Below are 56,119 nucleotides of genomic sequence, written 5' to 3'. Positions count from 1 at the left end.
CCAGGCGAGCGAGGAGGTGGGGTGCGCACCGGCGACCTCGAGGGACGCGGCACCGGACGCGAGCATTTCCCGCGGCCCGGGGTCGTCGGGAAGATGGGTCGGGGGCGGGCCCCCGAGAAGGTTCTCGTGAATGGACATGGGGTCAAGTCTGCGCCATGCCGACCGATGCGGCGCAGTGGGCGGCGGGATGGGCCGGACAGCTGCCGCGACAGGGCCGGATGATTGCGCGACGGGGCCGGATGACGGCTGCCTGACCGGGCCGGATGACCGCGTGACGAGACCGGGTCGAGTCCAGCATGGCCATGCTGGAGCCGAGGACGGTGGTGAGCAGGACCCACTTGCCCTGCGGTGAGGCCAACCGGACATCGGGCACGCAGGGAGCATAGGAGCATACGGAAGAGCCCGGCACCCCTGGAGGTGCCGGGCTCGTCGCGAGCGGACCGGAACTTACTTGATCTTCGTGCCGGTCGAGCGCAGGTTGCCGCAGGCCTCGACGACGCGCGCGGACATGGAGGCCTCGGCCAGCTTGCCCCAGGTGCGCGGGTCGTAGGTCTTCTTGTTGCCGACCTCGCCGTCGACCTTCAGGACGCCGTCGTAGTTGCGGAACATGTGGTCCGCGACCGGGCGCGTGAACGCGTACTGGGTGTCGGTGTCGATGTTCATCTTCACGACGCCGTTCTCCAGGGCGGTGCGGATCTCCTCCTCCGTGGAGCCGGAGCCGCCGTGGAAGACGAAGTCGAACGGTGACGCCTTGCCGTACTGGGCGGCGACGCCCTCGTTCAGCTCCTTCAGCAGCTCCGGGCGCAGGACGACGTTGCCCGGCTTGTACACGCCGTGCACGTTGCCGAAGGACGCGGCGAGCAGGTAGCGGCCCTTCTCGCCCAGGCCGAGGGCCTCGGCGGTGCGGAGCGCGTCGTCGACCGTGGTGTAGAGGGAGTCGTTGATCTCGTGGGTGACGCCGTCCTCCTCGCCACCGGTCGGGGTGATCTCCACCTCGAGGATGATCTTCGCGGCGCGGGCCTGCTCCAGCAGCTCCTGCGCGATGGAGAGGTTGTCGGCGAGGGTCTCGGCCGAGCCGTCCCACATGTGCGACTGGAACAGCGGGTTCAGACCGGCCTCGACGCGCTTCTGGGAGAGCGCCAGCAGCGGGCGTACGTACCCGTCGAGCTTGTCCTTGGGGCAGTGGTCGGTGTGCAGCGCGATGTTCACCGGGTACTTCTCGGCGACGATGTGCGCGAACTCGGCCAGGGCGACCGCGCCGGTCACCATGTCCTTGCTGTACTGACCGCCCAGGAACTCGGCGCCACCCGTGGAGATCTGGACGATGCCGTCGCTCTCCGCCTCAGCGAAACCGCGCAGGGCCGCGTGCAGGGTCTGGGTGGAGGTCACGTTGATGGCCGGGTAGGCGAACTTTCCTGCCTTCGCCCGGTCCAGCATCTCGTTGTAGACCTCGGGAGTTGCGATGGGCATGCGTCCGCTCCTTGTATCTGCGGGTTGACGTACTGCTGTGTCTAACGGCCCTGACCTAGACCTTGGGGTGCGACGTCATCGTCGGCCCCATCTTTCCAGACTTGGCCGGAAGGTCCAGGCCACCGTCCACGCCCTGGTCAGTCGAGGCCCAGCTCGTCCTTCGAGAAGGCGTAGAGATACGGCACCCCGGCCCCCTCCTGGATCTTCTCGGCGGCGCCGGTCGCCCGGTCGACGATGGTCGCGACGGCGACGACCTCGGCCCCGGCCTCGCGCACGGCCTCGACGGCGGTGAGCGGGGAGCCGCCGGTGGTGGAGGTGTCCTCGACGACCAGCACCCGGCGGCCCGCGATGTCCGGGCCCTCGACGCGCCGCTGCAGCCCGTGCGCCTTGGCGGCCTTGCGCACGACGAACGCGTCCAGGCGCTTCCCGCGCGCGGCGGCCGCGTGCAGCATGGCGGCGGCGACCGGGTCGGCGCCCATGGTCAGGCCGCCGACCGCGTCGAACTCCAGCTCGGCGGTCAGGTCCAGCAGCACCTGCCCGACCAGCGGGGCGGCCTCACCGTCGAGGGTGACGCGGCGGAGGTCGACGTAGTAGTCGGCCTCGAGACCCGACGACAGGGTCACCTTGCCGTGCACCACGGCCTTGTCCTTGATCTGCTGCAGCAGCGCGCCGCGTGTGTCCGTCATGCGGCCCAGCTTAGAGGCGACGCCAGCTCCAGGTGGTGGTGGCCTCCAGCGGCTCCAGGGGCGTGACCAGGCGCGGCAGGGTGTTGAGGCCGTTGGGCGGGCCGGTCTGCGGCTCCACGCACACGGCCTCCTCCTGCTCGTCGTAGACGACGACCCACTCCTCGCGGCTGGCCACCGTCAGCTCCAGCTGGCCGGGCCAGGTCAGGGTCGCCTCGACGCCACCGGGCATGCCGAAGCAGTCGTCCCAGGGGCCGGGCTCGGGGTCGAGGCGGTTGCCGGTGGGCAGGTGGTCGTCGCCGCGTTCCTCCTGCCAGGCGGGGGCGAAGTCGAGGTGCACGTCCTCACCTCCGAGGTTCCGGTTGAACCAGGGGTGCCAGCCGATCTGCGCCGGGAAGGACGACTCGTACGTCTCGACGGACATGGTCAGTGTCAGCGCGTCCCCGGTGAGGGCGACGATCTGGGTGACGCGGCCCGGGTAGGGCCAGGGGTCGACGAGCTGGTACGTGAGGACCGCCTCGTCCGTGCTCGTGCGGGCGGTGCGCCAGGCGCCGTCGCGGACGGTGCCGTGGATGGCGTGGGGCGGGGCGTTGAGGGGCAGCTGCCGTACCTGGGCGCCGTCCAGGAACCGTCCGTCCCGGATCCGGCCGCACCACGGCACCATCGGGAAGCATCCGAACCGCTCGCCCTGGCGGAGCAGTTCGACGCCGCCGATCCGCAGTCCTCCGACCCGGCCGCCGTTGCCCGGCTGCACGGTCACCTCCGCGTCACCCGCGGTCAGCGTGATGTCTTCGTCACTCACGCGACGACCCTACTGCGGCGATCAAGAGGGCCTCACCGGATGCGGGGTGCTTCGGCCAGGTCGGCACGGGCGGGGACGCGCCCCGCACGCGGGTGTGGTTCAGCGGCGTCTGCGCAGGGCCCGGACCGCCACGATGGCCGATGCCACTGCCAGTGCCGCCGCGGGGGCCGCCCAGCGCAGCGGGCCCGGGGGCGTCACGGTCTGCGGCGCGGGCACGGGGGCGTACCGGCCGCGCGGCGGGGCGTGGTCGACCTCCTCGGCGCTGCGTCCGATCATGGTCCGCCGCGCGTGCGCCGCCTCGGCGATGTCCTCCTCGTCCTCCTCGTCCGCCGGTCCGGGATCCGCCGGTCCGAGAGAAGAGGAGGGCGGGACGGCGGCGCCGGAGGCGGAGGGGCGCTCGGGGGCCGGGGGTTCCCCGGTGGGACCGGGGTCGGCGGGGGCCTTCTCCTCGGCCGCTGCCCCCGCGCCCTCGCCGGATCCGGCCGCGGGCGGTGGCGCCTCGCCGTCCGCGTCCGGCGCCGCCGCGGCCAGGTGCTCCGCGAATCGGTTCAGCAGCCGAGTGACGGCACCCTCCACCGCCTCCGCGGGAAGGTCCTTGATCCGTCCGTCCGCGGACGCCGTGCCGTCGAACACGACCGTGCAGCCGTCCGCCGCCTCGCGCAGGGCGATCCGCAGGGTGAGCTTGACCGAGCCGCTGCCGCGCGCCTCCTGCGCCTCGCCCTCGACGGCGTACGCGTCACCCTCCCGCCGGGAGACCCGTACGGCGCCCCGGTAGGTGACGGAGTGGCTGCCGACCCGGATCTTCAGCCGCCCGGCGACGGGCTCGGCGCCGGCGTCCTGCTGGAGCCCGGGAACGGCCCGGGCGACCCGCGCGGGGTCGTCCAGCACCTCCCTGAGCCGCTCGGCCGGGACCGGAACGAACACCTCGTGCTCCATGTCGACGGACTCTACCCAGCACAGCCCGAAACGCACCCCCGCCTGAGGGATTCACCCCCGAACCACCCCCACCAGGCGTATCCTCCCGGCCCGCCCGGCACCCGCCCTTCAGTACCTCGGGTGCACCAGCGTCGACGCCGGCAACCCCCCGATCCGCGTCCTGCGCGCCGCCTGCTCCCCCGCGGCGAGGGACGCCTCCGTGAGGACACTCGGCCGCGGACCGTCCGGGTCCAGCCGCAGCCGCGGGTCCGTGCGGGCGGCCAGGACGAAACCCCAGTCCCGGGGCGCCCGGGAGCGGTCGGCGGGGGTGCGGTCGGGCCCGGCGGCGAAGCCGGTATGGCGGCCGGCCGTGCGGTACGGGGCGGTGCGGAAACCGGCCGCGCGCAGCGTCGCCTCGACCGTCCAGTACGCCCGGGGACCGTCCGCGACCGGCCCGGCGTGCACCACGAGCCGGCCGCCGGGGGCCAGCACGCGCCGCGTGAGGCCGTAGAACTCCTGCGAGTACAGCTTCGTACTCGCCGTGCGGCCCGGGTCCGGCAGGTCCGAGACGACCACGTCGTAGGTCGCCGGGGTCGCTCCGCGCAGCCAGTCGAAGGCGTCCGCGGCCGTCACCCGCACACGCCGGTCGCCGAACGCGTGCTGGTTCAGCACGGACAGGGCCGGGTCGGTGCGGGCCAGCCGGACCACCTCCGCGTCGCGTTCGACGACGTCGACCCGGTCCACTCCGGGGTGGCGCAGCACCTCGCGGGTGGCGAGGCCGTTCCCGCCGCCGAGGATCAGCACGCGGGCGTGCGGCCCGCTCATCGCGGGGTGGACGAGGGCCTCGTGGTAGCGCAGCTCGTCGCGTCCGCTGACCCGCAGCCGGCCGTCGAGGAACAGGTCGAGGGGCCGTCCGCGCGTGCCGCCGGTGAGGACGACCTCCTGCACCTCGGTCCGGAGCGCCACCCGGACGTCCCCGCCGTACACCGCCTGCCGAGCGGCCCGTTCGAAGTCGTCGACGAGGACGGCGGCCGAGGCGAGGACCGCGAGGACGAAGGCGTTGCCGAGCATCAGCAGCCACCGGGCCCGGCGGGTCAGGTCCCGGCGGAACAGGCCGAGCACCAGCGCACCGCCGACGACCGCGTTGACCGCGCCGGTGAGCAGGGCGCCGGTCAACTGCCCGAAGAAGGGCAGCAGGAGGAACGGAAAGGCGAGGCCGCCGACGAGGGCACCGACGTAGTCGGCGGCCGACAGGTCGGCCACCGCGCCGCCCGCGTCCTGGCGGCGGATGCGCTGGATCAGTTCCATGAGCAGCGGGACCTCGGCACCGATGAGCAGTCCGGTGGCGAGGGAACAGGCGACCAGCAGGCAGCGCGGGCCGTCGGCCCACCACCCGCCCCAGGCGCCGGTCCAGGCGAACACGGCGTACAGGGCCATCGCGCTGCATCCGCCGACGAGCGCGAGGGTGGCCTCGACGGCACCGAAGCCGGCCGCGGCGAGCGGGCGCAGCCGCTTCGCGGCGAGGGAGCCGATGCCCATCGCGAAGACCATGACGGACAGCACGACGGACGCCTGCGTGACGGAGTCGCCCATCAAGTACGAGGCGAGCGCGAGGAGTTCGAGTTCGTACACGAGTCCGCAGGCCGCGCAGACGAACACGCCCGCGAGGACCAGGAACCGTCCGGTGCCGGGCTGGACGGGCAGTAGCGCCGGGCCGCCGGGGCCGCCCGGGGCGCTCCGGGGCGGCGGGCAACCGGGCGGGGCGGGCGCGTGCGGCTCGATCACGCTGCGACGTTACGTCACGCCTCGACCGCGCTTCGTCACCCACACGTGTGGTGCTGGTTTGCAAGGGCCGCAGAGCGGTACGAGATTCGGTTCGCCGCATGTGGTTCGACGGGCCGGTCAGCAGCAGGCCGGGTTCAGTTGACGCAGACCGCCGCCGGCACCCGCACACCCACCTTCGTGCGGGTCGCCACCAACTGCCCGTCCTGCGGGTAGGCGTGCCAGGTCCGCCAGTGCACCTGCCCCTCGTGGTGCTGGGCGAGCAGAGCCGTGAAGGCGTACGGGCTGCCGGGGAAGACGCCGACGAGGCCGTGCGGATGGTCGGAGACGAGGGCCAGCAACTCCTGGGCGCGGCCCGCGAAGGAGCCGGGCGAGAGGACCTCGACCCGGGCCGCGAACTCGTACTCCCAGTCGTCCACCCGCTTGGCGACGCCGAGCGGAAGCGGGGTGCTGCTGCCCGCGATGCACGCCACCGTCTCCGAGCAGATGCCCCGCTCCTCCTCCAGCAGGACCTGGTGGGATGCGCCCAGGAGCCGCAACTGCAGTTTGGTGTCCGCCAGTTCGAGGTCGAGCGCGGCCAGTGCGGGAAGCGGCTCGCGCCCCAGGGCCCACGCGAGATCGGCCGCGCGCGTGTCGGTGTAGGAGGTGTTCAGAGTCGTGAGCATGGATCAGGCTCCGCAAGCACACAAGGAGAGGGAGGTGGGTCCGTTGCGCCCCGGTCGCACCGGGGGATGTCGGCCCGGGGCAGCCCGGTCGGCCGGTTACAGGAAAGTGTCCGCAGAGCGTCCGAGGGGCTGCGTCGGTGACCTAGAGGGAATCATGAACGGTGGCGCCGCCACAGCGTTTTTACCCAAGTTCGGAGGGTTTCCATCCCTCAGAGGGCTCCACAGCTCAACTGTTCAACCACGGCGTGCGCCGGTGCCGGGGAGGCGTGCGCCGGTGCGCCGTGGCTCACTCCCGCAACCGGGAGGGACGGGACCCCGGGATTGAGGCCAGGCGCCCGAAAAAGCCGCTCGACGCGCACGGTTGCCGGAGTCACGCCCGGGTCCGGGGCCGGACCGCGCGAGTTGCCCTACAGGCAGAGGGTGTTGCCGGCATCCGCCCGAAGTCATCCGTCAGACATTCGACCGGTCCTCCGTCCGGGAACCTGGAACATGCCAACGCGGGGCCCGCCCCAGATGCGGACCCCGCGTTCGGTGGATGCGGCTCCCCTTCGTGAGCGTGAGGACGGCCGACGTCAGTCAGCTGCTGCCGCCGCCGCAGCCACCGCCGCCACCCCCGCCACCCCCGCAGGACGACCCGCCTCCGCAGGACGAGCCGCCGCCGCAGGAGTGCCCCCCGTGGTGTCCGTCGCCGCCGGAGGAGCCGGAGTCTCCCCCGCCGGCCCACCAGCTGCCACTGCTGCCGCTCAAACCGCTGGACGCCCACGCCCCGCGGCGCGTCCTCCGGCTGGAACCGCCCCCGCGGGCATGGGAGACCAGCGCCCCGATCAGTACGACTCCGACCACCGCCAGGATGATGCCGACGATCATGGCGTCACCCTCCTTCCTCTTCCCCCGAAGCGGCCCCCCGTGGGCGCCTCGCTCTTGCGTGAGGCGGTGATGCCCGCCCCTCGAGCGACCCAAAGCAGAGTTGAGGAACTCCAGAGCTTCGGCGCAGGATGACCGGCATGACCTCCAGCGTGCGCCCCCTCCTGAACCGCCGGCTCGCCGAGTTCGGGACGACGATCTTCGCCGAGATGTCCGCCCTGGCCCTGAGCACCGGCGCCATCAACCTCGGGCAGGGCTTCCCCGACACCGACGGCCCCGAGGAGATCAGGGAGGCCGCCGTGCGGGCCCTGCGGGACGGCCGCGGCAACCAGTACCCACCGGGCCCCGGCGTCCCCGAGCTGCGCACCGCGGTCACCGCCCACCAGCAGCGCCGCTACGGCCTGGCCTACGACCCCGACACGGAGGTCCTGGTCACCGCCGGTGCCACGGAGGCCATCGCCGCCGCCATGCTGGCCCTGGTGGAGCCCGGGGACGAGGTGATCGCCTTCGAGCCGTACTACGACTCCTACGCGGCGTGCATCGCGATGGCCGGGGGGCGCCGGGTGCCGGTCACCCTGCGGGCGCACGAGGACGAGGGCCGGTTCCGCCTCGATCTCGACGAACTGCGCGACGCCGTCACCGACCGCACCCGGCTGCTGCTGATCAACACCCCGCACAACCCGACCGGCACGGTCCTCACCCGCGAGGAGCTGGCCGCGATCGCCGAGCTGGCGGTGGAGCGGGACCTGCTGGTGGTGACGGACGAGGTGTACGAGCACCTGGTCTTCGACGACGCCGAGCACGTGCCGCTGGCGACGTTCCCGGGGATGCGCGAGCGCACGGTGACCATCTCCAGCAGCGGCAAGACGTTCTCGTTCACCGGCTGGAAGGTCGGCTGGCTGACGGCGGCCCCGGAGCTGGTCACGGCGGTGCGCTCGGCGAAGCAGTACCTGACGTACGTCTCGGCGGGCCCGTTCCAGTACGCCATCGCCGAGGCCCTCTCACTGCCCGAGTCGTACTTCACGGACTTCCGCGCCGACATGCTGGCCAAGCGGGACCTGCTGGCCACGGGCCTGACGGAGGCCGGATTCCGGGTCTTCCGCCCCTCGGGCACCTACTTCATCACCACCGACATCCGCCCCCTCGGCGAAACGGACGGCTTCGCCTTCTGCCGCGCCCTGCCGGAACGCGCCGGGGTCGTCGCCATCCCCAACGCGGTCTTCTACGACCACCGCGAGCAGGGCGCACCCTTCGTACGGTTCGCGTTCTGCAAGCGGACAGGCGTGCTGGAGGAGGCGGCCTCCCGACTCAAGACGCCGGCCGCCTGACAGCCACAGACGTACCAGCAGATGTACCGGCGCCACGGCCTGGTTGCTCCGAGCCGCCGCGCACCCGCACTCGACTGCGGCCTGGTCGACCGGGACATCGATGATCGGCAGTCGCATCACGCAGCCCGCCTGTGGGCGGACACGCTTCCGTCAGCGATCAACCGGCGCCGACAGGCCCGCTGACAGCGTCCCCGAATCATGCAGGACAGCGGCAGCAAAGAGTCATACCGGCCCCGAAGGACACGAACCCGAGCTGGACTCTACGAAGAAGGTGACGTGCGGGCAGTAGCCCTCCTCGGCCAGCCAGGCGCGGGCCCGGCCGCGCTGTCGCTCATCGCGGAACCGGTGGTACCGGCTCCAGGAGCGCTCGTCACCAGCGAGGACGTCCTTGAAGCGCCGGAAGGCGTCCCGCCCACCGATGGCGATCCGCAGCCTGTCGGCAAGGGCGGCGTCCTCGACCTCTTCGATGAACAGCTCCATGTCCCGGTAGCCGGCCCGGGACCCCAGAGCCGGAACGTACAGCCATCGCTCGGGATCGTCGTCCTCCTCGGCCTCGGGCCCAGGCCCCAGCTCATCGGTGAACGCAGGCCAGCACTCCCCGGTGGACAGATCGATCCGGCCACCGGACTCGGCCGGGTCGCCCTCCAGCAGCATGGCGAACATCTCCAGATCGACCGCGAGCGGGCGCAGGAGGGGGATCGCCGCGTCTCCCGTGGCCGCGCGCAACCGGTCCGCCAGCTCCTCATCGCCCCGGAAGCCGCGCTCCTGAAGCGCGCCGAGAAACAAGGCCGCCTTCTCCGCAGCCTCCGGCAGGCCCTGCGCCGCGGCCACCGCCACACCATCGCCGGCCAGTTGCAGCACCTCTCGCACGGGGCCACGGTGCAACGCGGCAAGCAGCTCCACGCCGTCCTGCGCGTGGAGCGCGCCACGCAGGGCCCGCAGCCCGTCCTGGTCCCATCCCTCAGCCACGATCCCGACGGTAACGCGCCCCCAGGACGTACGACGCCGGGACCCATCGGTTTCCCTCCGCCCGGCTCCGTGCCGGTGCCAGCGCACCCGGCGCCTGCGGGCCAGGCGGTGTTGCCCGGTCAGCGGCGCCGCATGCGGCCGCTCTTGCCTGAGGAGCGCCGAGCCTTCCGGGCGCGGGCGCCGTGGGTACCCAGTGCCCGGGCCGCCAGCTGCCTGAGCTCGTCGAGTCCGGCCCGGTCCGGGTGCGCGGAGTCCAACGCGGCGGCAACCGCGTCCCTGGCCTGGGAGCCCTGGGCCCGCAGCGTCTCCTCGGCGCCGTCCCCGCCGCCCGCCAACTCCACGAGCTGGAGCAGGCTCTCGGCGAGCACCAGCAGAGACTCTGCATCGGTCATGTCCTCTGGGGACAGCAACTCACGGTGCGCCAGCGCGTTCAGCGCCAGCGGCGCCAGCTGTGTGTCTCGCCGCAGCGCGCGCAGCAGCCGCTCGCCCTCACCGTCGGGCAACGCCGCCGGTAGCACGTCGAGCATCGCCTGCGCACGCGTGCGGAAGGTCATGGTCCTTACGGCGTCGGTCAGTTGCCGCAGGGCATCTTCCCGCTCGCCGCGGGCCGTGATCCAGTCGGCCAGCTCCGTGCGGGCGGCGTCCGGGTCGTAGTCCTCGGCCAGCACTCCCAGCAGGCCGGCCGCCGGCGCCTGGGCCAGTTCACCGACCAACGGTGCGTCCCTGCCGGCCGCCAGCAACCGCTGTCGTACGGCCCGGGTACCGAGCTCGGTGAGACGGATGAGCTCGACCGGCCCGGCGGTCAGCTCCTCTCGCCGGGCATCGGCACGCTCCCGCGCCGCCGGGTCCGTTGCCTCCCCCGCGACGCCCAGCAGCTCCGCGAGCTCCGGCGGCATGTCCGTGAGCAGCTCGGGACCGGCATCGGAGAGGTCGATGTCCAGGAACACCGGATCGGCCATCCCACGGTCACGCTCGATCGCGCCCAGGTCGTCCAGCAGGTCGAGCACCGCGCGCAGATCCCGGTCGGCGTGCTCGAACCACATTTGGTGCTGAAGGTCCAACCCGGCGTCGAGCTGGGAGGAGGTCCGATAGACCAGGTGTACCGTGTCGCGCAGCCGCGGCCAGGGCATCGGGTACGGCAGGCTGTAGAGCGTGTTCAGCACGTCGTCCAGGACGTGCTCGTAGACGTCGAAGAGCATCGACTCGACGTGCCAGCCGTTGCGTGCCCCGATCAGGGCCTGCCGCAGCTCGAAGCACGCGTCGAAGGCGCGCAGCCACAGCTGGAGCGGGTCGGCCAGCACCGGCCGGGCCTTGGCCACCGCGTACAACCGCCCCTTGACCACCCGGACCAGCCGTGCCTTCTTCGCCCACTCCATCAGCAGTCCCAGCCGCGGCAGGTCGGCCGAAGAGCGCACCCCCTCAATCCGGTCGCCGGTGCCGAGTCCGTCCACCAGCTCGCGGGCCTCCGCCATCCGCAGCCGTCCCGTCGCCGTCACCGGGCGGCCGCCCTGCCCCGCCCATTCGGCGAGTCCGCGCAACTGCGCCACGGTCGTCGACGCCTCGGCCCGGCGGCGCAGTTCGTTGTCCGGGGGAAGCATCACGGGCAGTTGCGGCTCGGCCCGGGCCACGCCGGACAGCGCGCGGCCGGTCAGCCGCCGTTCCATGATCGCGGCGAGAGCCTGCTGATCGTAGGCGACCTCCCCGCGCTGAGCCCTGTCCGCGAAGCGCTGAAACGCCGCCCCGTCCTGGACGTCCACGCCCTGCTCCGCGGCCGTCATCGCCCAGAACTTCGCCAATCCCCAGCGAGTGCGGTCCGTCATCGCCGCCGGATGCTGTGCCGCGGCCCTGTCGACCGCGGCGAGGGAATCCTGGAGTGAGGGGCCGCGCGGGTCCGCCAGCTGCGCGGCGTGCAGATAGCGCAGTAGCGTGCGCAGTGTGCCCGGGGCGTCGGCGCGTTCCTCCCCGGGAAGCTCGGTGACCTGCTGGGGAAGCCAGGAGAGCAGTAGCTCCTCCACATGGCGCGACTCCCACAGCCCCAGTCGGCCGTCGGCAGTCGCCAGGTGCCGGTAGTCCAGCACCGTCTCGGCCATGTACCCGTCCACCGGCAGCCCCTGCCCCCCGGCCCACCGAACCAGGCGGTCGACCAGCAGCCCACGCGCTGCCTCGAACTCCTCCTCGGCCTCGGGTTCGAACCGCATCCGCATGAAATCTCGTCCACCTGTCCGCAGCAGTCGTTGCCGTGCCACGTTATCGCCGAACCGGGGCCGGCAACTCGGCCGAGGACGAGCGGGCCCGCTACGGCAGTACGTGGTGGTTGCCGCCCGCAGCAAACGCGGCTTCGAATTTCCTTGCAGCGAACCGGACTTCGTCGCACGATCTCACGGCATGGAACGGCACGCCCCCTGGTTGATCCCGATCGGCGAAAGGCCAGGCCATCCCAGCCGGCTGCCCCGACCAGGAACGACCACGTCCGGCGACGGCGGAGCCGACGGCACGGGCCTGGCCAGCGGGGAGACCCTCGTCAGCGGGCCTCCGCCTCGGGATCAGGGCGCGGGAGTTCGTCGAGATCGAGGGTGAAGGTGCGGCCGTCGGCCAGGGGGATGGAGAGCTTGCCCGTGCCGTACTTGTGGGTGTGTGCGGCGATGTAACCGGTGGCGGTCGGCTGGGTGTGAAGGACGACTTCCTGGGCGTAGGGGTCCACGACCAGGTAGATCGGGATTCCGTAGCGGCCGTACTTCGCGGTGCAGTCGTCGTAGTCCTTGCGTGCGGAAGAGGTCGAGACGACCTCGGAGATCAGCAGGACGTCCTCGAAGCTGTAGCGCTTACCGTCCTTGCGTGCGTCCTCGCGCAGGATCGCGAGGTCGGGGGCGGAGTTCTCGTCGGCGGGAAAGTCGATGTAGACATCGGAGGTGACCTTCGCGTGACGGCCGAGGGCAAGAGCGGAGTCGATCTGCATCGACCTGATGGTGCTGGAGTGCTCTTCGCTCTGCGGGGTCATGATCACCTTTCCGTCGGCCCCGAACAGGACCGTGTACCCCTTGGGGAACTCGGTGTGCACGATCGCGTCGACGCTCATGGACGGCTCCTTCCCGTGTGTGGTCAGGATACGACGGACAGTGCCGCCTCACCGAGCCCGTCGGTACGGCCGGCATCCCCGGCGAGCCGGTCCCGGCAGCTCCGGCAGTGTCCGGGCTCCGGGGCGCGGAAGGCACGTTCGCAGCCGTCGCAGGTCTGGAAGGGCAGTACGGCCGGGCGCTCCACGCTCGGGGGAAGCGGAGGCGGCACCGGCAGCGGCGTTTCCCGGAGCCGGAACGCGAGGATGCTCGCGGGCCGGGTCCAGAAGCGGTCGGGGAGCCGTGCGGTCAGCGTCTCCGTGATCTCCTGCGGCCCGACACCGGCCGCCAGCCACTCGGTGACGGCCGGCGCCAGGCGGGCGGCCTCCCGCGCGGACAGGACGAGACGAGGGTCGATCCGGCGCAGGGCGGTCAGTACGGCGACCGCCTCGGGGTCGGCGTCGGCGAGTGCGGGTGCCGGGCTGCCCGGCTCCTCAGGGCCGGGAGCGGGCGTCGGCTCCCGTAGGGCCGCGGGTTCCTGGACGGCGGGCCAGGGCGGCCGTGGCGGCTTCGGCGGCTCGGGCGGGTCGTCCGGGCCTTCGCCGCGCGGTACGTCGTAGAAGTACGTCCGGGTGCGCACCTGCCCGGCGGGTGTCCGTTCGCGGCGTCGCTCCAGGTATCCGGCCGCTTCGAGTTCCCTGAGCGCCCGGGAGAGCGAGGATCTCGCCCTCGCTGAAGTGCTCGCACAGGGCGGTGATGGTCACGGGGGAGCCGTCGGGCAAGGAGGCGATGTACGCCGCGACGCCGACCGTGACCGCGCTGCCGCGCCGCTGGACGAGGGCGTTGGAGAGCACCGTGAAGTCGGCGGTGAGGCGGGTGCGTACGTGGATCACGCCGGTAGTCGGAGCTCCGGCCTCGGCGCGCAGGCGCGCGTTAGACTGCGGGTCAGCCATCGGGAAGGCACTACTTCCTGATCGGTCAGGCCCTCGATCGGGATTGCCGTCCCGGCCGGGGGCCGTATCTGTTTGAGGTTGTCGCGGCGAACGTAACGGCCCGTTACCCGCCCCTGCAAGCCGGTCACTCGGACGGGTGACGCCCGCCTTCCGGCGCGGGGAGGGTGGGTGGGCGGGTAGTTCTTTCCCCTGGTTCTTTCAGGAGGTCAGTGGCCTACCGGACCCTCGCGGACAAGGGCCCGGTGCGTCCGGGAGCCGCCTCAGGGGCGGTGGTGCCCGGCCTTCAACCCGCCTATGAAGGCGGCCCAGGAGGCGGCTTCGAAGCACAGCGCGGGGCCCTGCGGGGCCTTGCTGTCACGGACCGGGACGACGGCCCCTCGGAACCCGTCGGCCACCTCCACGCAGTTGCCGCCTTCCTGATTGCTGTAGCTGCTCTTGCGCCAGGCGGCGCCTTTCAGATCAGGACGGGACCTTCGCTCCACGGTGGTTGTCCTCCCTCACGGATCGGATCATGTCGAGCGACATGAGCGGGGGCAGAGCTGCCGCCCGCAGCCGATCGTAAGTCAGCGCAAAACTCCTCACCTCGTCCGGATCCTCGATGAGTTGGCCGTAGTGCGCGCCCTCCGTGTAGGCGACCTCCGAGCCGTCCGGCATGGTGAGCACCGTGAGCGAACCGCCCATGACCTCGTGCTCGCCCTGGTCGAACGGCAGTACCTGCACGGTGATGTGAGGTTCCGCCCTGGTCATGAGCAGTCGCGCCAACTGCTCATGCATCACCCCCTGGCCACCGACAGGACGCCGGAGCACCGCCTCGTCGAGAACCACCCACAGTTCGGGCCGGTCGGGCATGCCGAGCCGCTCCTGTCGTCCCAGGCGAAGGGCGACCCGTTCTTCCAACTGCTCTTCGCTGCCGAGCGTCCGACCGATTCTCAGCACCGCACGCGCGTAGTCCTCCGTCTGCAACAAGCCGGGCACCACATGAGCCGCGTACTCGCGGACGGCCACCGCCCGCTCCGAGTACTCGATAAACCTCCGCGACCAGTCCGGAAACGCCTCCCGGTACACATACGGCCACAGCTCCACCAGCAGATCCTCCGCACCGAGCGCCGCGTCCAGCGCACGCGCCAGCTCCAGCGTCGGCTTCGCTCCGGACGCCCGCTCGATCTGCGTGATCCGCGTGCTCACCACATGCGTCCGGTCGCCCAGCTCGGCCTGCGTCAGCCCCGCCGCCGTCCGGAGCCTGCGCACGCGCGCACCGAACAGCGCGGCCATCGACGCACTGGGGTCAATTCCGTTGGCCAAGGCATCACTTCCGTTCCTTACGGCCTCACAAGTAAGGCTGCGCCCCCTGTCGAGCGTAGGCCGATCGTCCGACCCTTGAGCACGGAACGTGATGACTCGTGCGCGCAACGGAGCGCTTCGAGGTGACGGAAAGGAACGAGCAGGCCGTGCTGACAGAAACCTCCACCCCGGGAGACATGCCGCAGCGTGAACTCCAGTCGCTCACGGTGCGGTGCCCCTCCTCCCCGCGTGGTGCGCAGCTCGCCCGGCGTCACGCCGTCCGGTGGATGGAGGAACGGGGCCACCCGCAGGCGTCGGACGTGTCCTGCGCGGTCGCCCTCGTCGTCGGCGAACTCGCGGCGAACGCCGTACAGCACGGTCGGGTCCCCGGCCGGGAGTTCGGTCTGCGGCTCGTCCTGGACGGGGCCGCGGGCGTACTGCGGGTCGAGGTCGCGGACGCCGCCTCCGCGAAGCGGCTGCCCACGGCCGCGCCCTCCTCCTGCCCCGACGGCGAGTCGGGCCGGGGACTGCTCCTGGTGGACGTCCTGGCCGAGCGCTGGGGGTCGACGCCTCGCAGCCCGGTGGGCAAGACGGTCTGGGCGGAGCTGCGTCTTGGGATCTGACCCGCTCCCCCGGCGAGGGGGGAGACAGCGGCGCCCGAGGGGAGGCAGTGGTGCCCGAAAAAGGCGTACGGCGCGTACAGCGCGTACCTTCTCGTACGCGCCGACGCGCCGCTGCGGGGCCGGCTGAGGATCTACTCCTCGTCCTCGGGCTTCTCCGCTTCGTTGATCTCCTCCTCGAGACCGAGCTGCTCGACGAGCCACTTGTCGAACTCGATCGCGGCGCGCACCCAGCTGACCGTCGAGGAGACGAAGTGCTCCAGGCTGACGCCCATGCCGATCAGCATCTGGGCCTCGCCGATCAGGCGGACCGTGCCGTCGTCGTGGGTGTGGCTGTAGACCTTGGGCCACAGGGTCCGGCGGTTCCAGTCGTCGATCGACTCGAGGATCTGCGGCTTGGCCTCGATCTCGTGGGGCCGGTCGTAGAACGTCCGCACGGAGAAGACCTGCTGGTCTCCCTCACCCCGGAACATGAAGTAGGTGCGGAACTGCTCCCACGGCGCCGCGAGGTCACCCTCGTCGTCGACGACGTACTTGAGCTCCATCTGGTCGAGGAGCTGCTTCACGAGGTCCTGATCCGGGACGACGGGGCCGGCCGGGCCGCCGGGCTGCGGCTCGGGCTGGCCCCCGAAGTTCGGAATCGAGGACGGGTCGATGGTCACCGTGAATTTCCCTTCGTACGGATTCCGCCATCCTCCCCCATGCGGGGAGGGGGGTGGCAAGCCCCGACAGGCCCTGTCAGCCCTGGGCTGACACGATCCGGTCAACGGCAACCTCCGGGTGCCGGAGCCCGTCTCTCCCAGTGACGGACGGCAGGGGTGGTGGGCCATGGCGGCAGCGGACAGAGGGCACACCCGGTGGGGGCTGATCCTGCCGTTTCTGGCAGTGCCGGTTCTCCTTCTCGGGTTCCTCATCATCGGTGTGTTCATGTGGGCCCTGACCGACAAAGACGACCCGGGCGCCAGAGGTGCGTCGAAGGCCCTCTGCGCCGACGCCCTGGCCTTCGGCGGCGCCGCCCGCCCCGGGGGCGCGGAGGTGCACGACTGCACGGTGCAGCGGGGCATCGACACCGCGTACTCGGCGGTGCTGCGGATGCCGCGCGAGGATGTACGGCCCTGGCTGCGCACGACCTACCCGGACGCCCCGGGGCCCCGCACGGGCGGCGGCTCCTGCGGGGCGCTCTGCCTCGACGTGACCCACGAGAACGGCCTCCCCGGCACGGCGGAGGCGCATGTGGTGCAGGTGAGGGTGGAGTACGTGAACGCCGAGACGGCGCTGGTGCGCTTCTCGGCGTTCACGATGTGACGTACAGCGTGTCGTCCTACAGCGTCTTGCCCGTCCCGGGCCCGACCAGCAGCCCGTCCTCGACGCGGTCCACCCGAACCGTGTCGCCGTCCTTGATCTCCCCGGACAGGATCTCCTTGGCGAGCCGGTCGCCGATGGCGGACTGGACGAGCCGCCGCAGCGGCCGGGCGCCGTACGCCGGGTCCATGCCCTCCTCCGCGAGCCAGGCCAGGGCCTCGGGCGTGATGTCCAGGGTGAGGCGCCGCTCGGCGAGCCGCTTGGCCAGGCGCTCCAGCTGGAGCTTCGCGATGCGCTCCAGCTCGGGCTTGGTCAGCGCGGCGAAGACGACCAGGTCGTCCAGGCGGTTGAGGAACTCCGGTTTGAAGGAGGTCCGCACCACCTCCAGGACCTGCTCCTTCTTCTCCTGCTCGCTGGTGATCGGGTCGACCAGGAACTGGCTGCCCAGGTTCGACGTCAGCACCAGGATGGTGTTGCGGAAGTCGACCGTGCGGCCCTGGCCGTCCGTGAGACGCCCGTCGTCGAGCACCTGGAGCAGGATGTCGAAGACCTCGGGGTGGGCCTTCTCCACCTCGTCCAGCAGGACGACGGAGTACGGCCGCCTGCGCACGGCCTCGGTGAGCTGGCCGCCCTCCTCGTAGCCGACGTATCCGGGCGGGGCGCCGACCAGCCGGGCCACGCTGTGCTTCTCGCTGTACTCCGACATGTCGATGCGGACCATCGCCCGCTCGTCGTCGAAGAGGAAGTCGGCGAGGGCCTTGGCCAGCTCGGTCTTGCCGACGCCGGTCGGGCCGAGGAAGAGGAACGACCCGGTGGGCCGGTCGGGGTCGGCGATCCCGGCACGGGACCGTCGTACGGCGTCGCTGACCGCCCGCACGGCCTCGGTCTGGCCGATGAGCCGCTTGCCCAGCTCGTCCTCCATGCGCAGCAGCTTCTGCGTCTCGCCCTCCAGCAGCCGCCCGGCGGGGATGCCGGTCCAGGAGGCGACGACGTCGGCGATGTCGTCGGAGCCGACCTCCTCCTTGACCATGGTGTCCTTGGCGACCTCTTCCTCGGCCTCGGAGGCGGCCTCCAGTTCCTTCTCCAGGGCCGGGATCTCGCCGTAGAGCAGCTTGGAGGCGGTGTCGAAGTCGCCGTCGCGCTGGGCGCGTTCGGCCTGGCCGCGGATCTCGTCGAGACGTTCCTTCAGCTCACCGACGCGGTTGAGGGACTGCTTCTCCTTCTCCCAGCGGGCGGTGAGGCCGCGCAGTTCCTCCTCCTTGTCGGCGAGGTCGCGGCGCAGCTTCTCCAGGCGCTCGCGGGAGGCCGCGTCGGTCTCCTTGCCGATCGCCAGCTCCTCCATCTTCAGCCGGTCGACGACGCGCTGGAGTTCGTCGATCTCGACGGGCGAGGAGTCGATCTCCATGCGCAGCCGGGAGGCCGCCTCGTCGACGAGGTCGATGGCCTTGTCGGGCAGGAAGCGGGAGGTGATGTACCGGTCGGACAGGCTCGCGGCGGCGACCAGCGCGCTGTCGGCGATCTGCACCTTGTGGTGGGCCTCGTAGCGGCCCTTGAGCCCGCGCAGGATCGCGATGGAGTCCTCGACGCTCGGCTCGGCGACCAGCACCTGCTGGAAGCGCCGCTCCAGGGCGGGGTCCTTCTCGATCCGCTCGCGGTACTCGTCGAGCGTGGTGGCTCCGACCATGCGCAGTTCGCCGCGGGCCAGCATGGGCTTCAGCATGTTCCCGGCGTCCATGGCGGAGTCACCGCCGGCACCGGCCCCGACGACGGTGTGCAGCTCGTCGATGAAGGTGATGATCTGCCCGTCGGAGTCCTTGATCTCGGCGAGGACGGTCTTCAGCCGCTCCTCGAACTCGCCCCGGTACTTCGCGCCCGCGACCATGGCCCCCAGGTCGAGCGCGACGAGCCGCTTGTCCTTCAGCGACTCGGGCACGTCACCCTTGACGATCCGCTGGGCGAGGCCCTCGACGACGGCGGTCTTGCCGACGCCGGGCTCACCGATGAGCACGGGGTTGTTCTTGGTACGGCGGCTGAGCACCTGCACCACGCGCCGGATCTCCTGGTCCCGCCCGATGACGGGATCGAGCTTGCCTTCGCGCGCGGCGGCGGTGAAGTCGGTGCCGAACTTCTCCAGGGCCTTGTACTGGCCCTCGGGGTCGGACGTGGTCACCCGGCGCGCTCCTCGCGTCTTCTGGAAGGCGGCCTGGAGCTTCTTGGCGTCGGCCCCCTGCTGGGACAGCACCTCGCCGGCCGCGCCGCCCTTCGCGGCGAGGGCGATGAGGAGGTGCTCCGTGGAGAGGTACTCGTCGCCGAGGTCCTTGGCGCGGGCCTGCGCGTCGGCGACGACGGCGAGCATCTCGCGGTTGGGCTGGGGCGGCGCGACGGTCGACCCGGTCACGCTGGGCAGCCCGGCGAGCACGCGCTCGGCTCCGGCGCGTACGGCGGCCTGGTCGGCCTCGACCGCGGCGAGCAGGTCGGTGATGTTCTCGTTGTCCTGTCCCTGGAGCAGCGCGAGCAGCAGATGGGCAGGGGTGAGGTCGGGGTGTCCCTCGGTCACGGCCCGGTTGCTGGCAGCGTTGATCGCGTCCCGGCTCCGGTTGGTCAGCTCGGCGTCCACGTTCGCGTTCTCCTCCTTGCACTGACCCGAACGGCTTGCACAAAGTTGAGTCTAGTGCACTCAAGGACGGTTCCGGGAGGCTCGGGGGGTCTAAGTTCGCGGCATGGCGACCAAGTACTCCGTGGACCCGGGCGCTCCGGACCCGTCATATCTCGGCTTCTGGCGGGAGCGGCACCTGTGCACCCTGACGACTCCCCGCCCGGACGGCACTCCGCACCTGGTACCCGTCGGGGTCACATACGATCCCGAGGCACGTCTTGCTCGGGTGATCACCAACAGGGCGAGCGCGAAGGTGCGGTACGTGCGGGCCGCCGGGGAGCAGGGGGCGGCCGTCGCCGTCTGCCAGCTGGAGGGCCGGCGGTGGGCGACGCTGGAGGGCCGGGCCTTCGTCCACGACGAACCGGGCCGGGTCGCCGAGGCGGAGCGGCGCTACGCGGAGCGCTACGGCAGGACCCCGTCACCCAATCCGGCGCGCGTGGTGATCGAGATCCACCTGACGCGGGCGATGGGGCGAGGTTGAGCGAAGTGAACATCCACACCGGTGATCGACTGGATCCAGCCACCACCGGATGGGGTCGATACCCCGAAATATCCCTGAAAACTGCAGCGGCGTCACCGTGTTCAGGTCACGGTGACGCCGCTGCGGGGGGAAGCACCTGAGCGATCTGTTACGACGGGGGAATCGCGTCAGGCACTGCGGGGGGTGGCAGAGATGGTCCTCGGGGCAGGAGAGTCGGCCTCCACCTGCTGGTGGTCCCGTTGGTCCAGGTTCACAAAGATCATTCCGTACCGTACGGCGCATCGAACTGGCTGCGGCGCCCCCCGAGGCCGCCGCAGACACCGGTAAGCCCGTACGTCCTCGTCGTCGTCCCGCGTGACGACCACCGGCTCGCCGAAGACGGTCACCATCAACGAGTCACCACTGTGGGGGATGGCGGTGACCAGGTCGATGAAGTGCCAGCCGGAGCGGTAGGCGGTGGCCATTTCACGACGGAAGGAGCGGTCGTCGGGTGGAGTGGTCACATCAACGCTCCGAGTCCGCGACGATCGCCGGCCAATGACTGTCCGCCAGGACATCGCTCTTGACATCGCTCGCGACGCTCTCCGGCCAGTGGCTGTCCGCCCGGGTATCACCCTTCGCGCCGGAGTAACCGCTCACTCCGATGACAGCGACGGCAGAGAGGGCGGCAGCAAGCACCGAGCGAAGCAGTCTCTTGCGCATAGTCGGCTTCGTCCTCACTTGTGAGTCTCCTCTTCCCCCGTCAGGTAAGACGATGGCTCATTCGAACACGTCATGGCCACACAATCGGTGCATCATGTTCCTGCATGTTCAGGACCCTGGGGGGTGGAGATTTCGTGGCAAATCCGACTAAGGCGACGCATCCCCATGCGGTCACCGAGCTGTGCGAGGAAGGTAACCGACTTTATGCGAACGCCCTGCGTGCAGGGCGGATCGCACGCACGGACGTGATGTCAGCGCCTTGTCTGGTCGAGCTCGCCCTCCTTCACCCGGACCCGGACGACGAGGACTGGTTGCGACCGGTGCCGCCGACGGTCGCGCTCGCCGAGCGTCTGCACCCGATCGAGCGCGACATCGCGGAACGCCGGCAGTTGTCGATCAAGATCGCGGACGCCTTCGAGCCGTTCATGGCCTTGGGATCCCAAGTAACGGCGACCGACCACTCGATCACGGTGCTGGAGGGCGGTGACCGGATCAATGCGGCCCTCAACCTGGCCACGGCCCAGTGCCAGGTTGAGATGCTCACCATCCAGCCCAGTGACGACCGGTTCTCCGAGCGCAGCCTCACCCAGGGGCTCGAGAGGGACCGGGCCATGATCGAGCGGGGCGTCCGGATCCGGACGCTCTACCAGCACACGGCGCGATACAGCCCGCAGAAACTCGCTTATGTGGCGCAACTCGCCAACGGCAAGGCGGAGTACCGCACGATCGACGAGGTGGTGGAACGGCTCATCGTCTGTGACGGGACCGTCGCGTTCATTCCGGCCCGTGACGACCAGCAGGTCGCACTGGAGCTCCGCCACCCCGGGCTCGTCCGGTACCTGGTGAAGGTCTTCGAGTTCATGTGGAGTCGTTCGGTCCCGCTGAGCGCCGGCGCCCCCTACGGACCGGCCGCGGACGGCATCACGGACATCCAGTACTCCATTGCCAAACTCCTCGTGGAGGGGCATGTGGACGAGGCCATCGCCCGCCGCCTCGGGATGAACGTGCGCACGTGCCGGGCTCACATCGCCAAACTCGCCGCCACACTCGGCAGCGGCAGTCGTGCGCAACTCGGCTTCCTCATCGCGCAGTCCGGCATCCTGGAACGCGCGGGTGCCGCACAGTGAGCGCACCGCACCGCGAGCACGGCAAGGACGACCTGTGCTCCGCCGGCACGGACCTGTACGAACGGGCACTGCGTCAGGGGCGGCTGCCGGCCGAGGACACCCGTGCGGCCCCCTGCCTCGTCGACCTGGGTCTGCTGCACCCGGCCCTCGACGACCCCACCCGGCTGGAGCCCGTCGCCCCGGTCGTCGCGCTGCACCGGCTGCTGCGGAGCTCCGAGGAGCGGATCGCCGGCGAACGGCAGCGCGAAGCACGGCTGGCCGAGACGTTCGGCTCCCTCATGCGGATCGCCGACTCTCACCCCACAGCCGGCGACACCCCCACGATCCAGCTGCTCACCGGCACGGAACGGATCAACCGGGCCATCACCGACGCGATGGCCGATGCCTCCGAGGAGCTGATGACCGTCCAGCCCCGCGCCGGCCTCACCGGCGAACGCGGTCAGGCCGCCGACGCCGCGTCGCTCGGCCGTGACCAGGCAGCGCTGGACCGTGGTTGCCACATCCGCACGCTGTACCCGCACACGTTGCGCCACTTTCCGATCATCGCGGCCCGTTGCGAGCGCCTGACGGGCGACGTCCAGATCCGCACGCTGGACGAAGTCCCCGACCGCCTTGTCCTCATCGACCGCACGGTGGCCTTCGTCCCGGCCGGCGAGGACGGCAAACTCGCTCTGGAGATCCGGCATCCGGCCATCGTGGATCACCTGGCCGTCACCTTCGACCGCCTCTGGCGCCTGGCCACGCCCATGTACCCCGTGGCGGCCCCCCAGCCCTCCCACAACGGCATCACCCCCCGCCAGCACGCCATAGCCGCCCTCCTCGTCGAAGGCCACACCGACGCCGTCATCGCCGACCGCCTCGGGATGAACATCCGCACCGCCCGCGTCCACATCGCCAAACTCGCCGCGACGCTGGGCAGTCAGAGCAGGGCGCAGCTCGGGTATCTCATCGGGCGGTCCGGGATTCTTGACCGGGAACGCTGAGGGGCGTGGACGCAGTGGCCCGCGGCGGTCCGTCCAGGCCCGCCTGGGCGATCCGCACGCCCAGCTGCGTACGGCTCGCCGCCCCCAGCGTCTCCGACAGCCGGGCGATGTGCGCCCGGCAGGTCCGGACGCTGATGCCCAGCCGCTCGGCGATCACCGCGTCCTGGTGCCCCTCGGCCAGCAGGGCGGCGATCGACTGCTCCCGGTGGGAGATGCCCTCGATGCCGGTGTCGGGAAGCGGGGCCGTGAGGGGGATGGCGAGGCGCCAGAGCCGTTCGAAGACCGTGACGAGGTAGGCGACGATCGCCGGGTGCCGTAGCTCCAGGGCCATCGTGCGGTCGGTGTTGGCGGGGATGAACGCGACCGTCCGGTCGAAGAGGATCAGCCGGTCGATCACCTCGTCCAGCGTGCGCGCCTCCACCGCGTCGCCCATCAGCTCCAGATAGGTCAGCAACCCCTGCCCGTGCCGGGCGACATGCGTGTACAGGTCCCTCATCCGCACACCCCGGCCGCGCAGCGCCAGCGCCCGGTGCAGCCCCTCGGAGAGTTCCGCCTCGCGGCGGATGCCGCCGGGCTGGACGGTGAGTACCTCGGTCGTGCACGCCTGGGTCGCCTCGTCCATCGCGGCCTGGATCCGGGCGAGTCCGTCCAGGACCCGGATGGCCGGGCCCTCCGCCGCCGACGCGGCCGGCCGCACCTGGCGGCCCAGCCCGGCGTACCACTCGACGGCCTCGACGGCCGAGCCCATCCGCCGCTGGCTCGCACTGACCTCGTCGTACATCCCGCGCAGCAGCCGGGTCATGACCTCCTGCGGGGAGGTCGGCACCAGCCAGTCCATGTCGTCGGGGTCCGGGTGCAGCAGGGCGAGTTCCAGCAGGCAGGGCACCGGTTCCGCGTCACGGCGCGGCACCCGGCCGCGCCGTACGGCCCGGGAATACACGCGGTCCCCGGCCTCGCACAGTCGGTCGGCACCATGGGGATGCTCATCCACCCCGTGCCCGGCCATCGCCCATCCCACCCCCGGTTCCGCCGCCTTCCGCAGCGCAACTATGCGCGGACCGGACGTGCTCCGCAACACGGCTCCCCGCGCGACGGCGGCCGGAAACCACCGGTTCACGCCGGTCTCGGAGCATCAGGTCGCAGGGGGTGGGTGAACCCGGGCCGAGGCCCGCCTACTTCAGGCCGATCTCCGAGCACGCCGCCTTGTACTCGGCCGTGCAGATGTCCGACAGCTTGTAGATGTCGTCCGCGACCACCGTGTCCTTGATGTTCTCCTTGGTGAGCGCGACCACGGGCACGAGGTGCGCCGGGATGCCCTTGTCCGTGGGGCTGTCGACCTTGTCGCGGGCCAGGGCGGCGAACTGGATGTCGCGGCCCTGGACCCTGGCGACGGCCATCTCCGCGGCGTTCTCCGCCTCCTGCGGGTACGACTTGTACACGCTCATGTACTGCTCGCCGCTGATGATCCGCTGCACGGCCGGCAGCTCCGCGTCCTGGCCGGTGATCGGCGGTACGTCGGTCACGCCGGCGGCCTTCAGCGCCTTGAGGATGCCGCCCGCCATGCCGTCGTTGGCGGAGTACACCGCCGCGATGTCGTCCTTGCCGATCTTCTCGATCGCGCCGACCATGTTGGCCTCGGCGTTCTCCGGCTTCCAGTCCTTGGTGTCGAAGGACGCGGCGATCGTCACCTTGCCGTTCAGCATGGACATCGCGCCCGCCTTGAACTGCTTGGCGTTCGGGTCGGTGGACGAGCCGTTCATCATGACGATCTTGTCGGAGAGGCTCGCGTCCTCCCCGATGGCCTCCAGCAGGGTGCGGCCCTGGACCTCGCCGACCAGCTCGTTGTCGAAGGAGATGTACGCGTCGATGGGGCCCTCGGCCAGCCGGTCGTAGGCGATGACCGGGATGCCGGCCTCCTTCGCCTTCTTCACGCCGCTCGCGATGGCGTGCGAGTCGACCGCGTCCAGCAGGATCACGTCGACCCGGTCGTCGATCATCTTCTGCATCTGGCTCGCCTGCTTGTTCGCGCTCGCCTCGGCGTTGGCGTACTCGACGCGGCCCTTGTCGTTGGTGAGGGACTCGACCTTCCGCTTGATGATCGGGTAGTCGAAGTTCTCGTAGCGCGTGTTCGCCTTCTCCGGCAGCAGCAGCCCCACGGTGATGTCGTTGCCCTTGGTCGGGCTCGCGTCGTCACTGCTCCCCGTCGCATTGAGCACGCCGCAGCCTGCGAGCGTGACGGACATCGTGGCGGCTGCCACGGATATGGCGATACGACGCATGCGGGAGCTCACTTCACGTGTGATTCGGACGTGGGCACAGCATTGGTGCCCATGTGACTGAAAAGCCAACGCGGGTGCGACCCCCAGCGTCAAGCAAAACCACTTAACGAGATGACAACACCACGCTCCGCAGCAGTTGTGGAGACTCTGCGGAATCGCCTTCAAGGACCGTGCACCATACAGCCATCCACGGAAGACCCGGCTAAATCGGTCCAAGGCATGGGAAAAGGGCCGGGAGTTTCCTCCCGGCCCCTTCCCGGCCCTTTCACGGGCGCATGCGCGTCAGTCGGACTGCTGCTGCCGCTTCGGCCGCCACACCACCAGCGCACTGGTCTGCTGCACCTCCTGGTACGGCACCAGGTCGCGCCGGTACGACGCGTGCACCGCCGCCTCGCGCTGCCGCATCGCCGCCGCCGCGCCGTCGAGCGCGTCCTCCAGCTCGGCCACCCGGGCCTGGAGCGCGGCGACCTGGTTCTCCAGTTCGATGATGCGCTTGATTCCGGCCAGGTTGATGCCCTCGTCCTGCGACAACGCCTGCACCTGGCGGAGCAGTTCGATGTCGCGGGCCGAGTAGCGCCGGCCCCGGCCGGCGGTGCGGTCGGGGGACACCAGGCCCAGTCGGTCGTACTGGCGCAGGGTCTGGGGGTGCAGGCCGGACAGCTGGGCCGCCACCGAGATGACGTAGACCGGGGTTTCCTCGGTCAGTTCATACGGATTGCGCCGACGACCGTCCATCAGACTCATGCTCCCTTCGCGGCCTGGAACAGATCCGCCCGCGGATCCTCACCCGCGGTCGCCTCGCGGTACGCCTCGAGTGCGTCACGAGCCTTCCCCGACAGGTCCTTCGGAACACTCACCTCCACGGTGACCAGAAGGTCACCGCGGGTGCCGTCCTTGCGGACCGCGCCCTTGCCCCGGGCACGCATGGTGCGCCCGTTGGGCGTGCCCGGCGGCAGCTTCAGGGTGACGGGCGGGCCACCCAGCGTGGGCACCCGCACCTCGCCGCCGAGGGCCGCCTCGGCGAAGGTCACCGGGACGGTGACCGTGAGGTTGTCCTCCTTGCGGCCGAACACCGGGTGGGAGTCGACGTGCACGACCACGTAGAGGTCGCCCGCCGGCCCGCCGCGCTCGCCCGGCGCTCCCTTGCCGCGCAGCCGGATCCGCTGGCCGTCGCTGACGCCAGCGGGGATGCGCACCTGCATGGTCCGCGAGGACTTGGCCCGGCCGCTGCCCTTGCAGACCTCGCAGGCGTTCTCCGCGATCAGGCCGCGTCCCTTGCAGTCCGGGCAGGGGTCGGTGAGGGAGAAGCCGCCGCCGCTGCCCCGGGCGACCTGCCCGGTGCCGACACAGGTCGGGCACACACGGGGCGTGCCGTTCTTGTCGCCGGTGCCCGAACAGGCCTTGCAGGGAGACTGCGACGACATCCGCAGCGGGACGGTCGCGCCCTCGATCGCCTCCGTGAAGCTGAGCGTGACCTCGGACTCGATGTCCTGGCCGCGCCGGGGGTGCGTACGCGTGCCCGGCCCGCCCGCGCCACCGCGGTTGAACAGGCCCCCGAAAACGTCACCGAGTCCGCCGCCGCCGAAGCCGCCGGCTCCCTGACCGCCGCCCTGGGCACCGCCTCCGAAGAGGTCGCCCAGGTCGAAGTTGAAGGAGCCGCCCGCGCCGCCCGGCCCCGGGCGGAAGCCGCCGTTGCCGAAGAGGGCGCGCGCGTCGTCGTACTCCTTGCGCTTCTTGGGGTCGCCGAGGATGTCGTTGGCCTCGGAGATCTCCTTGAAGCGCTCCTCCGCCCTGACGTTCCCCTTGTTGGCGTCCGGGTGGAACTCGCGGGCGAGCTTCCGGTACGCCTTCTTGATCTCGGCCTCGGTGGCGTCCTTGGGGACGCCGAGGACCTTGTAGTAGTCCTTCTCGATGAAGTCCTTGGTGCTCATCCTCGACGCCCCTCCTTTCCTTCGTCCGTGACGTCAGCCCTCGTCCGGGCCACCGCTCTCCTTGTCGTCGGCGTCGGCGGACTCGTCCGCCTTGACCGTCTGCGCCCCCGGCTGCGGTTCGGCCACCGCCACCCGCGCGGGGCGGATGGTGCGCTCGCCGATCCGGTACCCGGGCTGCAGGATCGCCACGCAGGTCGTCTCGGTGACGTCCGGCGCGTAGCTGTGCATCAGCGCTTCGTGGATCGTCGGGTCGAAGGGCTCGCCCTCCTTGCCGAACTGCTGCAGGCCCATCTTCGCGGCGGTGCTCTCCAGCGACTCGGCGACGGACTTGAAGCCGCCGACCAGTTCGCCGTGTTCCCGCGCGCGGCCGATGTCGTCGAGCACGGGCAGGAGCTCGGTCAGGAGGTTCGCGATGGCGATCTCCTTGACCGCGATCCGGTCGCGCTCGACCCGGCGGCGGTAGTTCTGGAACTCGGCCTGGAGGCGCTGGAGGTCCGCCGTGCGCTCGCTGAGCGCCGTGCGGGCCTGGTCCAGCTGAGCCACCAGAGCCACGTCCTGGCCCGTGTCCCCGGCCGGGGCCGCCCCCTCCTCAGCGGAGGGGGAGGCAGCCTTCGGCTCGGCGTCGTCGGAGGTGGCGCCGGAAGGGACGTCGGGCTGCTGCTCGTCGAAGCCCGGGGTCTCCTCCGTCACGCGGCACCGTCCTTCCGCTCGTCGTCGACGATCTCGGCGTCGACGACGTCGTCGTCGGCGGCCTTGGCACCACCGGCAGCGGCGCCCGCGTCACCGGCGGGACCACCGGCGGCCTGGGCCGCATTGGCGTCCGCGTACATGGCCTGGCCGAGCTTCTGGGAGACGGCCGCGACCTTCTCCGTGGCGGTGCGGATCTCGGCGGAGTCCTCGCCCTTGAGCTTCTCCTTCAGCTCACCGACGGCTTCCTCGACCTCGGTCTTGATCTCGCCCGGGACCTTGTCCTCGTTGTCCTTGAGGAACTTCTCGGTCTGGTAGACGAGCTGCTCGCCCTGGTTGCGGGACTCGGCGGCCTCGCGGCGCTTGTGGTCCTCCTCCGCGTACTGCTCGGCCTCCTGGCGCATGCGGTCGACCTCGTCCTTCGGCAGCGAGGAGCCGCCGGTGACGGTCATCTTCTGCTCCTTGCCCGTGCCCAGGTCCTTGGCGGTCACGTGCATGATGCCGTTGGCGTCGATGTCGAAGGACACCTCGATCTGCGGGACGCCGCGGGGCGCCGGGGGCAGACCGGTCAGCTCGAACATCCCGAGCTTCTTGTTGTACGCCGCGATCTCGCGCTCGCCCTGGTAGACCTGGATCTGCACGGACGGCTGGTTGTCCTCGGCGGTGGTGAAGATCTCGGACCGCTTGGTCGGGATCGTCGTGTTCCGCTCGATGAGCTTGGTCATGATGCCGCCCTTGGTCTCGATACCGAGGGACAGCGGGGTGACGTCGAGGAGCAGGACGTCCTTGACCTCGCCCTTGAGGACACCGGCCTGCAGGGCGGCACCGATGGCGACGACCTCGTCCGGGTTGACGCCCTTGTTGGCGTCCTTGCCGCCGGTCAGCTCCTTGACGAGCTCGGCGACGGCGGGCATACGGGTGGAGCCGCCGACGAGAACGACGTGGTCGATCTCGGAGAGGTTGATCCCGGCGTCCTTGATGACGTTGTGGAACGGCGTCTTGCAGCGCTCCAGCAGGTCCGCGGTCAGCTGCTGGAACTGGGCGCGGGTGAGCTTCTCGTCGAGGTGCAGGGGGCCCTCGGCGGAGGCGGTGATGTAGGGCAGGTTGATCGAGGTCTCGGTGGACGAGGACAGCTCGATCTTCGCCTTCTCGGCGGCCTCGCGCAGACGCTGCAGGGCCATCTTGTCCTTGCCCAGGTCCACGCCGTGGCCGGACTGGAACTGCTGGACCAGGTAGTCGACGACGCGCTGGTCCCAGTCGTCACCACCGAGGTGGTTGTCACCGTTGGTGGCCTTCACCTCGACGACACCGTCGCCGATCTCCAGCAGCGAGACGTCGAACGTACCGCCACCGAGGTCGAAGACCAGGATGGTCTGGTCGTCCTTGTCGAGGCCGTACGCCAGAGCGGCCGCGGTGGGCTCGTTGACGATGCGCAGCACGTTCAGACCGGCGATCTCGCCGGCCTCCTTCGTGGCCTGACGCTCGGAGTCGTTGAAGTACGCCGGGACGGTGATGACCGCGTCGGTCACCTTCTCGCCGAGGTAGGACTCGGCGTCCCGCTTGAGCTTCTGGAGCACGAAGGCGCTGATCTGCTGCGGGTTGAAGGGCTTCCCGTCGAGGTCGATCTTCCAGTCGGTGCCCATGTGACGCTTCACGGAGCGGATGGTCCGGTCCACGTTCGTGACCGCCTGGCGCTTGGCCACCTCTCCGACGAGCACCTCACCGTTCTTGGCGAAGGCGACGACGGACGGCGTGGTCCTGGCGCCCTCGGCGTTGGTGATGACGGTGGGCTCGCCGCCCTCCAGAACGCTGACGACGGAGTTAGTCGTGCCCAGGTCGATGCCGACCGCACGTGCCATGGTTGATTCCTCCAGCTGACTTGAGTGGAACGGACTCAAGTGTGCACGACGGCCCCCAACCGGTCAACAGAGCTGAGTCGGGCAGGCTCAACTCTTATCCGTTCCTTACACGCAATGGGGCTGTGACCTGCGGCGATACGCTGCGTCGAGGACCGTACACAGCCACCCGTGAGAGGGCGAACACGACCACGAGGGCCCCTCCCGCCACCCACCACAGGGCGTCGGCCCCGACCCGGCCGGCGTGCGCGAGTACCCCGACGAGCATCCCGGACAACGCCCCGATTCCCAGCAGCAGACTCGCCCCCGGCGCGGTCAGCCCGAGCCGCCGCAGCCGGTGCGCGAGATGATCGGGCCCACTGCGGAACACACCCCGCCCGCCCAGCCGCCGGGCCACCAGCACGAGCACGGCATCGGCACCCACCACGGCGGTCAGCGCGAACAGGACCCCCGCGCTCTCCCCGACCCCGGACCCGGCCCGGGCACACACGGCTCCCACGGCGATCACGAACCCCGCGGACATGGACCCGCAACTGCCCAGCGCCACGCGCGCGGGATGCCAGTTGTGCAGCAGAAACCCGGTCAGCGCGGCGGCCAGCACGCTCATCAGCCCCGCGATGCCGTCCATCACCTCGACGGCCGCACAGGCCGCCACCCCGAAGGCGGCGACGACTCCGACCGTACCGGCCAGCCCGTCGGCGTGATCGAGCCCCCGGAGCCCGCACACCACCGCCACGACCCACACGACGGCCAGCAGCCCGGTCCCCACCCCCGTCTCCCCGTACGGCACGACACACGCGGCCGCCACGCCCGTACCGGCGACCAGCACCCGCCGCCGCAGCCGCCACACGTCGTCGGCGAGCCCGAGCAGGGCGACGGCAGCCGCCGCGGCGAGCACCCCCCGCGCCCCGTCGGCGGGCGGCGCGATCCCCAGCCACTCCCCGGCGCCGACGACCAGCCCCGTGACGAGGACGACGGCCACACCCCCGGACAGCGGCACGTCCCGCTGCCGCCGCCGCTCGACCAGCCGCAGCCGCAGGGCGGGGGCCCGCAGGGCGGCCGCGAGCAGGGCGGTGAGGAGGAGGGCGGTGGCGGCGGCGCTGATCCCGTAGAGCACGGATATAAGGTAGGCGGGATTATGACAATTCGGTATGAATAACACGACGCGATCCCGACGCGATACCGGCGCGATCCCGACCGGATCCGGTCGGTTTCTGAGGCAACCCTCAGCGATTCAGATCACTGCCCACCCGGCTACAGTGCGGCGGAGGATGAGGGTAGTCTCAGACGGACTGCATAAGTTACCGCTTAGTAATTTCGGGGAACCCTCCATCACGGCAGGTCACCCCGACGAAACCCCTCGCAGGCCCGAGGAGCCCCCATGCAACTCGCCGCGATCATCGTGTCGCTGGTACTGACCGTGGTCGGCGTCGCGCTGCTCGCACGCGCGATCGGCCAGTTCGTCCGGTACTTCAAGCTGGGCCAGCCGGTCCCCGCCGGTACCCGGACCGACAACCCCTACCAGCGCAGCGTGACCCTGGTGAAGGAGTTCCTCGGCCACACGCGCATGAACCGGTGGGGCATCGTCGGTGTCGCCCACTGGTTCGTCGCCGTCGGCTTCCTGACGCTCCCGCCGACCCTCGCCCAGGCCTTCGGCCAGCTGTTCCAGGCCGACTGGGTGCTGCCGGTCATCGGCGGGTTCCTGCCGTTCGAGCTGTACATCGAGTTCATCGGCGTGATGACGGTCCTGGGCATCGCGGTGCTCATCGCGATCCGCCTGCTGAACCTGCCCAGCCGTCCGGGCCGCAAGTCCCGCTTCGCCGGCTCCAAGGCCGGTCAGGCGTACTTCGTCGAGTACGTCATCCTCACCATCGGCCTGGCGATCTACGTGCTGCGGGGCCTGGAGGGCGCGCTCCACCACGTCGACCACTACGAGGCGTCGTACTTCGCGTCGTACCCGCTGGTGCTCGCGTTCAAGGGGCTGAGCGTCCCCGCGCTGCAGAACCTCGTCTACCTGGTCGCGACGATCAAGATCGGCACCTCGTTCATCTGGATGATCGTGGTGTCGCTCAACACCAACATGGGTGTCGCCTGGCACCGCTTCCTCGCCTTCCCGAACATCTGGTTCAAGCGCGAGGCGTCGGGTGGGACGGCCCTCGGGGCGCTCCAGCCCATGACGTCGGGCGGCAAGCCGATCGACTTCACCGACCCCGGCGACGACGACGTCTTCGGCGTCTCCCAGGTCGAGCAATACTCCTGGAAGGGCCTGCTGGACTTCTCCACCTGCACCGAGTGCGGCCGCTGCCAGTCGCAGTGCCCCGCCTGGAACACGGGCAAGCCCCTCTCCCCCAAGCTGCTGATCATGTCCCTGCGGGACCACGCGCACGCCAAGGCGCCGTACCTGCTGGCCGGCGGCGGCAAGACGATGGAGGGCGAGGAGAAGGCGTCTCCCGAGGCTCTCAAGGATGTCCCGGCGTCCGCCCTGGCGGAGGCCGAGCGCCCGCTGGTCGGCACGCTGGGGGAGAACGGCGTCATCGACCCGGACGTCCTGTGGTCCTGCACCACCTGCGGCGCCTGCGTCGAGCAGTGCCCGGTGGACATCGAGCACGTCGACCACATCGTCGACATGCGCCGCTACCAGGTGATGATCGAGTCCTCGTTCCCGTCCGAGGCGGGCACGATGCTCAAGAACCTGGAGAAGAAGGGCAACCCCTGGGGCCTGGCGAAGAAGCAGCGCCTGGAGTGGCTCAAGGAGGTCGACTTCGAGGTCCCGGTCGTCGGCAAGGACATCGAGGACCTGTCCGAGGTCGAGTACCTCTACTGGGTCGGCTGCGCCGGCGCCCTGGAGGACCGCGCCAAGAAGACCACGAAGGCCTTCGCGGAGCTCCTGCACATCGCGGGCGTCAAGTTCGCCATCATGGGCGGCGACGAGAAGTGCACCGGTGACTCCGCCCGCCGCCTCGGCAACGAGCCCCTGTTCCAGGAGCTCGGCATGGAGAACGTCATGGCGCTGAACATGGCGTTCGGCGAGGAGATGGACGACGAGGGCAAGGTCGTCGCCGAGTCGGCGAAGCCCAAGTCGGCCAAGAAGATCGTCGCCACCTGCCCGCACTGCCTCAACACGCTCGGCAACGAGTACCCGCAGCTCGGCGGCGACTACGAGGTCATCCACCACACGCAGCTGCTCCAGCACCTCGTCGACGAGGGCAAGCTGATCCCGGTCACGCCGGTCGAGGGCATCATCACGTACCACGACCCGTGCTACCTGGGCCGCCACAACAAGATCTACACGCCGCCGCGCGAGATCATCGCCAGCGTCCCCGGCATCCGCAACGAGGAGATGCACCGCCACAAGGAGCGCGGCTTCTGCTGCGGCGCCGGCGGTGCGCGGATGTGGATGGAGGAGCGGATCGGCAAGCGCATCAACAACGAGCGCGTCGACGAGGCCCTGTCGGTGAACCCCGACATCGTCTCGACGGCCTGCCCGTTCTGCCTCGTGATGCTCACCGACTCCGTCAACGGCAAGAAGAACGACGGCAAGGCCAAGGAGTCCATCCAGGTGGTGGACGTCGCCCAGCTGCTGCTGGACTCGGTGAAGACGCCGGTCGTGGCGGAGGGCGAGGACGACGGCGACGACGGCGAGCCGCCGGCGGGCACGGCGGACTCTACGAGCGCGCCGGAGCCGGAGCCGGTGAAGTAGGCGGTACCCGCGGGTTGTTCTCGACGCCCCCTGTCCGAGTCATCGGGCGGGGGGCGCCGGCGTTCCACGGCTGCTGCCGCCGTACTGATGGCACGGGCAGCCGCAGCGGGGCTGGAGCAGCACTGCCAAGGTCGAGCACGTCATCAGCTCCGTTCGGCTTCGGCTGGTGGCCACGCCCCCCGGACGGCTCCACCCGGATGCCGCTGACGCATGCTGCGCGGCGGGAGCCAAGTGTCCGCATCTAAATGTCGTCCCGGGAGACGACACCCCCGGAACCCCTCCCTGCGTACGGGGACGGTCTTCTGGGTCTCCTCGGTGACCACGTACTCGCGCAGGCGCAGCCGGCCCGTCTCGCGACCGGGCCGGCTGCGGCCGACCGGCTGATCGCGGCCCCCACGGCCGCCCGTGCCCAGTCGGCTGCCGGCTCCAGGCCCCCGGCCGTTCCGGACGGCCGGTCCGCCACCCCGCGCTTCCCCAACCGCCTCAAGAATGAACCGAACTCACGTACAACCCTTGCGTCCCCACACAGGTCTCCTGATCGCCGACCACCCGTGAACGCCCGGACAACTACCGGCGAACACGGACGGTCCCGGCGCCTCATCGACTGTGGATGCCCGCCAGGCATCCCGCATGCCGCAGGAGACCAACCGCATGCATCAGCACCGGCGACGCCCCGACGAACGCCCGCACCAGCGACGCCCCCACGGGCGACCGCACCCGCGCCCCGCCCTCGCGACGGCCACCGGCCCGGCCACGCCACCGTGCGGGCCCCTCATGCCCGCGACGGGCAGGTCGCTCATGTCTGCGGCAGCAGCCGGGGCGCCCCTGCCGGCGAGGGCCGGAAGGGCTACGCCCCCCGGCACAGCGACCACCCGCAGGGTCACCACACCGGCCGCAGCGACCGTGACGCCCCGGAGCACCACACCCACCACAGCAACCGTGACGCCCCGGAGCACCACACCCACCCCCTGAGCCATCACACGCCCCTCCACCCTCTCCACGCCCCGCCCCCTCTCCACCTCTCCGCCTCCCCCGCGGGAACCGGCCCCGGCCTCGGACCCGGCCGGCCAATCCGCCCCTCTCCACCCGGAGCCCCCTTGCGCACCCGCACCCTCCTCGTCGCCGCCACCCTCACCACCGGCCTCCTCACCACCGCGGTTCTCCCCGCCACGCCGGCCACCGCCGCCCCCTCCGGACTGGCCGGTGACTTCAACGGGGACGGATACCGGGACGTCGCCATCGGCGCCATGAGTGCCGACGTCGGCTCCGTGCAGAGCGCCGGCGCCGTCGTCGTGCTGTACGGCTCGTCGTCCGGCGTATCGGCCACGAGGAAGACCGTCATCACCCAGAACTCCACCGGCGTCCCGGGCGCATCGGAGTCCGGTGACCGCTTCGGCAGCAGCCTCGCCGTCGGCGACCTGGACCGCGACGGCTACTCCGACCTGGTCGTCGGCGCCCCGTTCGAGGACATCGGCGACCGGGACGGCGTCGGCTCGGCCACCGTCATCTGGGGCGGCAAGTCCGGCCTGTCCGGCGGCAAGGGGCTGCCCCAGCCGTCCGATCTCTCCGAGTGGGGCGGCTTCTCCTCCGGCATCGCGACCGGCGACTTCGACGGGGACGGCGCGACCGACGTGACCGTCACCGGCCAGAGCCGCACCCGCCTCTACAAGGGCCCCTTCACCCGCGCGAACGGCCCCGCGAGCCACACCAGCATCGGTGAGTTCGGCTCGACGTACGAGGTGTTCGCGGGTGACCTGAGCGGCGACGGCGCGGCCGAGCGCGTCTACCCGTTCCTCGTCACCGGCGACGAGGGCGGCGAGATCAGCTACCACCGCTGGACCGGCACCAAGTACGCCCGCACCTACCTGCCCCAGGCCGACGGAGAGAAGGGCACCATCGCCGACGTCAACGGCGACGGCTACGGCGACCTCGTTCTGGGCGACTACCAGGACCCGTACCCCGCCAAGCCCACCGGCCACAAGGGCGGCCAGATCACCGTCTGGTACGGCGGTCCCACCGGCCCCGACCCGGCACAGACGCCGACCGTGATCCACCAGGACACCACGGGCGTGCCCGGCTCCGGCGAGCACGGCGACCTGTTCGGCTCGGCGGTCGGCGCCGGCGACGTCAACGGCGACGGCTACGCCGACATCGCGGTGGGCGCCTGGGCCGAGGACATCGGCACGGTCGAGGACGCCGGCTCGGTGACCATCCTGTTCGGCTCGGCCTCCGGCCTGAGCGGCAAGGGTGCCAAGTCCTACACGCAGAGCACCGCGGGCGTGCCCGGCAGCAACGAGACGATGGACGCCTTCGGCATGACCGTGCGCCTGGTCGACCTCGACAAGAACGGCAAGGCCGACCTGGTCAGCGGCGCCGGCTACGAGAACGGCTACGGCGCGGTCACCGTCCTGCGCGGCACCGCCACCGGCCTGACCACCTCCGGGTCCACGTTCCTCTCCGCCCGCGGCGTCTCCCTCAAGGGCAGCGCCGACTTCGCCTGGGCCATCGCCCAGTGACGCTCCGTCAGCCCTTCTCCCGGACAAGGAAACCCATGCGCCGGCGCACCGCGGCCACCACCGCCCTCCTCGTGGCGACCCTGACCCCGCTCGCCCTCACTCTCTCCGTCCCCGCCGCGCACGCCGCGACGGCCGCCGCCCCCTACGACTTCAACGGCGACGGCCGCACCGACCTCGCGATCGGCGCGCCGGGCGCCACGGTCTCGGGGAAGGCGAAGGCGGGCGCCGTGTCCGTCGTCTACGGCAGCACCAGCGGGCCGAAGAGCTCCACGCGCACGCTGCTCACCCAGGACACGGCCGGCATGCCCGGCGCCGCCGAGGCCGACGACGCCTTCGGCTCCGCGCTCGCCTCCGCCGACCTGAACACCGACGGCTACGCCGACCTGCTGATCGGCACGCCCGGCGAGGACGGCAGCGACACCAACGACGGCACCGTCACCATCGTCTGGGGCTCCAAGTCGGGTCTGTCCGGCGCCCGTTCGCTGTTCAGCTTCTTCAGTACCGACTACGACCGCTACGGCCAGACCCTGGCCGCGGGCGACTTCGACCACGACGGCGACCCCGACGTGGCGGTCGGCTCCACGGGACCGGTCACCCTCTCCCTCGTCGCCGGGCCGATCACCAAGACCGGTGCGAACAACGGCGGTTCGGGCTCGCGCAACAACGGCTGGTCCACCTCGCACGGCATCACCCACCTCTCCTCCGGCGACATCACCGGCGACGGCCGCCCCCGCGTGATCCTGCACGGCCGCGCCCAAGGCACCGACGACGCCGTCACCGCCCTGGCCGACCTGGAGATCGGCAACTACGACGACTGGCTCCAGGACCTGCCCGCCGGCCACGTCTCGGCCGTGGGCGACATCGACAAGGACGGCTACGCCGACATCGCCGTCGGCAACGACCGGGAGACCGCCGCCGACCCGGCCGGCGCCCTCGGCGGCAAGGTCACCGTCGTCTACGGCGGACCCGCCGGCCGCGACACCGACCGCGCCCCGCTCGTCCTCACCCAGGACACCGCCGGTGTGCCCGGCGCCTCCGAGAAGGGCGACCGCTTCGGCAGCGGCGTCGCGCTCGGCGACGTCAACGGCGACGGCTTCGCCGACCTGGCGATCGGCGCCGCGGGCGAGAACAGCTCCGCCGGTGCCGTCACCGTGCTGTACGGCTCGGCGTCCGGACTGACCACCAAGGGCGCGACGTGGTACTCCCAGAACACCGCGGGCGTGCCGGGGAGTTCGGAGAAGGGCGACCGCTTCGGCGCCCGCGTCACCCTCACCGACCACACCGGCGACCGCCGCGCCGACCTGTCCGTCTCCGCGCCGGGCGAGAACGCCGGCGACGGCGCGGTCTGGTCCCTGCGCGGCACGACGACCGGCCCGACGGCCACCGGCTCGACGAGCTTCGGCCCGGGCACGACGGGCGTCTCGAAGGCCGGCGCACCGGCATACGGCACGGCCCTCAACTCCTGATCAACAGCCCCTGATCGACAACTCCTGATCGACAACTCCGATCCACAGCTCCTGACAAGAACGGGGACCCCATGCCCAAGCGCACTCTTCTCCTGGCCACGGCCCTCACCACCGGCCTGCTCACCGCCCTGCCCACGACGGCGGCCACCTCCGCGCCCTCCGGCCTCTCCGGCGACTTCAACGGCGACGGCCACCGCGACCTCGCGATCGCCGCCCCGCTCGGCAAGATCGGCGGCAAGACCGCAGCCGGCTACGTCGCCGTCGTGTACGGCACGGCGAACGGCCTCGACAGCTCCAAGCGGCAGATCATCAGCCAGGCCACCGACGGCATCCCGGGCGTCCCGGAGTCGTCCGACTACTTCGGCGACCGCATGACCACCGGCGACCTGGACGACGACGGCTACACGGACCTGATCGTGGGCGTGCACGCCGAGCGGATCGGCTCCACCGACGACTCGGGCGTGCTCACCGTCGTCTGGGGCGGTGCGAGCGGCCTGAAGACCGCGACCGACCTGTCCGCCCCGCTCCCCGAGAACCGCAACGAGCTGGGCTGGTCCGTCGCCACCGGCGACTTCGACGGCGACGGCGACACCGACCTGGCCGCCGCCAACATCGCCTATCCCGAGCTGAACGTCTTCGAGGGCCCGATCACCCGCACCGGCAAGGCCACCGAACTCACCGGCATCGACACCTCCGCCCGGACCGGCATCAACACCGACCGCCTCGTCGCGGGCGACGTCACCGGCGACGGCAGGACGGACCTGCTGGTCATGGGCCAGGAGGAGGCCGGCGACGGCTACCGCACCCGCAGCGTGCTGTACAAGGGCTCGGCGACCGGCCTGACCTCCGGCAGCAAACTCGCGGGCGGCTACGCGGCCGTGATCGCCGACGTGAACAAGGACGGCTACGGCGACATCGTCACCGGCAACTTCATGGAGAAGTCGACGGACGAGCCGAACGGCGGCCCCGGCGGCGCGGTCACCGTGACCTACGGCGCGGCCGGCGGCCTGAGCACCCGCACCCCCGTCCGCATCACCCAGGACACCACCGGCGTGCCGGGCGCCGCCGAGAAGAACGACCGCTTCGGCTGGAGCCTGTCCGCCGGCGACACCAACGGCGACGGTTACGCCGACATCGCGGTCGGCGCCCCGTACGAGGCCATCGGCTCGGTGAAGCAGGCCGGCATGGTCACGATCCTGCGCGGCTCGGCGTCAGGCCTGACCGGCAGCGGTGCCAAGGCCTTCTCCCAGGGCACCACGGGCGTCCCCGGCGCCGTCGAGGCGTACGACTCCTTCGGCTCCGCCGTACAGCTCACCGACGCGAGCGGCGACGGCCGCGCGGAGCTGGTGGCGAGCGCCTCCGGCGAGAACACCGGTGACGGCGCGGTCTGGCTGCTGAAGGCCACCGCCTCCGGCATCACGGCCACCGGGTCCAAGTCCTTCGGCGCCGCGACCGTGGGCGGCCCGACGGGCGACGCGTACTTCGGCGACGTGCTCGCGGGCTGACCCCCGGACGTATCGACCCACCCCCTACAGGAGGAACACCCCATGCGCAGGCACACCGCGGCCACGCTCACGGCCGCCCTGCTGACCGCCGGACTCACCCCGCTCACGCTGGCCACCCCCGCCTCCGCCGCCCCCGCCACGTACGCCGACGACTTCAACGGCGACGGCTACCGCGACCTCGCCACCGCCGCGCCCTACACCCCCGTCGGCGGCAGGACCGACGCGGGCGCCGTCGTCGTCACCTACGGCTCCGCGAACGGCATCAGCGCCTCCCGCCGCACCATCCTCACCCAGGACACCGCCGGCATCCCCGGCACCGCCGAGAAGGGCGACCGGTTCGGCAAGTCCCTCGCCTCCGGCGACCTGAACGCCGACGGCTACGCCGACCTCGTGATCGGCAGCGTCGGCGAGGACATCGGATCCGACGTGGACGGCGGCTCCGTCACCGTCGTCTGGGGCGGCAAGAACGGCCTCTCCGGCGGCCGGGGCGTCTCCGACCCGGCCGTGTCGGCCCACGACGAGTACGGCATGTCCCTCACCGTCGGCGACTTCGACGGCGACGGCCGCCCCGACCTCGCCGTCGGCAGCACGGGCAGCGACGTCTGGATCCACCGGACCTTCACCAAGACCTCCGGCGCGGCGTCCCGCTACGAGCTCGCCACCGGCCTGCAGACCGGCAGCAGCATCTACGGCGCCCAGCACCTCTCCGCCGGCGACCTCGACGGCGACGGCACCGACGACCTGGTGGTCACCGGCAGCGAGGCGTCGACGTACGACGACGGCAACATGGTCTACCTCGGTTCCGCCTCCGGCCTCACGTTCCAGACGTTCCTGAGGAGCGGCGGCTGGGAGCTGGCGACCGTCGGCGACCTGAACGGCGACGGCTACGACGACGTCGTCTCGGCGGCGTACGGCGGCGACGGCAAGAGCCTCGGCGGCTCCGTCAGCGCCTACCTCGGCAGCGCGAACGGCGTCCGCACCCAGCCCCAGACCACGATCAACCAGGACACCGCCGGGGTGCCGGGCGCGGACGAGGAGGGCGACTGGTTCGGCAACGACCTCTCCCTCGCGGACGTCAACGGCGACGGCTACGGCGACCTGGCCGTCGGCACGCTCCACGAGACCATCGGCACCGCCGAGATCGCCGGCAGCGTCACCGTGCTGCGCGGCTCCGCCGCCGGCCTGACCGCCACCGGCGCCCAGACGTTCACCCAGAACACCGCGGGCGTCCCCGGCACCGCCGAGTCCGCCGACCGCTTCGGCGCGTCCGTCCGCCTGTCCGACCTCACCGGCGACGGCAAGGCGGACCTGTCCGTCGGCGCCGACGGCGAGAACCACCCCTCGGGCGCCGTCTTCAGCCTGCGCGGCTCGGCCTCGGGCGTGACCACCAAGAACGCGATCAGCTTCGGCCCCGGCTCGCTCGGCATGTCGACGACCGGCTACCTCAGGCTCGGCCAGGACATGCTCTAGCCGACACCCCGGCGCAGGGCCCCGCCGGCCCCCGTACGGCCCAACCCTGACGGCTCACGGAGGCCCAAGGCCCCTGCCCCTTAAGGGATGTCACAGCTCGGCCGCAAAGCCGGGCCCGGAAGCCCGGGCCCGGCACGCCACCGCCGGGGACCAGGTACGTTCGAAGACGTGGCTGGATTCAGGATCGGACGCGGCCGTAGCAACGGCGCTCCTCAGACGCGACCGCACAACCCTCCGAGCGGGCAGCAGACGCCGCAGGGGCCGTCGTACGGCTCCCCGCAGGCGCCGCAGCCGTACCCGCAGGCGCCGCAGCCGTACGGCAGGGGCGGCGGCCCCACGTGGCCGCAGCCGCACGCCGCGCACGGCGGGGGCTACGGCGGCCAGGGCGAGCCGGAGTACTTCGGCGACGGTGCGTACCCGCCCGGCCCGCAGGGCCCGCCCGACCCGTACGCGGCGAACAACCCGGGCCACACTCAGGCCTTCTCGGTCGGCGAGGACCCCTACACCCAGGGCGACACCTACCGCGCCGGCTCGGCGGCCCCGGCGCCCGGCCCCGTCGGCCCGCGCCTGCGCTGGAAGCCCCTGCTCCGGGGGATCGTCCTCGCCCCCAGCCAGACGTTCCTCCAGATGCGGGACTACTCGATGTGGGGCCCGGCCCTCATCGTCACGTTCTTCTACGGCCTGCTCGCCGTCTTCGGCTTCGACGGCGCCCGCGAGGACGCGATCAGCGCCACACTGTCGAACGCGGTCCCGATCGTCCTGACGACGGCCGTCGCGATGGTGCTCAGCGCGTTCATCCTGGGCGTGGTCACTCACACCCTGGCCCGCCAGCTCGGCGGCGACGGAGCCTGGCAGCCCACGGTCGGCCTGTCCATGCTGATCATGTCCCTCACGGACGCGCCCCGCCTGGTCTTCGCGATGTTCGCGGGCGGCGACGCGATGTTCGTCCAGCTGCTGGGCTGGGCCACCTGGATCGCGGGCGGCGCCCTGCTGACCCTCATGGTCAGCCGCTCCCACGACCTGCCCTGGCCGAAGGCCCTGGGTGCGTCGGCGATCCAGTTGATCGCACTGCTGTCGATCGTGAAGCTGGGCACGGTCTGACCGGCCGCGTGACCACGGAGAAGGGGCTCCCCACGGGGAGCCCCTTCTCCGTTTTGCCTGCCGACTGCCGGCTGCCGGCCTGAGCCTGCCCACCCGACGGTCAGGCGTCGAGCACCTGCCCCGCACGGCGCACCACGGGCGGCTGAACGGACCAGGCTGACTTGACTCAATGACGGTAGTAGTCTGACCTGCTCAGAGGCAGGGGGCTGATCGTGGCACGCAAGGTGGGGGTCTACACCCGGATCTCGCGGGACGACGAGGGTGAGGCGTTAGGAGTCGCCCGGCAGCAACGGGACTGCGAGCGTCTCGCGGATCTCCGGTCGTGGCAGGTCGTGAAGGCCTACGAGGACAACGACGTGTCCGCCTTCAAGCGCAACGTCGTCCGCGACGAGTTCGAGCTGATGCTGAAGGATCTCCGCGCTGGCTTGATCGACGGCATCGTGGCTTACGACCTGGACCGCCTCGCACGACAGCCGCGGGACCTGGAACGACTCATCGAGATCTTCGACGAGCGCCCCCGCCTGGAGTTCGCCACCGTCACGAACGACATCAACCTCGGGACACCGGACGGCCGAACCATGGCCCGCATCATGGTGGCGTTCGCCAACAAGTCGTCGCACGACGCCTCACGCCGGATCAAGCGCAAGCACCTGGAGCTGGCGCAACAGGGCAAGGACAGCGGCGGACCGGCGCCGTACGGCTGGCAGAGGGAGAACCGCACCAAGGTCGACTCCAATGCCGCCGAGGCCATCCGCGAGGCTCAGCGCGAAATCCTGGCCGGTGTCCGCATCGGCACCATCCGAACGCGATGGCAGGAACAGGGCTTGGGCAACCCCCGCGCAGGCACGAAGCGTATGGCCCACCACCACGTCGAACACATCCTGACCAACCCGAGGCTGGTGGGCTACCGGACGTACCACGGTGAGATCCTTCACGGCGACGACGGCCGACCGATCAAGGGCGACTGGGAGCCGATCAACACCCTTGAAGAGTGGGAGGCCGTCTGCGCCGCGATCGCTGAGCGAAAGCAGAAGCGCCCCGGCAAGTCCCTGGCGCGCAAGTACCTGCTCTCCGGCATCGCTCGCTGCGGCCTGTGCAAGACCAAGATCCGAGGGCAGATCAACCAGCAGTGGAAGCCGGGCTCGAAGGCCGCGAAATTCAGCTATCAGTGCTCGGTGGTGAACGGCGGTTGCGGAAGGGTTGGCCGGACTGGCGAACCTGTCGACGCCTTGATCGCCCAGCTTGTGCTGGAGGAACAGCGTGCCCGAGCATCGGTCACCGCGATCCAGGGCGAGCAACGCTGGCCTAGGGAGGCCGAGTTGGAGGAGGTCACCCAGGACATCGCCCAACTCATCGAGGCCGAGCGCTCCAAGCAGATCACGGTGGCTACTCTCTTGCAGCTCCTGCCCGCCAAGGAACGGCTGCGCGACGAACTGAAACTGGAGCGGGCCCGCTTCTACAAGGAGCAGAAGCAGGCCGAGGCCAAGAACGATGCGGCCGAGCTGTCCGTCGAGGAGTTCTTCGCGCTGCCTGTCGAGCGCCAACAGGAGATCGTGTTGCACAGCCTCTCAGCCGTGATCATCCATCCTGCGGGGCGTGGTCGACGGAAGTTCGACCCAAGTCTGATCGAACCTGTCTGGCACTGACTATCAGGCCCGCCCGTGTAAAACGAGGGCGCGACGAACCCACTCCTCGTCCCGCTCGGGAGCACGGCGAAGGTGCATCCGAAGCCACTCATCCGTGGTCATCACCTCACGCTTGGACGTGGCCTTACGGGACTGCGGGCTAGCGGTCTGACTCATCAAGGGCACCTCCTGCCAGTTCTTCGCGAGCGATCTCGCGGTTGTGCTGGATGTCGCGGCGGATGTTGGCGGCGAGCCAGGATTCGCCGGGGGTGTGGCCGTGTCCGGCGTAGGACCAGTGGGCGAGGGTGAGGGTGGTTGCTTCCTCGTCGTCGGGGCCGGGCAGTCCGAGGGCTTCGCGTTGCTGGGTGGCGCGGTAGTCGGCGCGGGTCTGGCGGAGGGCCCCGAGGGTGGTGGAGTATCGGCGGGATTTGGTGGAGAAGTGGCCGCGGAAGCCGAGCATGTGAGCCCAGTCGCGGAGCTTGCGGTCTGGGTAGAGCGCGTGCAGGTCGAGGCAGGCCTCAATGAGCCGGGCAGGGTGGTCGGGCACGCCGAGCAGGACCAGAGCTTCCTTGTTGCCGATGCGGCGGTCGACGGTGCCGGTGGTCTCGGCGGCTTTGGTGGCGTACTTCGCGACGTAGGAGGCGACGGCCTGTTCGGTGATCTCCTCGCCGTGGCCGAAGGCGCCGATCGGCTGCACGTCGAGCTGCGTGCCCCAGCGCAGCGTCCGGGCGGGCTGGTCCCCTGCGGCGGGCACGTCGACCGCGACGCGGGCGGCGGCGGCATGGATGGAGTCGGTGAGCAGATCGAGGGTGGCCCATGCCGGCGGCGGGTCGTCCGGCCCGTCGGGGCCGTCGAAGCGGATCACGGCATGGAAGTGGACGGCCCCGCGCTTCTGGTATTCGGCGACCTTGCCGAAGGAGACGCGGGATTGTTGCTTGGCGTCCTTCTGTGTCAGCCCGGCTCGCTTGGCGATCTCGCGGCGAAGGTAGATCGTGAAGTAGCGCCACAGTTCGGAGGCGTGGTTGTTCCACAGCACGGCGCCCGCGTAGTCGTACGTGGTGGGGTCGAGCGGGGTGCCGAGTTCGGGTGCGTCCTCGCCGTGGTGCTGGCCGCAGCGGCAGGGCCGGTTTCCGGGGCGGTTGTGGACTGCCCCGAAGGACGGTGCGGTGAGCGTGGCGAAGACCCGTGGGTGATCGCGGATGGTGTGCGGGGTGCCTTTGGCGGGGTCGCCGACGAGTCCGGCGCGGATGAGGTGGTAGGTATCGCCTGCGTAGGTCCAGGCGCAGGCCGGGCAGCGGGAGGCCCGGCGGTTACCGCAAGCGATGCGGAGCCGTCCTCCAGGCTCAGTGTCGGTCGAGTAGGAGTGCAGCACCTGTCCTGTGGCAGCGTCACGGGTGACGGTCGAACCCATCAAGTGGATGGGGTCGGAGCAGCCGCCGGTGCGGCGGATCTGGTCTTGGATGCGGTCGAAGCCGGGGGACCCGGCCACCCTCAGCACGTCGGCGAGGGTGGCCGGGTCCAGGCCCGCCGCGGTGGCGGTGTCGGTCACGCGTCGTCCTCCTGGACGGTGTGGGTGTCGATCCACTCCTCTGCGCAGACCTTGTGGACGGGCTTGCCGCGGTCCGAGCGCAGGGGGGTGGGCTTGGTGCAGATCACGCAGGGCTTGTCGCCGCTGTGGTCGAAGTGCTCGGGTGAGCGCCAGTTGAGGAGAGCCACGACGGTCACCGCCCGGACTGCGCGAGGGCGGCGGGTGCGGTGCGGCCGGTGCCCTGGCAGGTGCGGCATTCGACACGGAGGAGGATCCGAGAGCCGTCGTTGTGGCGTCCGCCGGTGGTGATGGCCACGGTGGGGAAGCCGTCGCAGGCGCGGCAGACGCGCGTGTCCTGGGCGTGCTGGGGCATGATGAGGTTTCCCTTTCGGGTCCGTTGGATCTGGAATGGGTGCAGGCGCCCGGAGCGGCGGAAGTTTGGCGACCGAGGCCGCTCCGGGGGCCGTTCAGCGGTGGTTGTTGAGGTCCTTGACCAGCAGACGCAGGACGACCGCGACCACGGCGACAGAGACGCCGGTGATGGCGACCGCGAGCAACATGGAGACCAGGACCGCGCCGACGACGAGGACCACGGCACCGCCACCGGCGGCGAGGGCGACCGCGCTGCCGGGGGTGAGCTGGATCGTGGGCCGGTTCGAGGCCAGGGCGACCGGGGCCGGGGCCGGGGCCGTCGACTGGACGGGCGCCGGGTTCTGGGTGGTGGGGGCGCTGACCGTGGGCGGCGGTGCGGTGTCCTGGGGCGGGTACTTCGGCGTGAACACGAGGCGGTTCCCTTCTCTACTTGAGGACAGTGCCGAGGGCGGGGGCGAGGAAGCTTCCGGCGACGAGGTAGCCGCCGACCAGGAGCACGGCGACCAGCCACCACGGCGGGCGGGCGAGCTTGACGCCGAGCCATCCGACGACGAGCAGGGCGAGCCAGAGCGGTACGTCCATGGCGCGATCTCCTCTCAGGCCTTGCAGCGGTGGGTGCGGGCGGCGAGTTCGGCACCGGCGCGGGTGTCGTAGTCGGCGGCGAAGCCGCAGCCGGGGGCGGTGCAGGCGGCGGTGTGCTTGTCGCGGCCACGGCTGTCGTAGGCGGTGGCGACCTGCACGGGGCCGATGCGGATCACGTTGCGGAAGCGGCGGTAGGCGGTCACGGGCGGTTTCTCCTCTCGGGTCAGGTGAGCTGGAGTTCGGCGGCAATGGCGTCGGCCATCGGGGCGGGCAGTTGGAGCCGGGCGGACAGGGCATCGGCGGGCATCGGGGAGCCCGTGGAGGCCTTGTGGGCGTCGGCGATCTTCCGGGCGTGGTCGAGCAGCGCCACCGGAACGGCAGGGGCACTGGGCGCGGGCGTTGGTGGGGCGGGTGCCAGCTCCGGCACGGCCGCGGCGGAGTCCGGGTCGGGGGCAGGTTCGTCGGTGCGGTGCATCTCGACTTCCGGCGCCGCCGATTCGTCCACAGGCTGTGCAGGAGGAGCGGGCGACTCGGTCGGCGTGTGGACCAGGAGGGTTCCGCCGAGGAAGGCCAGAGCGGGCCAACCGGCGACGAGGATGCGCAGCCAGTCGGGAACGTTGGCCAGGTCGAGCAGGCCCGCGGTGGCGATGTTCGCGCCGAGCGAGGCAGTCAGGGCGATGACGAACCAGGTCCAGGCGGAGCGGTCACGGCGGGCCGTGCGCAGCCGACGCCAAGCGGCGACCAGCAGCAGATCAACCGAAACCGGGTAGGCCCAGGCCTTCCAGCCAGTCTGTCCGGCGGCTTCGGCCAGGTCGTGCAGGTGGGCGAATGACAGTGCGCCAGCAATGACGGCCTGGACGAGTACGGCATCGAAGCGGATCGAGCGGGACACGGGGCACCTCCCTTCAGGGGGCGGGCCAGGGGCGGGCGGGGAGCGGTGTCCGGCCGCCCGGCCCCGGCGGGCTTCAGTTGGTGGGGGCTTCGCCGGAACCGAGGCAGGTCAGGCACAGGCCGGTCTGCCGGCCGACGGTGCGGCGCTTGCGGCCGACGCGGACGGTGCGGGAGACCTCTCCGGAGCCCTTGCAGGTCGGGCACGTCGCGGGCTCCGGTTCGGCGGCGGCGGGCGCGGGGGTCTTCCGAGTGGCCACGGAGATCACCAGGCCCAGGGAGAGTCGGAGTCGGGGTTCTCGGCGGGCTCGTCGTGGTAGGCGTCCATGGCTTCCGGCGCGTTGTTCCACGCGGACAACAGGGCGGACTCCAGCGGGTCATACGGCTCCGGGCTCCGGTCATCGAGCTCCGGGAACAGAACGACACTCACGAGGATCACTCCTTCCGGTTTCGGCATGGCAGGGGTAGGGACCTGGCGCGAAGCGGTCGCGCCGACCGTGGCGGAGACGGGTGTTACTCGGTGACCGGGCGGGGCTTGACCAGCGACGGACCGGCCGCCGACGCGGGAGCGGGCACGTAGGGGCGGAAGGGGTCGAGGAACGGCAGGGCCGGGACCAGGTGGGCGAACTCCCGGCAGACGGCGACCACTTCGTCTCGCGAGGTGTCCGGGGTGCGGATCTTCGACCAGCCGCCGGAGGCGTCCGCCGCGACAGCGGTCCCGGGGCGGTTCATCTGGATCAGGCTTGCGGCCGGGACTGCGTCCGGGGCCACGTCCGCCAGGCCCATTTCGGCGGTCTGCTTGTCGTTGACGCGGTGCACCACGCGGCCGGTGAGCTGAGCACGGAGCATGGTGGCGCCCTTGCCCAGGTCGGAGCCGAAGCGCTGCCCGCAGATCTCCAGGTAGATGCCGATCGCGCGGGCCATCTGAGCCAGCCGGATCAACGCGGTCACGATCCGTTCCCGGCGCTCCTCATCCTTCTTGGAGGAGATCAGGAACAGTTCCGCCACCTCGTCGACCAGGACGACCACCGGCACCGGCCGCACCTCGTCGGGCAGCTCCCACAGCTCCGAGACACCGTGACGGCTCAGCAGGTCGAAGCGTTCTTCCATCTCCGAAACCAGCGCGCCGAGCAGTGAGGCAGCGTCGTCGGGAGTGGTGACCAGCGCCGACAGGCGGGGCGCGAAGGCGGACTGTTCCACCCCGCGCTTGCAGTCGATGCCGACCAGGGCCACCGGCAGTTGCGCCAGCCCCTTGATCAGGTTGCGCTGATACATGGACTTGCCGGAGTGGTTCGCGCCCAGGGTGAGCGCCATCGGGGCCTTGCGGTAGTCCCGCTCGAACGCGGTCCCGTCCTCGCGCACCGCGACCGGCACGGCCATGTCGTGCGGGCGGGCCTTGCGGGGCATCCGCACCCGGCGCAGCACGTCATAGCCGGTCATCCGCAGCTCGACGAAACCGGGCTTCGTCTCGACCACGGTCACCGAGTGGACGCCCCAGGCGTGCCGGAGCCGCTCCGAGGAGGCCATCACATCAGCGGGCTCCAGTCCGGCGGGAAGCCGCAGGGTCACACGGAGCCCGGTCGAGGTGCCGCGTACCCGGCGGATCTTCGGCGGGACAGGCTGCACCTCACGGCGAGCGACGTTGCGGGTCATGAACGCCCGCAGACCCGACGGATGCACCGTCAGCCCACACACGTCCATCGTCGAGCGGTACGAGAGGATGAACCGGCCCCAGGTGACCGGCATCCCGACCAACGACCAGTACACCCGCGGGGCGCGTACCTTCGCGTAGCCGAGACCACCGGCGCCCGCTAAGGCTCCCGTGGCCTCCAGCCACATCGTCAGGTCGGTCATGGTCAGGCCGCCGGGGTGATCGCGACCGCGCGGAACGAGATGCCGTGACGCTTCTGGCCGTTGAACTCGTTCTCCCAGTCACGGGCCTTCAGGCCGATGACCTTGACCGGCATGCCCGGCTGGAGGCCCTCCGGGAGGCCGGTCTCCGGGATGGTCACCTGGTAGAGGTTGCCCTCCCCCTCGTCCGAGACCAGCAGACCCACGGTCGAGAGGCTTGCATTGGTCTCCCGGTCCACGGCCCGCTCACCGGTCTTCTTGTTGACCATTTTCGGTTCCGGCGCGGTCGCTACGAACACCACAGCGGTCGACGTGTCGATCTTGAACGACGGCATGGGTACTCCTCATGTCTCACAGCTTTGAAGCAGCCCAAAGAAGGCCTTTCCTTCCCGCTGTCCTAGGACTGCGGTGGGCTTGGCAAGACTGTGGCATGCAGTCCTGGGACTGTCAACAGTCCTGGGACTGTGCTTGACTGGTGGTGTCGAGAGGAGTCATGCAATGGCGCCCAAGTGGCGGGAGCTGGCGGACAAGCTGGCTGAACAGATCAAGAGGGGTGAGTACGCGCCCGGCCAGCAGCTCCCGCAGATCAGGGAGCAGGTCGCAGCGGGTGAGGGCTCCAAGTCCACCGTTCACCAGGCGTACAAGGCTCTTGAGGCCGAGGGCCTGGTGACGTCTTCTCGCGGTCACGGAACCGTCGTGCGGGAGCGAGTGCCTCTGAAGCGTCTCGGCATCGCCAGGTACGACAAGGCGAAGTGGCGGGACGGCGACGAGGTCGCCTTCATTGCGGACCGTGTGGCTTCCGGACGGGGGTACCGCCGGAACGAGCAGACCCAGACGGTCACTCGCGTCGTGGCGCCACCGGAAGTAGCAGCCGCACATGGGCTGCCGGAAGGCGCCGAGGTCTACGCCCGCGCGCGACTGGTCAAGGAAGGCGACCAGCCGACACACACGCTGACCAGCTACTACCGTCCCGAGCATGTGGAGGGAACACGCCTCGTGGATCCCACGCCGGGGCCCGCCGGCCGAGGCGGCGGATTTCGCGTGCTGTACGACGCGGGTTACGAGATCGATCACATGCAGGAGCGATTGTTTGCCCGTGCCGCTACACCGAACGAGGTGAAACAGCTCCAGCTACCGCCCGGCGAACCGGTCGTCGAGCTGCACCGAACGACGTATACGGCCGAAGGCACCGTCGTGGAATTCGCCATTGGGGTACACGCGGCGTCGCGCTTCGCGTGGGAGTACGACTTCAAGGTGCCCGACTCGGCGAACGACAGGGAGGGACTGCGGTGATCTCGACGCAGAATTGGGCAGACGCCCGACGCGTGTGGGACTACCACCAGATGGGCCACTCTCCCCGGCCGTGCTCGGTGGCCATCGGACTTGGCAGCCACGACCTGGGCGTAGCCGATAGAGCAGTGGCCCTGTACAAGCGCGGCATGGCCCCCCTGCTCCTCTTCACCGGTGCCACGAGCCCCACGACACGGGAACGCATGCCCCGCGGCGAGGCCGTCCACTATCGGGAGCGGGCAGTGGAACTCGGGGTCCCGAGCAGTGACGTTCTGGTCGAGCCTCGCGCCCGCAACACGGGCGAGAACATCCGCTTCTCACGAGAGTTGTTGGAGGAGGCCGGGGTGGAGGTGTCCTCGGTGCTCCTGATCAGCAAGCCGTACGAGGAGCGGCGGGCGTACGCCACCGCGCGGAAGCTCTGGCCCGGAGTCGAGGTCGTCAGTGCCTCCAGCCCGATGACGCTGGACGAGTACGTCGACTCCATCGGTGATGCCCGCTTGGTGATCGACATGCTGGTCGGTGCGCTCCAGCGGCTGATGATCTACCCGGAGCAGGGATTCATGATCAGCCAGCCACTACCTGCCGACGTGCTCAAGGCGTACGAGCGCCTTTGCCAGGCCGGATTCACGAGCCGACTCCTGACCACCGACGCATCTTCGTCCTGACCAGGCGACAGCGAAGCTGTTACAGGTTTCTCTACCTCATCAAGCCCCGGCTGCGCTCCGCTCCGCCGGGCGCGCTTCCCGGCTCCGCTCCGCCGCCGCTCCTGCCTTCGGCCCGCTCCGGCGGGCTGCGCCGACGCGCGCCCACGCGTGGATAAGGCCGGTAGCCTTGAGTCGATCACCGCACACATTGCCCGCGGGTTAGAACAGTGCCTCCGGCGGGGGATCGGCCGGCACCGGGATGGAGGGGGCGCCGTCCCCGACTGCGGGTCCGTAGTGGCGTGCGCGAGAGGCTCCCATCCCGTACGCCATCGACCCAGGCAGAGCCGAGCAGACGCGGCCCATGGCGTCCAGGTCGTTCGTACAGTGGCGCGCTCCACCTGGACGCCATGAACCACGCCTGCTCCACGGTGTGTGGGTCGACGGCGTACGGGATGGGAGCTGGGGAGAGTGGTGGGCGAGGAGACGGGGCAGGCACTCGCCGAAGCTTCGCAGGTCCCTACCGAACGTGCCTGCTCAGGCAGATCCATGGGGAGTGATCCTTGTAAAGGTCCACTGCGCCCTAGCTAGGAACGGCTGAGACCAGCGAGCTATAGTCGAGGTGTCCACTAAGGCTTTATGTACACCACGTCCGCGAGGATGCCGTTACAGAAGGTCACACAGAGTTTGGCTCCATGCAGAGGAGCCCGGCCCTGGTTGCCGCCAGGTCCGGGCTCATGCGCGGAGTCGTTAAGCGGGTCCGGCCGAGTAAGCAACGGCCGGGCTCGCTTTGCTTTGCCCTGCCTTCGTCCGGTGCACCACTCAACGTCGGCACGCTAGCGCGCCAGCTGCTCCACACAGCCTGCGATCGCCGTAATGGCCATGAGTACGGCGATCAGTATCTCGGCCCTCGTGGGGCCCCTCCCCTGGTCACCGCTCGGCTCTTCCGGCTTCCGCAGTTCTGCCATGTCACACTTCCAGTCCGGTCGTGCTAACCCCTGGCGTACTGGGGTCTTCGGCCCTTGGGTCCGAAGCTCGGGATGGACCGGAAGTGGACGGCACTAAGCATATCTGTCGGCACTGACACTCCCGGGGTCTCCGGGGGAGGACCGACATCGAACTGCTTCAGAGAGCCTCCCTGTTGGGCTTAGCAGCTTCACCAGACTTATGTACTGGAGGCAAGACACTCCACGGGAAGTTGATCCACTCGTCGGTCCGCTTCCACACGTACTCGCACTTCACCAGCGACTGCGACTTCTCGTAGACGACGGCGCTGCGCACCTCGGCGACGGTGTCGAGGCAGAAGTCGCGCACCAGCTTGAGCGTCTTGCCGGTGTCGGCGACGTCGTCGGTGATCAGCACCTTCTTCTGCGAGAAGTCGATCACGTTGGGGACGGGGGCGAGCATGACGGGCATCTCGAGGGTCGTCCCCACACCGGTGTAGAACTCCACGTTCACCAGGTGGATGTTCTTGCAGTCCAGGGCGTAGGCGAGCCCGCCGGCCACGAAGACGCCGCCGCGGGCGATGCTGAGGATTACGTCGGGCTCGTAGCCGTCGTCGGCGATGGCCTGCGCGAGCTCACGCACGGCGACGCCGAACTTCTCGTAGGTCAGGTTCTCCCGTACGTCACTCATGTCCGGGCCCGCGTCACTCATGTCCAGGTCACTCACACCTGGGTCCGATGGAAGTTGAGGAAGGACCGGGAGGCGGTCGGCCCGCGCTGCCCCTGGTACCGGGACCCGTACCGCTCGCTCCCGTACGGGAAGTCGGCGGGCGAGCTGAGCTTGAACATGCACAGCTGCCCGATCTTCATCCCCGGCCAGAGCTTGATGGGCAGGGTGGCGAGGTTGGACAGTTCGAGGGTCACGTGCCCGCTGAACCCCGGGTCGATGAACCCGGCGGTGGAGTGCGTCACCAGTCCCAGGCGCCCCAGCGAGCTCTTGCCCTCCAGCCGGGAAGCGAGATCGTCGGGCAGGCTGATGACCTCGTACGTGCTGGCGAGGACGAACTCCCCGGGGTGCAGGATGAACGGCTCGTCCCCCTCCGGCTCCACGAGCCGGGTCAGGTCGGACTGCTCGATGGCGGGATCGATGTGGGGGTACCGGTGATTCTCGAACACCCGGAAGTAGCGGTCGAGGCGCACGTCGATGCTCGACGGTTGCACCATCGATGCGTCATACGGATCGATGCGTACCCGTCCGGCGTCGATCTCGGCCCGGATGTCCTTGTCTGAGAGAAGCACGCCCCGAGGATACGCAAGGCGCGCGGAGCGACCACAACCGGACGACTCCGCGCGCCTTATGCCTGTTGCCTATTGCTTTGTCCGTTACCGCTCCACGGCGCTGCGGCTGCTACGGCTACTGCCGTTACCGCCGCTGCTACCGCCTCTGATAGCTGACGGGCACCACGCTCCGGAGCCGCGCACAGCGCGGGCACCGAAGCAGCCGCCCGGGGCCGAGCCGCTCGGCCTGCTGCATCGGGAACGAAGCGGTGGTGAACACGTGCCCATCGGCACAACGGACGACGGTGCGCTCCATCAAGTCCAAGAGTCCCTTCCCCAAGAGCCGCGTCTGACTGCTGCTTGCCTGACGACAAAAGCCACAGTACGGGATCAAAGGGACGGCCCTCCAGGCGGCACTCCGGCCCCGCCCGGACCCGCTCACGCCCTCCACCGTACGCCCCAACTCCGTTCCCCCGCAGCCGCACCCCACCCCTGAAACGGCCTCAGGCCCCGCGGCATCAACGCCGGGGGCCTGACATGAGGTAAAGTGGCGACCGTTCGGACACCGACTCGGTCGGCGTCTTACGCGGGTGTAGTTTAATGGTAGAACATCAGCTTCCCAAGCTGAGAGCGCGAGTTCGATTCTCGTCACCCGCTCCATGTGAAACCCCCAGGTCAGAGACCCGGGGGTTCTTTGTTGTCTAGACCGGTAACCCGGTCGCGCACCATAACCGCACCATTAGCTCTCGGCAGCCTCCTCACTGTGGTGCGGGGGCTCGTCCTTGTGGCACTTCGCACGCTCGGCGCGCACCAGGTCGTCGAGCCCGGCGGCCACCTCCCGCTGCCGCTCCTCGTCGGAGTGCTGGTAGATCAGCGCGGCCTTCTCGGAGGACTGCCCGGCACGGACCATCGTGTCCTTGAGGGTGGCGCCGGACCGGGTCGACAGGGTGTGCCCGGTATGGCGGAGGTCGTAGAAGCGGAAGCCGTCCGGGAAGCCAGCGACCGCGCGAGCACGGCGCCACTTCCGACCGAAGGAGGTACGCCGGAAAGGCGCCCCCTTCTCCCCTACGAAGACCAGACCATCCGGCCCCTTCTCGGCGTACCAAGCGAGGTGCCGCTTCACCTCCTTGTGCAGGAAGGCCGGGAGGACGACTACACGGACGCCTGCCTCCGACTTGGTCCCACCGGGAGCGCGCCTGCCGTTCGTTCGCTCTGGCTCGGCGACGCGGACGCGGATGACCAGGTTGTCAAGGTCGACGTCCCTGCGGCGAAGGCCGGCTAACTCCTCGGGCCGCATCGGGCCGTACGCACCCAGGTAGACCATGAGGCGCCAGCGGATACCGATCGCGTCGGCGAGGGCGTCGACCTGGGCGACGGTGGCGATGCGTCTTTCGGCGGCGGACTCCTTGCCAGCACCCTTGATCCGGCACGGGTTGCGGCTGATCAGGTCGTCGTCTACGGCCGTCTCCAGGATGGCCTTGAAGAGGCGATACGCCTTGGCTACGGCCGTCTTGGCCCCGGTGGTGCGGAGTCGCTCCGCTCGCCACTCGCGGACACGGGGAGCGGTGATCTCGTCCAGGTCGAGCGGGCCGAAGGTCGGGAGGATGTACAGGCGCAGGAGATGCTTGTACAGGTCGTCGGTCCGAACGGACAGCTCCCGCTCTTCGACCCACTTCTCGGCGTACACGCGGAAGTTGACGGCTCCGGCATCAGGGGCGCGCCAGTCCCCGCGGCTGAGGTCGGCCTCTACCTGGGAGAGCCAGATCTCGGCGTCCTTCTTGGTGTCGAAGGTCTCCTCCGCGCGAATGCGCTCACCGTTGGGCCCGAGGTATGACGCGGTCCAGCGTCCGGACCTGTACTGCCGCACCGCACCGAAGCGGCGACGCCTGCCCTTCTTGTTCGCCATCAGGCAGCCCTCCGAAGTGTGGCGCGACGGGGCTTGACCGGCTCGACGCTCCTGGACCGAATGAACTCCTCGATGGCGCTCTCAGGGATGCGGACGTGCCGGCCGACCTTTACGTACCGGATGCGCCGTTCCTCGATGAGCCGCCGGGGGAAGCGGGGAGTCGTGCCGAGCAGCTCGGCGACCTGGTCGACGGACAGGTAGCGGTCGTTCATGTGGTGGGCTCTCCTTCCGTTCCGGGGGCAGGTTCGAGGGAAGCGGCAAGCCAGGCTTCACCGGTGCTGAGGCCGGTTCCGGCGAAGACCCAGTGGGCGAGGACGAGCATGGTTTCGCCGTCCTGGGGAGCGGCCGTGGCGGCTTGGGCGCGGCGCCATGCGGCGCGGGCGTTACGGAGAGCGCCGAGGGTGGTGGAGTAGCGGCGGGACTTGGTGGAGAAGTGGCCGCGGAAGCCGAGCATGTGGGCCCAGGCGCGCAGGCGGAGGTGTTCGAGGTCCTTGCGTGCACCGAGGGTCCAGGCGGTCCGGATCATGCGGCGGGCGTGGTCGGTGATCCGGGCCTGTGCCAGTTCGGCGAGGAAGCGGATCGGCCGGTCCAGGGTGCCGGTCGCTGTCTCGGCGCCCTTGGTGGCGTACTTGGCGATGTACGCGGCGACGGCCCGGTCGGTCAGTTCCTGGCCGCCGTCGAAGTCGGCGGAGCGGATGGTGCGTACGTCGACGGCCCGGTAGTCCCGTACGAAGGCGGTTGCGTCCTCCCGCAGAGCCACTGGCACGCGGAGCGGGCCGGCGTCGGTCCGGCGGGGCATCCGCACCTTCCGCAGGACGTCGAAGCCGACGAGCCGCAGTTCCACGACACCGGGCTTGACGTCCCGCACGTACACGGAGTGAACACCCCAGGCGTGCCGCAGTCGTTCGGCCGAGGCCGCCACGTCCGCCGGTTCCTGGCCCGGAGCCAGCCGCAGCCGGAGCCGCAGACCGGTCGAGGTGGGCCGGATCATGCCCCGGCGAGGAGGCATGGGCCGGACCTCGCGGCGCGTCGTGGCCTTGACGGCCAGGGCCCGCCACCGAGGCGGCTCGACCGTCAGGCCGCACGCGTCCATGGTGGAGGTGTACGAGGCCAGCAGCCGGGCCACCGAAACGGGCAGCCCGACCGTGGACCAGTACGCCGCCGGATGGGCGTGCCGGGCGTAGGCCGCGCCGCCTATCGCAGCGAGCGACCCGCACAGCTCGGCCCACGTCACCAGGTCGGTCACGACGATCAGCCCGCCTGCTCCATCGGGAAGGCGCCGGGAGCAACGGCGGTCGCCCGGTAGGCGATGCCGTGCCGCTGCTGCCCGTTGAAGACGCTCTCCCACGGCCGGGCGATGAGCCCCGGCAGCGAGACCGGGGCCCCGACGGTCAGTCCGTCCGTCACACCGCTCTCGGGGACGGTGACCTGGAGCAGCGACGACTCGCCCTCGTCGATGTAGACGACGCCGACGGTCATCAGCGCCTCACCGCTCACGGCGTCCTTGGCGATCTCACCGGTCTGCCGGTCGCGCACCTTCGGCGCCGGCGCTTCGGTGAGCAGGATCGTGGCGGCCGAGGCGTCAATACGGATCACACGCACAGAGATTTCTCCTTGTCGATCAACCAACTCGCCACCTGACAAGTTGACTTAGCAAGCTCGAAGCTACGGATGGCAGGTTGACTTGTCAAGTGACTTCGCGGTGGTCGGCGAGCGGCCCTGGACCCCCGAGCGCACCATGGAGTTCAGCAGCAAGGGAGGGCGCGAAATGAGTAAGAAGAACCGCGCTCCAGAACCCGAGTCATGGGGCCCTCGTACTCCACAAGGAGCAGCACCGCCGCCGGGCACCTGGCCGGGACCGCCTCAAGGATCACCCCCAAGTCAGCCCCCATACCAGGGCAGTACGGCACCCCCACCTAGGAAGCGGCACCGTGTCTTCCTGTGGGTCTTCCTCGCAGTGCAGCTCTTGTTCCTGGCCTGGGTCATAGCGGGCGCCACTGGCGCCAGCGGCACGCCCGAAGAGTGCCGCGGCCTGACGGGAGACGACCTAGACCTGTGCAACGACGC

The 56,119-nt window shown here is 70.4% G+C and carries 57 protein-coding genes, 1 tRNA gene and 1 pseudogene (2 of these 59 only partly in view); 17 read left to right on the top strand and 42 right to left on the bottom strand.

Annotated features, from left to right (window positions below; translation table 11 throughout):
• The 8 genes from ACFU3E_RS07245 to ACFU3E_RS07210 form a co-directional block, all read right to left on the bottom strand.
• On the bottom strand, positions 1-138 hold the beginning of the coding sequence (locus ACFU3E_RS07245; RefSeq protein WP_384153364.1) for a DUF3151 domain-containing protein. Its footprint begins 276 nt before the window's first position; the window shows 138 of its 414 coding nt (coding positions 1-138); its start codon is at positions 136-138; the stop codon falls past the left edge of the window.
• A gap of 309 nt (positions 139-447) precedes the next feature.
• Complete coding sequence (fbaA, locus tag ACFU3E_RS07240; protein ID WP_384153362.1) at positions 448-1,470, bottom strand: class II fructose-bisphosphate aldolase; 1,023 nt, start codon at positions 1,468-1,470, stop codon at positions 448-450.
• 137 nt (positions 1,471-1,607) lie between these two features.
• The gene (pyrE, locus tag ACFU3E_RS07235) at positions 1,608-2,156 is read right to left on the bottom strand and encodes an orotate phosphoribosyltransferase (RefSeq protein WP_384153359.1); all 549 of its coding nucleotides are present in this window, start codon (positions 2,154-2,156) and stop codon (positions 1,608-1,610) included.
• A gap of 10 nt (positions 2,157-2,166) precedes the next feature.
• The gene (locus ACFU3E_RS07230; RefSeq protein ID WP_384153357.1) at positions 2,167-2,955 is read right to left on the bottom strand and encodes an aldose 1-epimerase; all 789 of its coding nucleotides are present in this window, start codon (positions 2,953-2,955) and stop codon (positions 2,167-2,169) included.
• 99 nt (positions 2,956-3,054) lie between these two features.
• The gene (locus ACFU3E_RS07225; protein WP_384153354.1) at positions 3,055-3,891 is read right to left on the bottom strand and encodes an SRPBCC domain-containing protein; all 837 of its coding nucleotides are present in this window, start codon (positions 3,889-3,891) and stop codon (positions 3,055-3,057) included.
• Between the two features lie 108 nt (positions 3,892-3,999).
• The gene (locus ACFU3E_RS07220) at positions 4,000-5,655 is read right to left on the bottom strand and encodes a polyamine aminopropyltransferase (RefSeq protein WP_384153351.1); all 1,656 of its coding nucleotides are present in this window, start codon (positions 5,653-5,655) and stop codon (positions 4,000-4,002) included.
• Positions 5,656-5,789: 134 nt separating this feature from the next.
• Complete coding sequence (locus ACFU3E_RS07215) at positions 5,790-6,317, bottom strand: DUF2617 family protein (protein ID WP_384153348.1); 528 nt, start codon at positions 6,315-6,317, stop codon at positions 5,790-5,792.
• Between the two features lie 576 nt (positions 6,318-6,893).
• Positions 6,894-7,184, bottom strand: coding sequence for a hypothetical protein (locus tag ACFU3E_RS07210; protein WP_384153345.1), 291 nt, complete (start codon positions 7,182-7,184; stop codon positions 6,894-6,896).
• A 128-nt stretch (positions 7,185-7,312) separates the two neighbouring features.
• Here ACFU3E_RS07210 and ACFU3E_RS07205 point away from each other — a divergent pair, with 128 nt between their 5' ends.
• Positions 7,313-8,509, top strand: a complete 1,197-nt coding sequence (locus ACFU3E_RS07205; protein ID WP_384153342.1) for a pyridoxal phosphate-dependent aminotransferase — start codon at positions 7,313-7,315, stop codon at positions 8,507-8,509.
• A gap of 222 nt (positions 8,510-8,731) precedes the next feature.
• Here the strand turns inward: ACFU3E_RS07205 and ACFU3E_RS07200 are convergent, their stop codons facing one another.
• From ACFU3E_RS07200 to ACFU3E_RS07175, 6 genes and pseudogenes are all read right to left on the bottom strand, one after another.
• Positions 8,732-9,478 carry a UPF0158 family protein gene (locus ACFU3E_RS07200; RefSeq protein ID WP_384153339.1) on the bottom strand — a complete coding sequence of 249 codons (747 nt, stop codon included), beginning with the start codon at positions 9,476-9,478 and terminating at the stop codon, positions 8,732-8,734.
• 119 nt (positions 9,479-9,597) lie between these two features.
• Entirely contained in the window at positions 9,598-11,676 is a 2,079-nt protein-coding gene (locus ACFU3E_RS07195; protein WP_384153336.1) for a hypothetical protein, read from the bottom strand.
• A gap of 323 nt (positions 11,677-11,999) precedes the next feature.
• Positions 12,000-12,554: a Uma2 family endonuclease gene (locus ACFU3E_RS07190; protein ID WP_384153333.1), complete on the bottom strand. Its 555-nt coding sequence runs from the start codon at positions 12,552-12,554 to the stop codon at positions 12,000-12,002.
• A 23-nt stretch (positions 12,555-12,577) separates the two neighbouring features.
• Positions 12,578-13,484: pseudogene (locus tag ACFU3E_RS07185) on the bottom strand (hypothetical protein).
• Positions 13,485-13,744: 260 nt separating this feature from the next.
• Positions 13,745-13,966, bottom strand: a complete 222-nt coding sequence (locus tag ACFU3E_RS07180) for a DUF397 domain-containing protein (RefSeq protein WP_384153330.1) — start codon at positions 13,964-13,966, stop codon at positions 13,745-13,747.
• The gene (locus tag ACFU3E_RS07175) at positions 13,944-14,786 is read right to left on the bottom strand and encodes a Scr1 family TA system antitoxin-like transcriptional regulator (protein WP_384153327.1); all 843 of its coding nucleotides are present in this window, start codon (positions 14,784-14,786) and stop codon (positions 13,944-13,946) included. Before ACFU3E_RS07175 ends, ACFU3E_RS07180 begins: the two co-directional genes overlap by 23 nt.
• A 146-nt stretch (positions 14,787-14,932) precedes the next feature.
• On the opposite strand from ACFU3E_RS07175, the gene ACFU3E_RS07170 reads away from it, so the two are divergent.
• Complete coding sequence (locus ACFU3E_RS07170; protein WP_384153541.1) at positions 14,933-15,388, top strand: ATP-binding protein; 456 nt, start codon at positions 14,933-14,935, stop codon at positions 15,386-15,388.
• A 131-nt stretch (positions 15,389-15,519) separates the two neighbouring features.
• Here ACFU3E_RS07170 and ACFU3E_RS07165 read toward each other — a convergent pair whose 3' ends face one another.
• Positions 15,520-16,047: a YbjN domain-containing protein gene (locus ACFU3E_RS07165; protein WP_356653600.1), complete on the bottom strand. Its 528-nt coding sequence runs from the start codon at positions 16,045-16,047 to the stop codon at positions 15,520-15,522.
• A gap of 166 nt (positions 16,048-16,213) precedes the next feature.
• On the opposite strand from ACFU3E_RS07165, the gene ACFU3E_RS07160 reads away from it, so the two are divergent.
• Positions 16,214-16,690 carry a hypothetical protein gene (locus ACFU3E_RS07160; protein WP_384153323.1) on the top strand — a complete coding sequence of 159 codons (477 nt, stop codon included), beginning with the start codon at positions 16,214-16,216 and terminating at the stop codon, positions 16,688-16,690.
• Between the two features lie 16 nt (positions 16,691-16,706).
• Here ACFU3E_RS07160 and clpB read toward each other — a convergent pair whose 3' ends face one another.
• Positions 16,707-19,304: an ATP-dependent chaperone ClpB gene (gene clpB / locus ACFU3E_RS07155; RefSeq protein ID WP_384153319.1), complete on the bottom strand. Its 2,598-nt coding sequence runs from the start codon at positions 19,302-19,304 to the stop codon at positions 16,707-16,709.
• 103 nt (positions 19,305-19,407) lie between these two features.
• Between clpB and ACFU3E_RS07150 the strand changes: the two genes are divergently transcribed.
• Entirely contained in the window at positions 19,408-19,824 is a 417-nt protein-coding gene (locus ACFU3E_RS07150; protein ID WP_384153316.1) for a pyridoxamine 5'-phosphate oxidase family protein, read from the top strand.
• A gap of 167 nt (positions 19,825-19,991) precedes the next feature.
• On the opposite strand, the gene ACFU3E_RS07145 is transcribed toward ACFU3E_RS07150, so the two are convergent.
• Both ACFU3E_RS07145 and ACFU3E_RS07140 read right to left on the bottom strand, forming a co-directional pair.
• Complete coding sequence (locus ACFU3E_RS07145) at positions 19,992-20,327, bottom strand: hypothetical protein (protein ID WP_030846386.1); 336 nt, start codon at positions 20,325-20,327, stop codon at positions 19,992-19,994.
• Position 20,328: 1 nt separating this feature from the next.
• Positions 20,329-20,526, bottom strand: coding sequence for a hypothetical protein (locus ACFU3E_RS07140; RefSeq protein ID WP_384153312.1), 198 nt, complete (start codon positions 20,524-20,526; stop codon positions 20,329-20,331).
• 104 nt (positions 20,527-20,630) lie between these two features.
• Between ACFU3E_RS07140 and ACFU3E_RS07135 the strand changes: the two genes are divergently transcribed.
• The gene (locus ACFU3E_RS07135) at positions 20,631-21,653 is read left to right on the top strand and encodes a helix-turn-helix transcriptional regulator (RefSeq protein WP_384153309.1); all 1,023 of its coding nucleotides are present in this window, start codon (positions 20,631-20,633) and stop codon (positions 21,651-21,653) included.
• Positions 21,650-22,636: a helix-turn-helix transcriptional regulator gene (locus tag ACFU3E_RS07130; RefSeq protein WP_384153306.1), complete on the top strand. Its 987-nt coding sequence runs from the start codon at positions 21,650-21,652 to the stop codon at positions 22,634-22,636. Before ACFU3E_RS07135 ends, ACFU3E_RS07130 begins: the two co-directional genes overlap by 4 nt.
• Here the strand turns inward: ACFU3E_RS07130 and ACFU3E_RS07125 are convergent.
• The 7 genes from ACFU3E_RS07125 to ACFU3E_RS07095 all read right to left on the bottom strand — a co-directional run bounded on the left by ACFU3E_RS07125 (position 22,599) and on the right by ACFU3E_RS07095 (position 30,506).
• Positions 22,599-23,642: a LuxR C-terminal-related transcriptional regulator gene (locus ACFU3E_RS07125; RefSeq protein WP_384153303.1), complete on the bottom strand. Its 1,044-nt coding sequence runs from the start codon at positions 23,640-23,642 to the stop codon at positions 22,599-22,601. The genes ACFU3E_RS07130 and ACFU3E_RS07125 overlap by 38 nt on opposite strands.
• 166 nt (positions 23,643-23,808) lie before the next feature.
• Positions 23,809-24,915 carry a sugar ABC transporter substrate-binding protein gene (locus ACFU3E_RS07120; protein ID WP_384153300.1) on the bottom strand — a complete coding sequence of 369 codons (1,107 nt, stop codon included), beginning with the start codon at positions 24,913-24,915 and terminating at the stop codon, positions 23,809-23,811.
• Between the two features lie 282 nt (positions 24,916-25,197).
• Positions 25,198-25,650 carry a heat shock protein transcriptional repressor HspR gene (locus tag ACFU3E_RS07115; RefSeq protein ID WP_384153296.1) on the bottom strand — a complete coding sequence of 151 codons (453 nt, stop codon included), beginning with the start codon at positions 25,648-25,650 and terminating at the stop codon, positions 25,198-25,200.
• A gap of 5 nt (positions 25,651-25,655) precedes the next feature.
• Positions 25,656-26,846 carry a molecular chaperone DnaJ gene (gene dnaJ, locus ACFU3E_RS07110; RefSeq protein WP_384153293.1) on the bottom strand — a complete coding sequence of 397 codons (1,191 nt, stop codon included), beginning with the start codon at positions 26,844-26,846 and terminating at the stop codon, positions 25,656-25,658.
• A gap of 33 nt (positions 26,847-26,879) precedes the next feature.
• Entirely contained in the window at positions 26,880-27,536 is a 657-nt protein-coding gene (gene grpE / locus ACFU3E_RS07105) for a nucleotide exchange factor GrpE (RefSeq protein ID WP_184909565.1), read from the bottom strand.
• Positions 27,533-29,392: a molecular chaperone DnaK gene (gene dnaK / locus ACFU3E_RS07100; RefSeq protein ID WP_384153288.1), complete on the bottom strand. Its 1,860-nt coding sequence runs from the start codon at positions 29,390-29,392 to the stop codon at positions 27,533-27,535. Before dnaK ends, grpE begins: the two co-directional genes overlap by 4 nt.
• Positions 29,393-29,486: 94 nt before the next feature.
• Positions 29,487-30,506, bottom strand: a complete 1,020-nt coding sequence (locus tag ACFU3E_RS07095) for an undecaprenyl/decaprenyl-phosphate alpha-N-acetylglucosaminyl 1-phosphate transferase (RefSeq protein ID WP_384153285.1) — start codon at positions 30,504-30,506, stop codon at positions 29,487-29,489.
• A 264-nt stretch (positions 30,507-30,770) separates the two neighbouring features.
• On the opposite strand from ACFU3E_RS07095, the gene ACFU3E_RS07090 reads away from it, so the two are divergent.
• The 7 genes from ACFU3E_RS07090 (at position 30,771) to ACFU3E_RS07060 (ending at position 42,793) form a co-directional block, all read left to right on the top strand.
• A complete protein-coding gene (locus ACFU3E_RS07090) occupies positions 30,771-33,089 on the top strand; it encodes a (Fe-S)-binding protein (protein ID WP_384153282.1) in 2,319 nt (772 codons plus the stop codon).
• Between the two features lie 1,097 nt (positions 33,090-34,186).
• Positions 34,187-35,605 carry an FG-GAP-like repeat-containing protein gene (locus ACFU3E_RS07085; RefSeq protein ID WP_384153279.1) on the top strand — a complete coding sequence of 473 codons (1,419 nt, stop codon included), beginning with the start codon at positions 34,187-34,189 and terminating at the stop codon, positions 35,603-35,605.
• A gap of 35 nt (positions 35,606-35,640) precedes the next feature.
• Positions 35,641-37,071: an FG-GAP-like repeat-containing protein gene (locus ACFU3E_RS07080; protein ID WP_384153276.1), complete on the top strand. Its 1,431-nt coding sequence runs from the start codon at positions 35,641-35,643 to the stop codon at positions 37,069-37,071.
• A 71-nt stretch (positions 37,072-37,142) separates the two neighbouring features.
• Positions 37,143-38,576 (top strand): FG-GAP-like repeat-containing protein, encoded by a 1,434-nt coding sequence (locus ACFU3E_RS07075; protein ID WP_384153273.1) that lies wholly within the window; start codon positions 37,143-37,145, stop codon positions 38,574-38,576.
• A gap of 42 nt (positions 38,577-38,618) precedes the next feature.
• On the top strand, positions 38,619-40,046 hold the full coding sequence (locus tag ACFU3E_RS07070; RefSeq protein ID WP_384153270.1) for a VCBS repeat-containing protein: 1,428 nt from the start codon (positions 38,619-38,621) through the stop codon (positions 40,044-40,046).
• A gap of 87 nt (positions 40,047-40,133) precedes the next feature.
• Entirely contained in the window at positions 40,134-41,147 is a 1,014-nt protein-coding gene (locus ACFU3E_RS07065) for a Yip1 family protein (protein ID WP_384153267.1), read from the top strand.
• Between the two features lie 212 nt (positions 41,148-41,359).
• Complete coding sequence (locus ACFU3E_RS07060; RefSeq protein WP_384153264.1) at positions 41,360-42,793, top strand: recombinase family protein; 1,434 nt, start codon at positions 41,360-41,362, stop codon at positions 42,791-42,793.
• A 139-nt stretch (positions 42,794-42,932) separates the two neighbouring features.
• Here the strand turns inward: ACFU3E_RS07060 and repSA are convergent, their stop codons facing one another.
• The 11 genes from repSA to ACFU3E_RS07005 all read right to left on the bottom strand — a co-directional run bounded on the left by repSA (position 42,933) and on the right by ACFU3E_RS07005 (position 48,328).
• On the bottom strand, positions 42,933-44,321 hold the full coding sequence (gene repSA, locus ACFU3E_RS07055; protein ID WP_384153261.1) for a replication initiator protein RepSA: 1,389 nt from the start codon (positions 44,319-44,321) through the stop codon (positions 42,933-42,935).
• Positions 44,318-44,497 carry a hypothetical protein gene (locus ACFU3E_RS07050; RefSeq protein WP_384153551.1) on the bottom strand — a complete coding sequence of 60 codons (180 nt, stop codon included), beginning with the start codon at positions 44,495-44,497 and terminating at the stop codon, positions 44,318-44,320. The genes repSA and ACFU3E_RS07050 overlap by 4 nt, the downstream gene beginning before the upstream one ends.
• Positions 44,494-44,673: a hypothetical protein gene (locus ACFU3E_RS07045; RefSeq protein WP_381450991.1), complete on the bottom strand. Its 180-nt coding sequence runs from the start codon at positions 44,671-44,673 to the stop codon at positions 44,494-44,496. Before ACFU3E_RS07045 ends, ACFU3E_RS07050 begins: the two co-directional genes overlap by 4 nt.
• Before the next feature lie 94 nt (positions 44,674-44,767).
• The gene (locus ACFU3E_RS07040; RefSeq protein ID WP_384153258.1) at positions 44,768-45,082 is read right to left on the bottom strand and encodes a SpdD protein; all 315 of its coding nucleotides are present in this window, start codon (positions 45,080-45,082) and stop codon (positions 44,768-44,770) included.
• A 16-nt stretch (positions 45,083-45,098) separates the two neighbouring features.
• A complete protein-coding gene (locus ACFU3E_RS07035; RefSeq protein ID WP_086083352.1) occupies positions 45,099-45,254 on the bottom strand; it encodes a hypothetical protein in 156 nt (51 codons plus the stop codon).
• Between the two features lie 14 nt (positions 45,255-45,268).
• The gene (locus ACFU3E_RS07030; protein WP_384153255.1) at positions 45,269-45,457 is read right to left on the bottom strand and encodes a mobile element transfer protein; all 189 of its coding nucleotides are present in this window, start codon (positions 45,455-45,457) and stop codon (positions 45,269-45,271) included.
• 20 nt (positions 45,458-45,477) lie between these two features.
• A complete protein-coding gene (locus ACFU3E_RS07025) occupies positions 45,478-46,146 on the bottom strand; it encodes a DUF2637 domain-containing protein (protein WP_384153252.1) in 669 nt (222 codons plus the stop codon).
• A 73-nt stretch (positions 46,147-46,219) separates the two neighbouring features.
• Positions 46,220-46,402, bottom strand: coding sequence for a hypothetical protein (locus ACFU3E_RS07020; RefSeq protein WP_384153250.1), 183 nt, complete (start codon positions 46,400-46,402; stop codon positions 46,220-46,222).
• Between the two features lie 5 nt (positions 46,403-46,407).
• Positions 46,408-46,572, bottom strand: coding sequence for a hypothetical protein (locus tag ACFU3E_RS07015; protein WP_384153247.1), 165 nt, complete (start codon positions 46,570-46,572; stop codon positions 46,408-46,410).
• A gap of 83 nt (positions 46,573-46,655) precedes the next feature.
• Positions 46,656-47,996 carry an FtsK/SpoIIIE domain-containing protein gene (locus ACFU3E_RS07010; RefSeq protein WP_384153244.1) on the bottom strand — a complete coding sequence of 447 codons (1,341 nt, stop codon included), beginning with the start codon at positions 47,994-47,996 and terminating at the stop codon, positions 46,656-46,658.
• A gap of 2 nt (positions 47,997-47,998) precedes the next feature.
• Entirely contained in the window at positions 47,999-48,328 is a 330-nt protein-coding gene (locus ACFU3E_RS07005; protein ID WP_384153241.1) for a hypothetical protein, read from the bottom strand.
• Positions 48,329-48,491: 163 nt separating this feature from the next.
• Between ACFU3E_RS07005 and ACFU3E_RS07000 the strand changes: the two genes are divergently transcribed.
• Positions 48,492-49,286 carry a GntR family transcriptional regulator gene (locus ACFU3E_RS07000; protein WP_384153238.1) on the top strand — a complete coding sequence of 265 codons (795 nt, stop codon included), beginning with the start codon at positions 48,492-48,494 and terminating at the stop codon, positions 49,284-49,286.
• Positions 49,283-49,948 carry a YdcF family protein gene (locus ACFU3E_RS06995; protein WP_384153235.1) on the top strand — a complete coding sequence of 222 codons (666 nt, stop codon included), beginning with the start codon at positions 49,283-49,285 and terminating at the stop codon, positions 49,946-49,948. The genes ACFU3E_RS07000 and ACFU3E_RS06995 overlap by 4 nt, the downstream gene beginning before the upstream one ends.
• A gap of 1,101 nt (positions 49,949-51,049) precedes the next feature.
• Here the strand turns inward: ACFU3E_RS06995 and ACFU3E_RS06990 are convergent.
• On the bottom strand, positions 51,050-51,559 hold the full coding sequence (locus ACFU3E_RS06990; RefSeq protein ID WP_384153538.1) for a phosphoribosyltransferase: 510 nt from the start codon (positions 51,557-51,559) through the stop codon (positions 51,050-51,052).
• A gap of 32 nt (positions 51,560-51,591) precedes the next feature.
• On the bottom strand, positions 51,592-52,167 hold the full coding sequence (gene dcd / locus ACFU3E_RS06985; RefSeq protein ID WP_384153232.1) for a dCTP deaminase: 576 nt from the start codon (positions 52,165-52,167) through the stop codon (positions 51,592-51,594).
• 565 nt (positions 52,168-52,732) lie between these two features.
• Here dcd and ACFU3E_RS06980 point away from each other — a divergent pair.
• Positions 52,733-52,806, top strand: a tRNA-Gly gene (locus tag ACFU3E_RS06980).
• A gap of 79 nt (positions 52,807-52,885) precedes the next feature.
• Here the strand turns inward: ACFU3E_RS06980 and ACFU3E_RS06975 are convergent.
• The 4 genes from ACFU3E_RS06975 to ACFU3E_RS06960 are packed head-to-tail and all read right to left on the bottom strand — an operon-like array spanning position 52,886 to position 55,654.
• Entirely contained in the window at positions 52,886-54,052 is a 1,167-nt protein-coding gene (locus tag ACFU3E_RS06975; RefSeq protein ID WP_384153229.1) for a tyrosine-type recombinase/integrase, read from the bottom strand.
• A complete protein-coding gene (locus tag ACFU3E_RS06970; protein WP_384153226.1) occupies positions 54,052-54,264 on the bottom strand; it encodes an excisionase family DNA-binding protein in 213 nt (70 codons plus the stop codon). Before ACFU3E_RS06970 ends, ACFU3E_RS06975 begins: the two co-directional genes overlap by 1 nt.
• Positions 54,261-55,298: a replication initiator gene (locus tag ACFU3E_RS06965; protein ID WP_384153223.1), complete on the bottom strand. Its 1,038-nt coding sequence runs from the start codon at positions 55,296-55,298 to the stop codon at positions 54,261-54,263. Before ACFU3E_RS06965 ends, ACFU3E_RS06970 begins: the two co-directional genes overlap by 4 nt.
• A 5-nt stretch (positions 55,299-55,303) precedes the next feature.
• Positions 55,304-55,654 (bottom strand): hypothetical protein, encoded by a 351-nt coding sequence (locus ACFU3E_RS06960; RefSeq protein WP_338783135.1) that lies wholly within the window; start codon positions 55,652-55,654, stop codon positions 55,304-55,306.
• A 364-nt stretch (positions 55,655-56,018) separates the two neighbouring features.
• Between ACFU3E_RS06960 and ACFU3E_RS06955 the strand changes: the two genes are divergently transcribed.
• Positions 56,019-56,119 carry the start of a hypothetical protein gene (locus tag ACFU3E_RS06955; RefSeq protein WP_384153220.1) on the top strand. 121 nt of this gene lie beyond the right edge of the window, so 101 of the gene's 222 nt are visible here — the first part of the coding sequence; the start codon lies at positions 56,019-56,021; its stop codon lies off the right edge, out of view.

This window comes from Streptomyces sp. NPDC057424 (assembly GCF_042803315.1).
Classification (GTDB): Bacteria; Actinomycetota; Actinomycetes; order Streptomycetales; family Streptomycetaceae; genus Streptomyces.
Note: the sequence above shows the minus strand (reverse complement) of the source record. Positions and strands in the feature narration are given on the sequence as shown.

Coding starts and splice junctions, on each gene's coding strand:
- fbaA (WP_384153362.1), bottom strand. CDS start 1,470: ATGCCCATCGCAACTCCCGAGGTCTACAACGAGATGCTGGACCGGGCG.
- pyrE (WP_384153359.1), bottom strand. CDS start 2,156: ATGACGGACACACGCGGCGCGCTGCTGCAGCAGATCAAGGACAAGGCC.
- ACFU3E_RS07225 (WP_384153354.1), bottom strand. CDS start 3,891: ATGGAGCACGAGGTGTTCGTTCCGGTCCCGGCCGAGCGGCTCAGGGAG.
- ACFU3E_RS07215 (WP_384153348.1), bottom strand. CDS start 6,317: ATGCTCACGACTCTGAACACCTCCTACACCGACACGCGCGCGGCCGAT.
- ACFU3E_RS07210 (WP_384153345.1), bottom strand. CDS start 7,184: ATGATCGTCGGCATCATCCTGGCGGTGGTCGGAGTCGTACTGATCGGG.
- ACFU3E_RS07205 (WP_384153342.1), top strand. CDS start 7,313: ATGACCGGCATGACCTCCAGCGTGCGCCCCCTCCTGAACCGCCGGCTC.
- ACFU3E_RS07195 (WP_384153336.1), bottom strand. CDS start 11,676: ATGCGGTTCGAACCCGAGGCCGAGGAGGAGTTCGAGGCAGCGCGTGGG.
- ACFU3E_RS07190 (WP_384153333.1), bottom strand. CDS start 12,554: ATGAGCGTCGACGCGATCGTGCACACCGAGTTCCCCAAGGGGTACACG.
- ACFU3E_RS07160 (WP_384153323.1), top strand. CDS start 16,214: ATGGCGGCAGCGGACAGAGGGCACACCCGGTGGGGGCTGATCCTGCCG.
- ACFU3E_RS07150 (WP_384153316.1), top strand. CDS start 19,408: ATGGCGACCAAGTACTCCGTGGACCCGGGCGCTCCGGACCCGTCATAT.
- ACFU3E_RS07140 (WP_384153312.1), bottom strand. CDS start 20,526: ATGCGCAAGAGACTGCTTCGCTCGGTGCTTGCTGCCGCCCTCTCTGCC.
- ACFU3E_RS07135 (WP_384153309.1), top strand. CDS start 20,631: ATGTTCAGGACCCTGGGGGGTGGAGATTTCGTGGCAAATCCGACTAAG.
- ACFU3E_RS07125 (WP_384153303.1), bottom strand. CDS start 23,642: ATGGCCGGGCACGGGGTGGATGAGCATCCCCATGGTGCCGACCGACTG.
- ACFU3E_RS07120 (WP_384153300.1), bottom strand. CDS start 24,915: ATGCGTCGTATCGCCATATCCGTGGCAGCCGCCACGATGTCCGTCACG.
- ACFU3E_RS07115 (WP_384153296.1), bottom strand. CDS start 25,650: ATGGACGGTCGTCGGCGCAATCCGTATGAACTGACCGAGGAAACCCCG.
- dnaJ (WP_384153293.1), bottom strand. CDS start 26,846: ATGAGCACCAAGGACTTCATCGAGAAGGACTACTACAAGGTCCTCGGC.
- dnaK (WP_384153288.1), bottom strand. CDS start 29,392: ATGGCACGTGCGGTCGGCATCGACCTGGGCACGACTAACTCCGTCGTC.
- ACFU3E_RS07090 (WP_384153282.1), top strand. CDS start 30,771: ATGCAACTCGCCGCGATCATCGTGTCGCTGGTACTGACCGTGGTCGGC.
- ACFU3E_RS07080 (WP_384153276.1), top strand. CDS start 35,641: ATGCGCCGGCGCACCGCGGCCACCACCGCCCTCCTCGTGGCGACCCTG.
- ACFU3E_RS07075 (WP_384153273.1), top strand. CDS start 37,143: ATGCCCAAGCGCACTCTTCTCCTGGCCACGGCCCTCACCACCGGCCTG.
- ACFU3E_RS07070 (WP_384153270.1), top strand. CDS start 38,619: ATGCGCAGGCACACCGCGGCCACGCTCACGGCCGCCCTGCTGACCGCC.
- ACFU3E_RS07065 (WP_384153267.1), top strand. CDS start 40,134: ATGTCACAGCTCGGCCGCAAAGCCGGGCCCGGAAGCCCGGGCCCGGCA.
- ACFU3E_RS07045 (WP_381450991.1), bottom strand. CDS start 44,673: ATGCCCCAGCACGCCCAGGACACGCGCGTCTGCCGCGCCTGCGACGGC.
- ACFU3E_RS07035 (WP_086083352.1), bottom strand. CDS start 45,254: ATGGACGTACCGCTCTGGCTCGCCCTGCTCGTCGTCGGATGGCTCGGC.
- ACFU3E_RS07010 (WP_384153244.1), bottom strand. CDS start 47,996: ATGACCGACCTGACGATGTGGCTGGAGGCCACGGGAGCCTTAGCGGGC.
- ACFU3E_RS07005 (WP_384153241.1), bottom strand. CDS start 48,328: ATGCCGTCGTTCAAGATCGACACGTCGACCGCTGTGGTGTTCGTAGCG.
- ACFU3E_RS07000 (WP_384153238.1), top strand. CDS start 48,492: ATGGCGCCCAAGTGGCGGGAGCTGGCGGACAAGCTGGCTGAACAGATC.
- ACFU3E_RS06990 (WP_384153538.1), bottom strand. CDS start 51,559: ATGAGTGACGTACGGGAGAACCTGACCTACGAGAAGTTCGGCGTCGCC.
- ACFU3E_RS06975 (WP_384153229.1), bottom strand. CDS start 54,052: ATGGCGAACAAGAAGGGCAGGCGTCGCCGCTTCGGTGCGGTGCGGCAG.
- ACFU3E_RS06970 (WP_384153226.1), bottom strand. CDS start 54,264: ATGAACGACCGCTACCTGTCCGTCGACCAGGTCGCCGAGCTGCTCGGC.